Raw genomic sequence first — 57,671 nt, 5'->3', positions numbered from 1 at the left:
CGCGAGTAGTTGTCGTAGACCGCGGCGGGGAAGAACACGAGAACCGCGGCCGGCGCGAGGATCCCGGCGGCCATCAGCGCCCACGGCACGCGGCGCAGCAGCCGCCCGCCGCCGCCCTTGAGCGCGACCAGCGACGAGTAGCCCTGCGCCACGACGCTGGTGATGTTGGCGAAACCGACGAACGCGAGGGCGAGCACGCCGAGCGCGGCACCACCGAGCGGCACCATCCACATGGTCGGGTCCTCGGAGGCGAGCGCCAGCGCGGCGAAGGCGCCGACGACCGCGGCCAGCACCGAGGTGAAGAACAACCCCACCATGTTGGGCCAGAACGCCGCGCGGGAGGTGCGCGTCAGGCGCGCGAGGTTGCCGACGTTGGGCCACCACGCGAACCCGCCCGCGATGTTGAGTTCGACGGCGAGCACGAAGTCCAGGTGCGCGTCGCCCGAGGACGCCAGCGGCGGGATCGCGGCCAGTTCCGACCACGAGGTCTGCGTGAAGATCAGCACGAGCATGCCGGTCGTGACGATCACCAGCCCGGGCGCGACGATCCGGTTCACCCACTCCACCGACACCGGGCCGCGGGCGAGCACGAGCCAGGACACCAGCACCGCCACGAGCGCGATCAGGCTGACCACGATGCCCGAGCTGTCGATGTCGGCCGAGAACACCTGCTCGGCGACGTTGCCCAGCGCGTGCCCGCACATGATCGCGAGCACCGCCGCCCACGCCGCCGCGAGCAGCGTCGACATGGTGATCATCAGCAGCCGGGCGCCACCGGAGCCGAACACGCTGCGCAGCGCCGTGAACTGCTCGATACCGTACTTCGCGCAGGGCAGGCACGGCGCGAGCGCGACCAGCAGCACGCTGATCCCGTAGCCGACGACGATACTGGCGATCCCGGCCTCGGCGCCCACGTAGAGGGCGACCGCGCCGCCCTGCAGGAACGCCCACGTGGCGATCGACAGGCCCACGTTCACCGAGGAATAGCCCCAGAAACCCCACAGCCGTTCGCGCCGCAGCAGGGGCAGTTCGTTGAGGGTGGCGTCGGTGCCGGCGGACTCCGTGCCGCCGGTCCTGGCGGGTGCGCTCATGCCGGGTACCCCCACCAGATCAGCAGCACGCTCACCACGGCGAGCACGACGGCGGCCAGCACGACGTCGCGCCACGGCAGGTCGGGCAGGTAGGTCTCGTCGCTGTCGGGACTTTCGAGCAGGGCGAGCCGGTGTTCCAGCTCGGCTTCGAAGGAGGACTCGGGCACGGCGGGGACTCCTCATAGTTGATTGGCGGATTAGTTATGGGAGTGTGTGATCTGGTCCACATGCCTGTCAAGAGCCAATGAGCGGCAAGGTCGAGGCCGTGCCGGGCCAGGAGGGGCGGGAAGATAGTTGACTGGCGAATCAGGAAACTTCACGATGGGGGCATGACCGTCGCCGCTCTGCCCTCCCGGGTCCCCGTCGTCGTCGTGGGTGCCGGGTACGCGGGCCTGTCCGCCGCGCTGACCCTGCACGACGCCGGGGTGCCCGCCCTGGTCCTGGAAGCCGCCGACCGCGTCGGCGGCCGGATCCTCTCGCAGCCCACGTCGTCCGGCGTGGTCGTGGACCACGGCGGCCAGTGGGTCGGGCCGACCCAGCGGCACCTGCTCGGCTGGGCGGAACGGTTCGGCTGCGCCACCTTCCCGACGTGGGAGACCGGCGCCCACCTGGAGCTGTGGCACGACGGTGCGCTGCACCGCTACACCGGGGACGGACCGGACGGCGCGCCCGGCCTCGCCGAGTACGCGGCCGCGACGGCGAGGCTGGACGAACTGGCCAGCCGGGTGGACACCGGCGATCCCGGCGCCGGTCCCGACGCCGCGGCGTGGGACGCCGAGACCGTGGAGACGTACCTGTCGCGGGAGGTCGCGTGCCCGGACGCGCGGCGCAGGCTGGCGCTGGCGGTGCAGGGCGTGTGGGCCGTGGAGCCGCGCGAGATCTCCCTGCTGCACCTGCTGTTCTACATCGCCAGCGCGGGTGGGTTCGACCAGCTGATGCAGACCCGGGACGCCGCGCAGGACGCGCGGTTCGTGGCGGGGGCGCAGGCACCGGCGCTGGCCGCGGCCCGGCGGCTGGGGGGCGCCGTCGTCCTGGGGACACCGGTCGAGTCGGTCGACCAGGACGGTGACCGGGTGCTGGTGCACACCGCGCGCGGAACCGTCCACACCGGACGGGTGGTGGTGGCGACACCGCCACCGGCGACCGCCGCGATCCGGTTCCGGCCGGGGCTGCCGACGGCCAGGGCGCGCTGGGTGCAGCGCAGCGTGATGGGCGATGTGGCGAAGGTGCACGCCGTGTACGCGGAGCCGTTCTGGCGGGACGAGGGCCTGTCCGGCATCGCGTCGCTGTACGGGGAGGACGCGGTGGGGGTGGTGTTCGACAACTCGCCACCGGACGCCGGGCCCGGGGTGCTGGTGGGCTTCGTCTACGGCGACCGCCTGCGCGCCTGGTCCACACTGGACGGAGCGGCCAGGCGGGCGGCGGTGCTGGCCACGCTGACGCGGTTGTTCGGGCCACGCGCCGGGGAACCGGTGGAGTACGTGGAGAAGATCTGGCCGGAGGATCCGTGGGCCCAGGGCGGGTACGCGGCCAACCCCACGCCCGGCGCGTGGATCGCCCACGGCAGCTCCGGCTGGCGGCGCCCGTGCGGCCGGATCCACTGGGCCGGGACCGAAACCGCCGACCGCTGGAACGGCTACATCGACGGCGCGATCTCCTCGGGCGTGCGGGCAGCCGGAGAAATCCTCGCGGCGGAGCGCACTGCCGCCGCCGAGGTCGGCTGCCTCGGGTCCTGAACCGGTTCGACCAGCAGCACTCCCAGCGCCTGCTGCGCTGCATTACGTCAAGGTTCCGCGACAGTCGCGCAGGGACGTCACGGTGCGGCGGCTGACAACAGCCGCAGCGCGGCCTCCGTCGTGCTGTCCTTGGCCGGGGTGAGGGTGACCAGCCGCTGCCGGGTGTCCCCGGGCAGCTCGAAGTTCTCGTAGTGGAAGGTCAGCACCCCGGCGCCGGGATGCCGGAAGCTCTTCGTCCCGAACGCCCGCAGTTCCACGTCCCCCGTGTGCCACCACCGCCGGAACTCCTCGCTCCGTGCGGACAATTCGGCCACCAGCGCGGCGAGATCCTCGTCATGGGGATGCCGGCCGACCGCCAATCGCAGCTGTGCGGCCGTCGCCGCGGCCACTTCTTCCCACTCCACGTAGCGGTCCCGGGCCGCCGGGTCCAGGAACAGTGTGCGCGCGAGGTTCCGCGCCTCGCCGAACAGCCGGTGCGCGAGCGCGTTGGCGGCCAGCACGTCGAACCGGTCGTTGATCACCAGCGCGGGCACCAGATCGATCAGGTCGAGCATGCGCCGCAGCTGGGGCCGCACCGATTCGGCCGCGCGGGTGCCGTGCCGGGGTGGGCGGGCCAGGGCGCGCAGGTGATCGCGCTCCACGGCGTCCAGGCGGAGCGTGTCGGCGATGGCGTTCAGCACCTCGTCGGATGGATGGCTGGCCCGCCCCTGCTCCAGCCGCTGGTAGTACTCCACGCTGATCCCGGCCAGCTGCGCGAGCTCCTCCCTGCGCAGGCCAGGCACACGCCGCCGGCTGCCGGGGCGCAGCCCCACGCTCTCCGGAGTGACCCGCGCGCGCCGCGACTGGAGGAACTCACCCAACCGGACCTCTGCCATGCCGCCAGTATGCCTTCGCAGCCTGGCCCTGCCAGTACCCGTACAACCAGGGGTCTGGGTCGTGCCGGCCCCGCCCGGCACGCTCCGAACATGACCGAGCGCTTCCAGCGCGGGCTGGCCCGCCAGCAGGAGATCGGCGGAGCCGGTCCGCGGCGACGGGCCTACGACGCGCTCGCCGACGTCGCCCCGGACCTCAGCCGGCTCGCCGTCGAATTCGCCTACGGGGACATCCACTCCCGCCCCGGCCTCGACGCCGGGCAACGGGAGCTGGTCATCCTGGGCGCGCTGATCGCGACCGGGGGTGTCGAGCCCCAGCTGGAGGCGCACATCGGCTCCGCGCTCGGCGCCGGCCTCACGCCGCGCGCCGTGGTGGAAGCGGTCATGCAGGCGATCCCGTACGCCGGGTTCCCCCGTGTGTTCGCGGCCATGGCGATCGTCCGTCGCGTCTTCGCCGAGCGCAATCTGTTGCCCCTGCAATGATCATTGGAGAAGAGACCGTGAGCACCGCCCAGGACCGCGCCGACGTCATCGACACCTGCACCCGGATGATGTGGCTGGTCGACATCCGCGATTGGGACAGCTTCACCGAGGTCTTCGCCGACCGGGTGACCCTCGACTACACCAGCATCTACGGCGGCGAGCCCTGGACGCAGACCCCGGACGAGGTCAAGGCCCAGTGGTCGGCCCTGCTCGGCGCCTTCGACGCCACGCAACACCTGCTCGGCAACCACCTCGTGACCGTGGACGGGGACAGCGCGGTGCTCACCGCCGTGTTCCAGGCCACCCACCTGCTGGCCACCACGTTCGGCTCACCGCGCTGGACCCTCGGCGGCACCTACCGCTTCGGGCTGGTCCGGGTGAACGGCCGGTGGCTGATCAACGAGGTCGTGATGACGGCGACCTGGGCCGACGGGAACAAGGACATCCTCACCATCACCGCCGGCCGCCAGTGACTCCAGCTTGACACCTGTCAGATTAAGCCTAATCTGACAGGTGTCAGCCCGGAGAGGAGCGACCATGGCCAGGTCCACATCGGACATCCAGATTCCCGGGCTCGCCGGCAAGCTCGCGGTGGTCACCGGAGCCAGTGACGGCGTCGGCCTGGGGCTGGCGGCCCGGCTCGCCGCCGCGGGCGCTGAAGTGGTCATGCCCGTCCGCAACCGGCGCAAGGGCGAGGCCGCGATCGCGAAGATCCGCCGCCGGTACCCGGACGCCGAACTCTCGCTGCGGGACCTGGACCTGTCCTCGCTGGCTTCCGTCGCCGCGCTGGCCGGCCGGCTCACCGAGGAGGGGCGGCCGATCCACCTCCTGGTCAACAACGCCGGCGTGATGACCCCGCCCGACCGGCAGACCACCGCGGACGGGTTCGAGCTGCAGTTCGGCACCAACCACCTCGGGCATTTCGCCCTGGTGGCCCGGCTGCTGCCGCTCCTGCGCGCGGGGAACGCCCGGGTCACTTCGCAGATCAGCATCGCCGCCGGCCGGCATTCCATCAACTGGGAAGACCTCCACTGGGAGCGCAAGTACCACGGCAACCGGGCCTACAGCCAGTCGAAGATCGCGTTCGGGCTGTTCGGCCTCGAGCTGGAGCGGCGCAGCCGGGACAGCGGCTGGGGCATCACGAGCAACCTGTCCCACCCCGGCGTGACACCCACGAACCTGCTCGCCGCGCGCCCGGAGGTCGGCCGTGACCGCGACACCGCGCTGGTGCGGGTGATCCGTGCGCTGTCCGCGCGCGGCATCCTGTTCGGCACGGTCGAGACCGCGCTGCTGCCCGCCCTCCACGCCGCGACGTCACCCGCTGCCGAAGGCGGCCGCCTCTACGGGCCCAGCGGTTTCCGCCACCTCTCCGGCCCGCCGGCCGAACAGGAGCTGTACTCGCGCCTGCGCAGCGCCGATGACGCTCGCCGCATCTGGGCGATTTCCGAAGAACTGACCGGCCTGCGGTTCCCGGCCGCGCGGACCCTCGCCTGACAGTTCAGCGCGGGGGACGGCCGAGCAAGCCGTCCGCGATCAGGTCCGCGAGCTCGCGCGCGGTGCGGGTCTGGCTTTCCCGCGTGACCCGCTGGGGGCGGCCGAGCCGGTGGGCGAGCGGGAGCTGCACCAGGGCGGCGACCGGGCTGATCACGGCGAAGAAGAGCACGTCCATGGGCACGGTGGGCATCCGGCCGGCCGCCATCAGCCGGTCGACGGCCGGAACCAGCGGCTCCAGCGTCGGCGCCAGGTACTTCTCGTAGAGGTAGTCCAGGCGTTCGGACTCGCGGCTGAACTCGTCCGCCAGCAGCCGGCCGAGCAGCGGCGCCTCGACCGCGGACTGGTAGAAGTGCCTGATCACGGCGCGAACCCGCTCGGCGTCGTCGACGTCGGCTTCGACGAGCCGCCGGCGTTCCCGCTGGTCGCGTTCGAGCAGCGAATCCACCACGGCCCGCCAGAAGCCGGCCTTGGATCCGTAGCGGTCGTTGATGAAGTTGTGGCTGACGCCGAGGCGCCTCGCCAGCTCCCTGGCCGAGGCCCGGTCGTAGCCGAGCTCGGCGAAGGCTTCCATCCCCCGCCGGAGGATTTCGGCCTCGGTGGGGACCGGGGGTGTGCCCGCCCCGGGACGGCCTCGTCCACGCACCGCGCCGGTCACCGGCTCGTCCCCCGTTCTCTCCGGCCACCCTGACGACTGTCAGAATACGCCCGTCAGGCGGCGCAGCGGTTCCGCGGCCGCGATTCCCCAACTCACACTCGAAAGTGGTCCTCCCACCCGCGACATACCGGCTGGGCAGTGCCGTCTCCCCTCCAGACGATCCCGGGCAGGAGGAGCAGGGGGCAGCATGAACTGGCGCAGCCGGATACGCGTGGCGAACGGCCTTGCCGTGGCCCGGTGCTACCGCCGCACGGTGTGCGACTGCGGGCGCCGGCAGCGCAGGCTGTGGGTGTTCGGCACGCCGCTCCACGACGAAACCGGCGCCACCCGGCCGCGGCGTGACATCCGGCGCGCGCTGCGGGCGGAAATGCGGGCGTGGCAGCCGGACCGGACGTGTGATCGGTGCGCCCGCCGTGATCCTCCACAATGGATCGGCTGCGGGGGAACCGGACGGGCCCGCGGCGCGTCCACGGGGTGACCCGCCCACACCGGAAAGGACCTCCGATGGCCCAGCCGTATCCCGCGCCCGCTCCGCGTCGCCGATGGCCGCTCGTGATGGTCGCGCTGGTCGTGGGACTGGTGGTCGGCGCGGGAGCCGTGGGGCTCGTCTGGATCGGGTCCGGCCCGGATGCCGCCGGATCCGACGCCGAGGCCGCTTGTGCCGCCGTGGCACGCACCACGGCGCTCGATCCGCAGACGCAGTACGCCGGGTTCCAGCGCTGGGGTGCGGCGGCGCAGCTCGCGGCCGCGGCGGCCGAGCAGGAACCGCGCTACCGGACGCTCGCCGACGCGTTGCAGGCCCCGGTCGACATCGTGATGCGGTCGTTCGCCGCGGCGGGGCCGGAGTTCGACGCGGCGGCGGCCCGGGCCAGGTCCGCCTGCGCGGATCTCCAGGGGTAGCTCGATGCGGTGATGAGCGCGTCGTTCCGCGGCGGGCGGGTATCGGGATGCCATGCGTGCCTCGGTGTTCCTCGCCGTTCTGGCGATCGCCCTCGTGCCGGCCACCGCTGCCGCGCAAGGGGTTTCCCCGTTCGACGGCCGGGACTGCCCGCGGGGCAGCCTGTGCCTGTACCGCGACCACGGCTTCACCGGCGGCGGCCTGGCCCTGCAGCCGGGGGACCGGGTCGGCGACCTCGGCACCCACGACCTCGCCGACGTGGTCTCGTCGTGGACCAACGACAGCGGCGTCACCTGCACCTGGTACGAGAGCCCGGATTTCTACGGCAGGGCGCACGAGATGCTCGACGGCTTCCGCGTCGAGCTGCCCGCGCCGGAGGACGACACGCCCTCGTCGGTCGCCTGCGCCTGACGCCCGGGTGAACAACTGCCGAACAGCTCGGACGACCCTGATCTTCCGGGCCGCGCTCGCACAAGATGGATGTCTCGTCCTGTGTCCCCAGCGCGGAGGCCCGGTTGTCCAACTTTCCCTGGGAGATCGTCCTCGCGGTGCTGGCGCTCGTGGTGCCGGTGTTCGCGTTTCTGTGGGAGTTCGTGTTCGTCGGGCGCAAACGGCTCGGCTACCGCGTGCAGGTGGACACGACCGCGCGGCAGGAGGTCGCCGCGGAGAACGCGGGCGCGCTGCAACGCCTGGACGACAAGGACGGCAAGGCGCTGACCGACCCGTCGTTCGTGCTGGTGCGCATCGAGAACACGGGCACCACGAACATCGACAGCCACGACTACGCCGTCCTGGGCAACGTCCAGGCCGGCGTGAAGATCAACTTCCCGGACCGCCGCGTCGCCGGGATGGTGGTGACCGAGCTGAGCGACGAGTTCCTGCGGGAGAACTTCGGCGAGAACTCCGGTCTGGGCGTGGACAACATCGTCGACGGTGACGGGCGCCACGTCGGGGTCATCCAGCTGCCCAAGGTGCCGCTGAACCAGGGGCAGCACTACAAGGTCCTCGCGGTGCTCGACCGGGCCGGGCCGAAGGTGAAGAAGTGCCCGGACCCCGAGGTGATCGCCGGAATCAAAGGCGGCGTGCGCAACGGCGCGATCCGGGAGACCAAGAGCCGCACCGGAATTCCGCGCTGGCTGACCGTGCTGGTGTACCTGCTGGTCTCGATCGCGCTGGCCGAGCCGTTCGTCATCAGGCTGGCGACCGCGGATCCGCCGCCGCTGGACTGCGCCAGGGGCACCCTGACCATCACCGGTTCCACCGCGTTCGCGCCGGTCGTGCAGGAGGCGGCCGCGGCGTACGCGAACACCTGCCGCGAGGCGAGGTTCGCCATCGAGATGGCGGGCAGCTCGGCCGGTCTGGACCGGCTCAACCAGCAGCGCGGCGCGGACATGCTCGCGTTCTCCGACGGCGTGAAGGGCAACCGGTCGCCGCAGTTGCTGCCGCGGCCGATCGCGTTTCTGTTGTTCACCGTCGTCGTCCACCCGGACGCCGGGGTGCGGGACCTGACCCTGGCGCAGCTGCGCGACGTCTTCGCCGGGCGGGTCCGCAACTGGCGGGAGCTGGGCGGCGCGGACCAGGAGGTGCGGATCGTCGACCGGGAAGCGCTTTCCGGCACGCGGACGACGTTCGAGCAGCAGGTGCTCGGCGCGATCGAGCCGGGGGAGAACTCCAACGACTGCGTCGAACCGAAGGCGCCGGCCCCGGCGACCGACGTGGTCCGCTGCCGCCGCAACGACACCCGCTCGCTGCTCGACGCGGTGGCCGGTACTCCCGGCGCGATCGGTTACAGCGAACTGGGCGCCGCGGCGAGCCGCCCGGATGTGGCAACGGTCTGGATCGACGGCCAGAGCGCGACGCTGGAGGCCGCCGACCACGGCGCCTACCCGTTCTGGCAGACCGAGTACGCCTACACCTACGGCGAGCCGAAGGCCGACTCGCTCGCGGCGAGCTTCCTGCGCTACCTGACGAACCAGGTGGGGGCCGACATCGTCCGCTCCCACGGCGACCGGCCGTGCGCCGAGCTGGCGAACCCGGTGCTGTGCCGACCGCAGAGGTGATGGGGTGGCAGCGCGGCCCGGCGGGAGGTGGGCCGTGGTGGCGGTTTCCGCCACGACCCGTGTTGCGCGGGCCGGCGGGCGGTGGGCCGTGGCGTTGGTTTTGTCCGGGCGGCGTGGTGGGTTGTGCCGCCCGGAAGGGGCGGACTCGGGTGAGTGGGTGCCGCTGCGCGTGTCACCTGACCTGCCGGCCGCGGCGCGGGCTCCCGGGCCGAGGCTCCACACCGGGTGCCCGTGCCACACGGCACCGGCGCCGGGCAGGGCGGCCTCGATCAGGCCGATCAGCCGTTCGGCGATCTCGCGCTGGACGGTCCAGCCAGGCCAACTTCGGCATTCGGCAACGCGTCAGGATGCGGCCTTCCTCTACCGTCAACAACCCAATGCTCCCTACAGCTCGCTGTCCGGATCACCCACCGACCGTGGTGGTCTCGCGCCGGGTGCGTCGCGTGGTGATTCGCTGCCAGGCCGTGGTGACCTCCTCGGCCAGGCGGCACGGTGAGGTGTCCATCGGCAGCCGCACCAGGGCCTGCGCCGCGTAGCATTGTCCGTCCACATCGGACACCGTCAGGTCCTCGGGCGCGGGCAGCATCTCCTCCAGCACCAGGCCGTCGACGGCCGGATCCGCCAGCAGGCGGTCGAACACCCGCAGCGTGGCGACGCTGTCCAGGTCGACCGGCCGGGACCGGTGCCCGTGCCGGGCGAACACCCACCGCGGCGCGCCGGTCGCCAGCCGCAGGTTCGCCAGCGCCCGGAGCTGTGCGAACCGGTCCCCCCACGGGTCCGGCAGCAGGTCGCGGCCGGCGAACACGGTCGCCGGCGCGATCACCAGGTCCGGGTCCAGCAGCAGGCGCGGGGTGCGGGCGCGGCCGGGGAAGGCCGCGCGCGGATCGCCGAACGCGCGCGGCACCGTGAGCCGCCGGACCGGGGAGGCGGCGGTGAGCAGCGAGACCACCACGTCCCACGGCGGCGGTGGCCGTCGCGTCGCGTGGTGGACCGGCCACAGCACCCGGCCCGCGCGGTCCTCGGCGATCACCCCGCGCGCGTCGCGGCGCAGCGTGATCTCGCCCAGCGGCAGGTAGCGGCGCATCCCGGCGGGATCGTCCACATAGGTCGCCGGATCGGCGTCTCCGGTCCAGCTCCGCGTGTAGCGCGGGCGGCGCACCGCGTTGGCGTCCCGGCTCCCCTGCGGCGGCACGAGGATCTCGACGGGCTCGGCGCCGCACCGGGCCGCTGTCTCGGTCAGGAACGCGCGGTAGGCGCTCACCTGGGGCACCTCGCCGTGCAGGCCCTGCAACGCGGCGGCGAACCGCGCGTCCACCACGCCCGCCGGGGTGACGCCCTCCAGTACGGCCCGGCCCGCCGCCAGCGGGCGGAGCAGGCAGTCCACCGGCCACGGCGCGGGCCGCGCCGGTGGTGCGCCCAGGTAGTCCAGCACGGCGGGGCCGAGTTCGATCTCGCTTTCGTCGGCGTGCCGGGCCATCCACTCGCACAGCCGCTGGTAGATCGTGCGCGGCCGCGGTTCCGGCCACGCCGAGCCGGGCCGGAACGGCTCGGCGGAGTCCAGCGCCCGCGCGACGATCTCGGACACCGGCCGCGGCTCGGGCCCGACGAGTTCGAGCGCGGGGTGCGACCGTCGGTCGCCGAGCACCGCGGCGAGGCGTCCCGCGTGCGCGATCAGCTCGGGCAGCCGCGACGGCACCGGGACGCCGCCGTGCGCGCGGCGGTAGACGTCGGTGGCCCCGGGCCCGGGCTCGGCCGTGACCCGCCAGCGGTGCAGCTGTCCGGTGGGCGCGGACGACACCTGTACGAGCCCCAGCTGCGCCAGGTGCCGCAAGAACTCGCGCAGCACCGGCTTGCGCCGCGCGTCCGGGGAGAGCAGCGTGACCACCTCCCGGGTGCGCATCGCCCGCGAGCCCAGCACCCGGCACAACGCGTCCACCACCGGGGTCCGCCGGACCTCGCCCGGCCCGTCGCGGCCGGCGACGTGCCAGCACAGCCGGTCGCCTTCGGTCCACCGCAGCGGGGTCAGGCTCAGCCACGCCTCCGGCAGCACCGGGGCGGCGGTCAGCCTGCGGCGGTCCTGGTGGATGTTGGTGAGCCGGTGCACCGCGTGGTCGCCGACGGTCAGCGGTCCGGGGCCGGTCCCGGCGAGCGCGACGTGCGCCAGCCAGCCGCGCGAGGTGGTCTCGAACGCGGCCCGGAACAGCAGCCGCAGCAGGTGGTCGGCGCGTTTGCGCAGGGGTTTGCTCGTCCACGGCTCGCCCGCGGCGAGCCGGGCGCGGATGTCCTCGACGACGCCGGGGGCGGTGGCGGTGATCACCCGGGCCGCCGCGGGATCACCGGCGATGAGGTCCCACACCAGGCCGTGGTGCATCCGTTCGGTCTGCTCGACGGCGTCGCGCAGCGCGGCGGTTTCGGCGGCCAGCGCGGCGCCCCATTCGGCGATCCGGGCCAGCGGCCGGAAATCCAGGTCCCCGGGCCGGACGAACTCGCCGCGGTGCAGCCGCCGCCGGACGTCGAGCGCCTGCCGCCGCAGATCCCGCGGCAGGGCCGGGACCAGCTCCTCGCCGATGCGTCCGGCGACCTCCGCGGCGCACACGCGGTAGGCGGTCTCGGCGCGGATCAGGTGACGCATCCGTTCGGTCAGATCGGGCGTGCCGAGCGCGGCGGGCAGCGCCGCGGGCAGGCCCGCGATCCGGACCAGGGCGGGATCAGCCGGCACCGCCACCTCGCCTCCCGAAAGCAATTCCCGAAACGGTTTCCGGAATGCGGAAATCCGTATTCAGTCTGTGCCGGGAGGCGGGTGGCGGAAAGTGCGGGACCGGCTTTTCCCCGGGTCGAACGACCCCTGAACGTGGTGGTACGCCGGGAATCAGCGATTCCGCCAGACCGGCTTCCGTTTCTGCGCGAAGGCCGCCGGTCCCTCGAACGCGTCCTGGCTGACGAGGAGTTCGTCGAGCGCGGGTGAGGGATACCGGACGGCTTCGACGGTGTCCGCGATCGCGTCCGCCTCCGCCATGATCCGCAGCGAAGTCCGCACCGCGGTCGGCGAACCCTCGAGGATCGCGGCGGCCAGCTCCCGCGCGACCGTCAGCGCCTGCCCGGCCGGGGCGACCCGGCTGACCAGGCCGTAGGACTCGGCCTCCGCGGCGGACAGGCGCCGTCCGGTGAGGATCACGTCGTTGGCGACCTTCGGCGGCACCGCGCGCGGCAGCCGCACCAGGCCACCCGCGGCGGCGACCAGGCCGACCCGGACCTCGGGCAGGCCGAACTGCGCGCTCTCGTCGGCGACCACGAGGTGGCAGGCGAGGGCGATCTCGCAGCCGCCGCCGAGCGCGAACCCGTTGACCGCCGCGATCACCGGCTTGGGCAGGGACTCGCGGCTGGTCAGCCCGCCGAACCCGGTCTTGGGCACCCACATCGGCTTGCCGCTGGCCGAGTACACCAGGTCGTTGCCCGCGGAGAACGCCTTGTCACCGGCGCCGGTGATGATCGCGACCCACAGGTCCGGGTCGGCGAAGTAGGCGTCGAACACCTCCGCCAGCTCGGCGTTGGCCGGCGGGTGCAGGCTGTTGCGCGAGTCCGGGCGGTTGATGGTGACCTCCAGCAGGTGCCCGTCGCGGCGGACCAGCACGTGCTCGTAGTCGTCGCGGAAACCGGGTGCGCGCGGCGGGAACAGCTCGTCCATCCGCTCGGCCGTCAGCGTCACGCGGTTGCCGAACCCGAACGAGCGCACGTGGATCTTGCCGCCGATCGGTTCGCCCTCCAGCAGGCGGCCGATCGTCTCCTCGTCCTTGGTGGAGGCGAGGAAGCGTCGGCCGTCGTCGAGCCGCCCGACCACCACGGCGGTGCCCGTGGCGTGCTGGACGGTGTAGGTCTCCAGCGTCGCCCAGCCGTCCGGGTGCACCGTGGTCGGCACGGCCGGGCGGGCGTCCAGCTCGGCCTGCGGTTCCGCGCTGCGGCTCGGTCGCCACGGCGCGGGCGTGGTCGAGTAGACCCCGGCGGAGTACTTGGACAGCATGCCGCCGTTGGCGCCGACCAGGCCGAACGCGCCCGGCCGCGCGCGCAGGCGCACGACGGTCTCGGCGATCGCGTGGGTCGAGTAGTTGTTGCCCGGGCCGCCGAAGAACGGCAGGCCGCCGGTGACGGTGAGGCCGCGCGGGTCGTCCGGGGCGAGGCCGAGCCCGTCGCACACGGCGAACACGGCGATCGGGAAGCAGCTGTAGAGGTCGAGCGTGGCCAGGTCACCGACGCCGATGCCGGCGACCTCCAGCGCGTGCCGCACCGCCAGCACCGCGGCGGGGGAGCCGCTGAGGTCCTCGCGCTCCAGCAGCGGCTGTTCCTCCAGATCGGCGTGGCCGTGCAGGAAGACCCACTTCTCCTCGGGCACCCCGAGCCGGCGCGCGGCGCCCACGGACATCATCAGCACCGCGGCGCCCTGGTTGACCTGCTCGCGGGCGACCAGGAAGCGGGTGTAGGGGTCGGCGATCGGGCGGTTGCGTTCGGACGGCGTCGCCAGCTCGCGCGCGTCGCGCTCGACGCGCTCGGCGGGGTGTGGGTTCGCGGCGGCGACCTTGGTGAACGGCGCGAACAGCTCGCCCATCGCCAGCGCGTACGCCTCGCGGGACAGGCCGAGCCGCGCGCGGCGGGCGTTGTCGAACAGCGCGTACTGGCTGGTCGGCTCGATCAGGCCGTGCGCCAGCATCTGCCGGTTGGCCAGGCCCTTCAGCCCGAACCCGCGGTCCTCCAGGTCGCCGTCGACGTGCTCGGTGAAGTCCGGCCTGTCGTCGGCCTGCTGGAGGTGCCGGACCGTGGAGATGGCCTCCGCGCCCGTGATGAGCGCGACCTCGGCCCCGCCCGCGGCGATCGTCCCGGCCAGCTCGGTGACCAGGTGCTGGGGCGACTGGCCGCCGGTGACCTCCAGGACGGCGCGGGCGGGCGCGGCGCCGATCCGGTTCGCGACCGAGCGCGGGAAGTTGTCCGACCGGCCCAGCGGGGAGTGGGAGATCGGCGTGGAGATCTCGAACTGCCGGATGCCGGCGACGGTGTCGACGGCCTTCGCGACCGCACCCGGGTCGGCGCCGGTGTCGGCGAGGGCGTCCCGGGCCGCCGCGGCCGCGAGTTCGACCGCGGACAGCCCGCGGTAGCCGGGATCGTCGATGCGCTCGGACGCCTGGCCGACGCCGACGAGGACCGGCGTCCGGTGATCGAGAGAGGTCATACCGCACGGTAACCCGGCGGTGGCCTCCCGATCATCAAGTTCCGGCGATGTTGACCATCCACGAGATGCCGAACCGGTCCACGCAGGCGCCGAACTCGTCGCCCCACATCTGCTTCTCCAGCGGGACGGTGACGGTGCCGCCGTCGGAGAGTTTGTCCCAGTAGCCGCGCAGCTCGGCGGCGTCGTCACCGCTGAGGCTGATCGCCACGTTGGTGCCGGGCTGGTGCTCCGTGCCGGGTGGGGTGTCGGAGGCCATCAGCGTGAAGCCGCGCTCGGTCTCGAGGTGGGCGTGCATGACCTTGTCCGCGTCGGCGCCCTCCATGCCGCCCAGCTCGCCGAAGGTGCTCAGGTTCAGCTCGCCGCCGAAGACCTGCCGGTAGAACTCCATCGCCTCCCGGGCGTCGCCGGCGAAACTGATGTACGGATTGAGCAGCGAAGCCATGTCCGGGTCTCCCTCCATCGCGAGGCGGACCATCCTCGCAGACCTGCGCTGCCTGCGACAACACCCTGCGGGGTAGGAAGAATTTCGCCAGAATCGGGCTGTGGCCGGGTCGGTGTGGTACGTGGGTTACGGGTCGAACCTGCACGCCGGGCGGTTGCGGTACTACCTGGAGGGCGGCACCCCGCCCGGCGGGCGGCGGTCGTGTCCCGGGTGCCGCGACCCGCGTCCGCCGGAACGGGTGGTGGCGCATTCGATGCCCGGCGGGGTGTACTTCGCGACGGAATCCGCGACCTGGGGCGGCGGGCGCGCGTTCTACGACCCGGCGCTGCCGGGGATGGCGGCCGGGCGGGCGTATCTGCTGACGCTGGGGCAGTTTTCCGACCTGGCGGCGCAGGAGATGTACCGGGCGCCCGAGGGTGACCTGGACCTGTCGACGGTGCTGTCCACCGGGCGCGACGTGCTGGGGCCGGGACGGTACGAGACGTTGCTGTACGTGGGCGATCTGGAGGGGTTCCCGGCGCTGACGTTCACGGCCCCGTGGGCGGCCGGCGAGGTGCCGTGGAACCCGCCGTCCGCGGTGTACCTGCGGATGCTGGGGGAGGGGTTGCGGGAGGCGCACGGCTGGCCGGTGCCCCGCGTGGCCGAGTACCTGTGCGGCCTGCGCGGGGCAGCGGGCCATTGGCCGGTGGACGAGGTGGTGGAGTTGCTGAGTGAGCCGGAGCCGGCCACGGGACAACCGCGACATCATGAAAGCGGCTGGCTGCGCGCCTGAGTTTCAGCGCTACGTCCGGTGCTGCGAGCGGTTTCAGTCGCTCTCGCTGAAGCGGAGCGGAACAACAGATGGCTCAGTAGCTCAGCTCCGCCAGGCGCTCGGGGTCACTGATGATGTCGATCGCCGCGATGAGGTTGTTCACCACCGTGAACGCGAAGAGCGTCCAGGGCCGGCCGTCGCGCAGGATGAGGCGGCCCGCGACGCCGTTGACCAGCACCGGGATCGCCTGCCCGCCCTCGCCGGACTGCCGGAAGGTGAGCGCCTGACCGGCCACCGCCTCGGCGCCGTGCACCAGGCGGGACGCCCCGGCCGGCAGCGAGGCCGCCTCGGCCCGCAGTACCACGTCCGGGTCCAGCACGCTGACCAGCGCGGCGAAGTTCCCGTCCCGCGCCGCGGCGAAGAACGCGTCCACCACCTCGCGCTGCCGGGTCACGTCCCCGTCCGGCACGGTCGGGCTGCCCTGGATCCGCCGCCGGGCGCGGCTGGCCAGCTGACGGGCCGCCGCGGGCGTCCGGTCCACGATCGGGGCGATCTCGTCGAACGGCAGCGCGAACATGTCGTGCAGCACGAACGCCAGCCGCTCCGCCGGGTCGAGCGTGTCCAGCACGACGAGCAGCGCCAGCCCGACCGAATCGGCGATCAGCGCCTGGTGCTCGGGGTGCGCGCCGTCCTCCGGGGCGATGATCGGGTCCGGCAGGCGCTCCGGGTACTCCTCGCGGCGCGAATTCCGCGAGCGCAGCATGTCCAGGCACACCCGGCCCACCACGGTCGTCAGCCAGCCGCCCAGGTTGCGCACCTCACCGGCGTCGCTGCGGCTCAGCTTCAGCCACGCTTCCTGCACCGCGTCCTCGGCCTCGGTCAGCGAGCCCAGCATCCGGTACGCCACCGCCCGCAGGTGCGCCCGGTGCGCCTCGAACCGTTCGGCCAGCCACTCGTTCTCGGTCATACTCCCCTGACGGATCCTGTCACGCCGATGTGACCGGCTCGGACACCCGGATCACGATCAGGCACGAATCGTCCTCGGTGTCGGAGGACGCCTCGGCCAGGAGCTGGTCGCTGATCCGCTCCACGTCCGTCCCGGCGTGGCACGCGGCGGCGGCCAGCCGGTCCAGGCTGTCGTCCAGCAGCACCCCGCGCCGCTCGATCAGCCCGTCGGTGAACAGGACCAGCGTGTCCGCGGGCTGCAACCGCAGCACGCGCTCCTCGAACCGGGCCCCCGGCCGCGCGCCCAGCAGGATCCCGCGCGGCAGCGGCAGCTGCTCGGCCACCCCGTCGCGCACCAGCATCGGCGGCAGGTGCCCGGCGCGCGCCCACGTCAGCGTCCGGCTTTCCGGGTCGTACAGCCCGCACAACGCGGTCCCGGTGACGCCGCGGTTCACCGTGAACGTCGTCGTGTTCAGCCAGCCCAGCAGCTGCCCCGGGCCGGCCCCGGTCACGGCCAGCCCGCGCAGCGCGTTGCGCAACGCGATCATCCCGGTCGCCGCGCCCAGCCCGTGCCCGGCCACGTCGCCGATGACGAGCAGGATCCGCCCGTCCGGCAGCACCGTCGCGTCGTACCAGTCGCCGCCGACCTTGTGCTCCTGCGCCGCCGGCCGGTACCGGACCGCGACCTCGAGGCCGTCCATCTCCACCGGCCGCGCCGCCGACGGCAGGATCACCTGCTGCAGCTCCCGCGCGATCCGGTTCTGCTGCTGGGCCTCGTGCTCGGTGTCGGCCAGCCGGTCCCGCGTCGCGCTCAGCGCCACCTGGCTCTGGTACTGCGCCGACAGGTCCTGGTAGATCCCGCGCACCGCGACCAGCTCACCGCCCTCCGACAGCACCGGCTCGCCGTGCGCGCGGATCTGCCGGTGTGTGCCGTCCGGCCGGATCAGCCGGAACACGGTCGCGGCCTCCTGCCGCGCCAGCAGCGTGGTCTGGAACGCCTCCAGGATCGGCAGGTCCTCGGGGTGGACGTAGGTGCACAGCCCGTCCCACGTGACCGGCCCCGCCGACGCGGGCAGCCCGAACAGCTCGAAGGTCTGCTCGGTCCACGTCATCTCGCCGGTGAGCACGCTGTGCTCCCAGCTGCCCAGCCGCGCGATGTGCTGCAGGTTGTGCAGCAGCTGCGCCAGCCGGTGGTCGTCGTGCCCGAGGGTCAGCGCGATCCGCACCCCGTCCAGGAAGCGGGTGATCCGCACGTCCACCATCGCCGGGGTGGCGGCGCCGCCGGTGCGCGCGACCAGCGGGACCGGCCCGAGCTGCGCGGACGCCCCGGTGGTCAGCACCTCCACCGCGCGGTCGGCCAGCCCGTAGGCGCACAGCAGCGGGTACGTCCGGGTGAGCCCGCGCCCGACCAGGTCCGCCGGCCGCCGCCCGTGCGGGTCCGCGAAGTCCTCGCCCACCTGGGCGATCTCGAAGTCGGTCACCTGGCCGGACTCGTCCGTCCGCGGCCGGGCGAACAGGCCGGAGTCCAGCAGGCCCACCGTCGACGGCAGCGCCCCGGCCGGCTGCGTGCTGAGCATGATTTCCCGCCCGCACAACGCGGCCAGCGCGGCCAGGCGCCGTTTCTGCTCCGGCGGGAACTCCCGCAGCGGCGCGGTCCAGACGAACTCCACGACACCGGCGATGCTGCGCGAGGTGGTCACCGGGACCACCGCCCGCGCCCCGCGATGACCGTCCGCCAGCAGCGGCACCGCGGGAGCGAGTTCCACTTCCGGGATCCAGTGCGGCCGCCGTTCCCGCGCCGCCCGTTGCGGCAGGCAGTCCATCAGCACCGGGAGGTGCCGCCAGCGGCTGGCCTCCAGCAGGTTCAGCCCGGTGTGCGCGACGAGCCCCAGCGCGCCGTCCGGCTGCACCTGCCACAACGCGACGGCGACGGCGCCGGCGGTGCGCCGGACCTCCTCCAGCAGGGCGGAACTCTCCGCCTCCCCGCCGGGCAGCCGCGCGAAGTCGGGCGCGGCGCCGGCCACGGCGACCGGGGACCGCGGCGGCCGCACCGCGCCCGCGACCAGGTCCGCGGCCAGCTCCGCCACGGAAGTCCCGGTCCGCGCGGCGAGGTCGGCGAGGTGCGTGGCGGCCTCACCGGGGGAGTAGCCGAGCCGTTCGACGAGGATGCCTTCGGCGAGCGGGACGAGCAGCCCGCCGTCCCGTTCCGCCCGCAGCCGCTCGATCTCCTGCTGCTGGCAGTCCACGACGGCGGCCAGCCTCGCGACCCGCGGGTCGAGGCCGGCGGTCTGCGGCGGGTACTGGGCCGTCACCTCGAGCCCCTCGGTCGGTGGGCGGACGGAACGAGTCTAGAGAAGTGGCGCTGGGATACGACCCGCGCTACCAGTAGATTCCTCTTCTGCAGCGATTGTTCGCAAGGGCGATCGGTAAGGCCTCACGAAATCGGAGTGCGCTGATGGCGGAGAGCCGGGCTGCCCAGGCCAAGCGGGACGCGGGCCGAAGCAGCGAGCGTGAGCTGGCCGATCCCCGGTTGCAGCAACTGCTGGCGGGGCTCACCGCGGTGCGGGACGGGGATTTCGGCACCCGGCTGCCGCAGGTCGGCGACGAGCTGATGGACGAGATCGCCGCGGTCTTCAACGGCATGGTCGACCAGTTGTCCGTGTTCACCTCGGAGGTGACCCGGGTGGCGACCGAGGTGGGCACCGAGGGCAAGCTCGGGGGCCAGGCGCGGGTTCCGGGGGTGTCCGGGACCTGGGCGGATCTCACCGATTCGGTGAACGCGATGGCGGGCAACCTGACCGCTCAGGTGCGGGACATCGCGCAGGTGGCGACCGCGGTCGCGAAGGGCGACCTGTCGCAGAAGATCACGGTGGACGTCAAGGGCGAGATCCTGGAGCTGAAGGAAACCATCAACACGATGGTGGACCAGCTGTCCTCGTTCGCCGACGAGGTGACGCGCGTGGCGCGCGAGGTGGGCACCGAAGGGATCCTCGGCGGTCAGGCGGAGGTGCCCGGGGTGTCCGGCACCTGGAAGAACCTCACCACTTCGGTGAACTTCATGGCCGGGAACCTCACCGATCAGGTGCGCAACATCGCTCAGGTGACCACGGCCGTGGCTCGCGGTGACCTGTCGCAGAAGATCATGGTCGACGCGCGTGGCGAGATCCTGGAGCTGAAGAACACCATCAACACGATGGTGGATCAGCTCTCGTCGTTCGCCGACGAGGTGACGCGCGTGGCGCGCGAGGTGGGCACCGACGGCCGGCTTGGCGGTCAGGCGCAGGTGCCCGGTGTCGGCGGAACGTGGCGGGCGCTCACCGATTCGGTGAACTTCATGGCGGGCAACCTCACCGATCAGGTGCGCTCGATCGCGTCCGTGGCCACCGCGGTCGCCGACGGTGACCTGTCGCAGAAGATCACCGTCGACGCGCGTGGCGAGATCCTGGAACTGAAGAACACCATCAACACGATGGTCGACCAGCTGTCCGCGTTCGCCGACGAGGTCACCCGCGTGGCGCGCGAGGTCGGCACCGAGGGCCGTCTCGGCGGTCAGGCGGACGTCAAGGGCGTGTCCGGGACCTGGAAGGCGCTCACCGAATCGGTGAACGTCATGGCCGCCAACCTGACCGACCAGGTGCGCTCGATCGCCGACGTCACCACGTCGGTCGCGAAGGGCGACCTGACGCAGAAGATCCGCGTCGACGCGCGCGGCGAGATCCTGGAGCTGAAGGAGACCATCAACACGATGGTCGACCAGCTGTCGGCGTTCGCGGACGAGGTCACGCGCGTGGCCCGCGAGGTGGGCACGCACGGCAACCTGGGCGGCCAGGCCAACGTCCGCGGCGTGTCCGGCACCTGGAAGGACCTGACCGACAACGTCAACGGCATGGCGTCGAACCTGACCAGCCAGGTGCGCTCGATCGCGCAGGTGGCCAGCTCGGTGGCGCAGGGCGACCTGTCGAAGAAGATCACCGTGGAGGCCAAGGGCGAGGTCGCCGCGCTGGCCGACACGATCAACACGATGGTCGACACGCTGGGCGCGTTCGCCGACGAGGTCACGCGCGTGGCCCGCGAGGTGGGCACGGAGGGCATCCTCGGCGGCCAGGCCCGCGTGCCCAACGTCGCCGGCACGTGGAAGGACCTCACCGACAACGTCAACTCGATGGCGAACAACCTGACCAACCAGGTGCGCAACATCGCCCAGGTGACCACGGCCGTCGCGGACGGCGACCTGACCAAGAAGATCGACGTGGACGCGCGCGGCGAGATCCTGGAGCTGAAGACGACGATCAACACGATGGTCGACACCCTCGGCTCGTTCGCCGCGGAAGTCACCCGTGTGGCCCGTGAGGTGGGCAGCGAGGGACGGCTGGGCGGCCAGGCCGAGGTCGAGGGCGTGTCCGGCACCTGGAAGCGGCTCACCGAGAACGTCAACGAGCTGGCCGGGAACCTCACCCGGCAGGTGCGCGCGATCGCCGAGGTGGCCAGCGCCGTCGCCACCGGCGACCTGACCCGGTCGATCTCGGTCGAGGCGCAGGGCGAGGTCGCCGAGCTCAAGGACAACATCAACTCGATGGTGCGGTCGCTGCGCGAGACCACGCACGCCAACCAGGAACAGGACTGGCTCAAGACCAACCTGGCCCGCATCGCCGGCCTGATGCAGGGCCACCGCGACCTGGCCACGGTCGCCGAGCTGGTGCTGGACGAGCTGGTGCCGCTGGTCGGCGCGCAGCAGGGCACGTTCTTCCTGGCCAGCGGGCAGAACGGCAGCACCAGGCTGCGGCTGATCGCCAGCTACGGCGCGCACTCCACCGAGGAGCTGCGGCACGAGGTCGAGCTGGGGCAGACGCTGATCGGGCAGGCGGCGCGCACCCGGCGGCCGATCGTCGTCGACCAGACCCCGCCGGGGTACGTGCGGATCTCCTCCAGCCTGGGCGAGGCGCCGCCGGTCAACCTGGTCGTGCTGCCGATCCTGTTCGAGGACCGCACCCTCGGGGTGATCGAGCTGGCCTCGTTCGAGCGATTCACGCAGGCGCAGCGTGACCTGCTGGACCAGCTGGGTGAGACGATCGGTGTCAACGTCAACACGATCGTGGCGAGTTCGCGCACCGACTCGCTGCTGGAGGAATCCCAGCGGCTGGCTGCCGAACTGCGGGTGCAGCAGGAGGAACTGCAGCGCTCGAACGCCGAGCTGGCCGAGAAGGCGGCGCTGCTGGCCCGCCAGAACCGCGACATCGAGGTGAAGAACACCGAGATCGAGCAGGCCCGGCGGGAGATCGAGGAGCGCGCCGAACAGCTCGCGCTCGCCTCGAAGTACAAGTCCGAGTTCCTCGCCAACATGTCCCACGAGCTGCGCACGCCGCTGAACAGCCTGCTGATCCTGGCGAAGCTGCTCGCGCAGAACCCCAGCCGCAACCTCACCGCGAAGCAGGTGGAGTACGCCGAGGTGATCCACTCGGCCGGGTCCGACCTGCTGCAGATGATCAACGACATCCTCGACCTGTCCAAAGTGGAGGCCGGGCGGATGGACATCCACCCGGAGCCGTTCGCGCTGAACCAGCTGCTGGACTACGTCGAGGCGACCTTCCAGCCGCTGACCGCGGAGAAGGGGCTGACGTTCGCCGTCACCGCCGATCCGGACGTGCCGCGCGAGCTGGTGACCGACCAGCAGCGGCTGCGGCAGGTGCTGCGGAACCTGCTGTCCAACGCGGTCAAGTTCACCGACCACGGGCGGGTCGAGCTGCGGGTGCGGATGGCCCGCGAGGAGGAGCTGCCGCCCGGTAGGAGGGGCCCGGTGGTCGCGTTCGCGGTCACCGACACCGGGATCGGCATCGCGAAGGAGAACCTGAGCGCGATCTTCGCCGCGTTCCAGCAGGCCGACGGCACCACCAGCCGCCGCTACGGCGGCACCGGGCTCGGGCTGTCGATCAGCAACGAGGTCGTCTACCGGCTCGGCGGCGAGATCCGCGCGGAGAGCGAACTCGGCGAGGGCAGCACGTTCACGCTGTTCCTGCCGCTGGGCAGGCTCCCGGCCGACCGCGTGCCCCCGGCCGCGGCCACCGAGACCGTGCTGGCCGAGCCGGAGCCCGAGACCTCCCGCGAGACGCACGGCAAGCGGCAGGTGCTGGTCGTCGAGTCGGCGGGCACCGGTCTGCTGTCGCTGCTGGCGAGCAGCGCCGCCGCCGACCTCGCCGACACCCACGGCACGGTCACGGTCGCCACCGTGAGCACGGCCGAGCAGGCGACGAACGTGCTGCTCAGCCGCCCGCACCACTGCGTCGTGCTGGACATCAGCCTGCCCGAGGGCGGGGCGTTCGCCGTGCTGGACGCGCTGGCCGACCACCCGGACCTGCGTTCGGTGCCGGTGCTCGCGCACCCGTCCCGCAAGCTGACCCCGGACCAGGAGGCCCTGGTGCAGACCCGCGCGGCGATGCAGCCGCTGGAGCTGCTGCCCTCGCTCGACGAGCTGCGGGAACGGATCGCGCTGCACCTGTCCGCCGACGGGCCCGACGACGTCATCCCGCTGACCCAGCCGCGCTCGCCGTTGCCGTCGCTGTCCCGGTCCGGGAGCGACCGGTCCGTGCACGAGCCGTTGCGCGGGCACAAGGTGCTGATCGTGGAGGACGACCCGCGCAACGTGTTCGCGCTGCGGGGTGCGCTGGAGAGCTACGGGCTGGACGTGCGGCACGCGGTGAACGGGCGCAAGGGCATCGACGCGCTGCTCGCCGAGGACGACATCGAGCTGGTCCTGATGGACGTGATGATGCCGGAGATGGACGGGTACGCGGCCACCGCGGCGATCCGGGAGATCCCGCGGTTCGCCGACATGCCGATCATCGCCGTCACCGCGAAGGCCATGCAGGGCGACCGGGAGAAGGCGCTCGCGTCCGGGGCCAGCGACTACCTGACGAAACCGGTCGACGCGCACGAACTGCTCGAATGCCTGCAGCGGTGGCTGCCGGAGGTGCGTGCCTGACCCGCGGCGGCGTGTCCGGCGAAGGAGGAGTTTCGCCCCGGCGCGCGGCAGTGGAGGATGGGTGCGTGCAGGCACCCGATCCACTGAACCCGGGCGACCCGGCCGGCCACCCCGTCGACGGGGTGGCGGTGGCCGTCGAACGCCGTGGCGAGGCCGTCGTGGTCCAGGTCAGCGGCGAACTCGACCTCCTGACCACACCCCGGCTGGACGACGCGGCGAGCCGGGCCCTGCGTGAGCACCCGGCGCTGCTGGTGCTCGACCTGACCGGCGTGACGTTCCTGGGTTCGGCGGGCATGGCCTCGCTGGTCGCCGTGCGGCAGGCCGCGGGGGACGACCTGCCGATCCGGCTCGCGGCCGCGGACCCGGTGGTGGTGCGCGCGATGGAGGTCGTGGGCCTGGTCGAGGAGTTCCCGCTCTACCCGACGTGCGACGAGGCGCTGGCCGGCTGACGGGCGGGGCAGGCGGGAAAGCCCTTTCACGGTAGCGGCGCGGCCGCCCCCAGCCCCTGCTCGGCGGCCGCCGCGCGGACCGCGTCGATCACCAGCTGCAGCGAGGGCCGCGCGGAAGCCGTGCGGTGCGCGATGGACACCGTGCGCATCGGTGGCTCCGTCAGCGCCACGATGTCCAGCCCGGGCGGCCGCAGCGACAGGCCCAGGTCCGACACCAGCGTCACCCCCAGCCCGGCCGCCACCATCGCCAGCGCGGTCGCCTGCTCGCCGACCTCGTGGTTGATCTTCGGCTCGAACCCGTACCGCTGGCACGCCAGCCGCACCGCGCGGCCGAAGTGCGAGCGCGGCCCGGCCAGGATCCACGGGTGCTCGGCCAGCTCCGTCAGGCTCACCGTGTTCGCCGGCACCGCTCCGCGCGGGACCGCCGCGTGCAGCCGCTCCACCGCGATCACCACCCGCGTCAGCGCCGGGTCCCAGGGCATCGGGTAGTCGGAGTAGTCGATGACGAACGAGAAGTCCAGCGCGCCGTCCCGCACCGCCCCCGCCGTCTCCTCCGGCGCCAGCTCCTTGGTGCGCACCTCGATCCCCGGGTGCTCCTTCGCCAGTGCGGACAACGCGAACGGCAGCAACCCGGACGCCACCGACGCCCACACCCCCGCCGTCAACCGCGCGGTGACGCCCTCCTGGGCCTCCTCCAGCGCCATCGTCGCCCGTTCGACGGACTTGAGGATCTCCTCGGCGTGCTCGGCCAGCACCACGCCCAGCTCGGTCAGCTGGACGCGCCTGCCGAGCCGCTCGAACAGCTTGGCCCCGACGTCCCGTTCCAGCTGCGCGAGCTGCTGCGAGACGGCCGAAGCCGTGTAGTGCAGGGCCGCCGCGGCCGCCGTGACGGTGCCGCGGCGGTGCAGCTCCCGAAGCATCCGCAACCGGTGCAGCGAAAGCTCCATGGGCTCAGGGTAGGTAAGGATCACCTGCTGTGCAGGGAACGTGAACGGAACCGTGCATGATCCCTAACTGGACGTGTGCGGGACCACTGCCGCACCCTGGTGTCAGCGGGAATGGATCTCCCGATTCCACTCGGACCGGCGACCGAAGCCACCACGCGGTGGCGGAGGTGCGCTGTGCTGCGCCCGGAATCGGCGACAGGCTTGGAGGGGACAGTTGACCACGATGCAGGACCCGCGGGGGCTCGCCGGTGAGCGGACCCTCCCGCGCACGCAGGAGCCGATGCTGCGGCTGACCTGGACCGACCCGGTCACCGGCACCCACGGCTACCTCGTGGTGCACACGCTGGTCTCCGGCCTGGCCACGGGCGGCACCCGGATGCGCGCCGGCTGCACGCTGTCCGAGGTCGAGGACCTGGCCCGCGGCATGGCCGCCAAGACCGCGACCTTCGACCTGCCGGTGGGCGGGGCGAAGGGCGGGATCGACTTCGACCCGAAGGACCCGGGGGCCGTCGGGGTGCTGGAGCGGTTCTGCCAGGCGATGCGCCCGTGGCTGGACGCGCACTGGGTGACCGCCGAGGACCTCGGGGTGCCGCAGCACCTCATCGACGAGGTCTTCGAGCGGCTCGGCCTGGAGCAGTCCTACCACGCGGCCATCCGCCGCTCACTCGATCCGGCGCGCACCCTGCGCCGCGTGCACGCCGGGCTGAACGCCCCGGTGCCGGGAGGTTTGCTGCTCGGTGACGTGGTCGGCGGTTACGGCGTCGCGCAGGCGTGCCTGGGCGCGGCGAGCGCGTGGGGCTGGGAGCCGGCCGCGACCACCGTGGCGATCCAGGGCATCGGCACCATGGGCGGCGGCGCGGCCTGGTACCTGCACGAGGCGGGCATGCGGGTGGTCGCGGTCGCCGACGCGGCCGGGACGCTGTACGACCCGGCCGGGCTGGACGTCCCGGCGCTGCTGGAGCTGCGGGACGGGTTCGGCGAGGTGGACCGGTCGCGGCTGCCCGCGCGGATCCGGCAGTTGCCGCGGGACGCGGTGGTCGGGGTCGAGGCGGACATCTTCGTCCCGGCGGCGATCTCCTACGCGCTGACGCCGGACAACGTTCCGGACGTCGCGGCGAAGGTCGTGGTGGAGGCGGCCAACGCGGCGACCACCGCCGAGGCCGAGGCCATGCTCGCCGCACGCGGGATCCCGGTGATCCCGGACTTCGTGGCGAACGCGGGTGCCGCCGCGTGGGCGTGGTGGCTGCTGCTGGGCCAGGTGGGCGCCGACCCGGTCGACTCGTTCCACCGGCTGCGGACCGAGATGCGCTCCAAGGTGGCGCTGCTGCTGGCCGCCTGGCTGGCCGACGGTGTCCCGCCGCGGACGACGGCGGAGGAGCTGGCCGCGGCGAACCGCGCGGCACGCCTGGCTGCCGGGGACGCCGGGGTGGTCATTCCCTGACGTGCCAACGCTGAAGGGCCCTTCGCTGCTTCGCGAAGGGCCCTTCACGCGTGTGCACACAGTTCCGGCCTGGTTCGCCGACGGGGAGGTGAACCAGGACCGGTTTCCACTCGGCGGTTGCGGCCTTCGGAGCCGCCGTCGCGGGACCGTAGGGCCTCGACCTCGTAGTGCCCGGGCACCTCGGGGTCTGTCCCCACAGTGCCCGATTCGCCCGCCCCGGATCCAGGGCCGAAGGTCCCTTTCGCCGGACGCGTGGGACGCTCCCGGCATGGACGATCCGCTCCGCACGCTCGTCGCCATCCGCGCCACCCGCGTGTTCGCCGAGCGTCCCGTGCCGCGGCGCCTCGTGGCGGACCTGGTCGACGCCGCGCGCTGGACCGGATCCGCCCGCAACCGCCAGCCCTGGCGGTTCGTCTCGGTCACCGACCCGGACCTGCGCCGCGCGCTGGCCCGACTCGGGCAGTACGCGCTGCCGCTGGCGACCGCCCCGGTCGCGCTGGTCCTGCTGTCCGACTCCGAAGCCGGCCACGACACCGAGTTCGACCTCGGCCGGGTGTGCCAGACGCTCGTCGTCGCGGCGCACTTCGCCGGTCTCGGCAGTTGCCCGGTCTCGCTGTACCCCGAGATCAACGCCGTCGAAGCCGCCGCGCTCACCGGGCACGGGCACCCGTGGCGCGCGCACCACGCGCTCGCCCTGGGCTGGCCGGGTCAGCGCCCGCGTGGCCGCTCCGCCATCCCGACCGGCCGCAAGGACCTGTCCGACCTGTTCACCGAGCGGTAGTCCGCGGCCACCTCCCGCGCCGCCCGCGCCAGCGCCGCGACCGCGGGGGAGCTGGTGCCCTGCGGCCAGGCGAGGAGCAACCGCGCGGGGGCGGCGTCCACGACCGGGACGGTGACCAGGTTGTGGTCCAGCGTGTCCAGCACCGACCGCGGCAGCAGCGCGATGGCCCGGCCGCGGGAGGTCACGCGCAGCAGCTTCGCCAGATCCGTGACCTCGACGCCACCGAAGTCCGGGTAGCCGGCCCAGCGTCCGACGGGCTCCCCGCGCAGGTCGGACAGCTGCAGGATCGCCCGCTGCGCCAGGCGGTGGTCCGGCGGCAGCAGGGCCGCCCGCGGCTCGGCGCGCAGTTCCGCCGTCTCCAGGCCGGCCGCGTCGTCGAAGGGCGTGTGCAGCAGCGCGAGGTCGGCGCGGCCGTCGCGCAGCAGCGACACGCGGTCCTCGTGCGCGGTGACGAGTTCGACCGGCACCGCGGCCGGATCGCTCTCGTAGCGGCGCAGGATCCGGGGCAGCAGGCCGGCGTCACCATCGGGTTTGGCGGCCAGGGCGAGGTAGGGCACGCCGCGGCCGGCGCGCTGGGTGCGGTGGGCCGCCGCGGCGACCGCGGCAAGCGCTTTCCGGGCCTCGTCGAGCAGCACCTCGCCGGCCGGGGTGAGTTCCACGCGCCTGCTCGTGCGCTCGAACAGGGTCACCTCCAGCCGCCGTTCCAGCGACCGCACGGCTTTCGACAGAGCCGGCTGGGCCAGTCCCAGCCCTTCCGCCGCGCGGCCGAAGTGCAGCGCCTCCGCGACGGCGACGAAGTAGGCGAGTTCTCGCGTCTCGACCCGATCCATTCCGGGAGGTTATCGGATGTCCGTTTTCCTCAGACGTCTGAGGAGTTGGTAGCGTGCGGGCCATGACGCCCGTGTTGCAGGTGAGCGATGTCGATCTCGTCCGCGACGGCCGGTACCTGCTCCGGTCGATCTCGCTGACGGTCCGCGAGGGCGAGCACTGGGCGCTGCTCGGCGCGAACGGGGCAGGCAAGAGCACGCTGCTCGGGCTGCTCGGGGCGGTCACGCACCCGACGCGCGGAACGGTCGACGTGCTCGGGCACCGGCTGGGGCGGGTGGACATGCGCAGGCTGCGGTCGTTCCTCGGGCACATCAACCCGCGGCACCCGCTGACCTCGCCGTTGACGGTGTTCGAGGTGGTGCTGACCGGGCTGACGAACACGACCGAGCTGGTGCCGCGCTGGCAGCCGACGGGGGTGGAGCGGGAGCGCGCCGAGCGCCTGATCCGGATGCTCGGGCTGAGCGGTCAGCGCGACGCCCGCTGGCCGACGCTGTCCCAGGGCGAGCGCGGCCGGGCGCTGATCGCCCGCGCGCTGATGCCCGCACCGCGGCTGCTGCTGCTCGACGAGCCGGCGACGGGCCTGGACGTGGCGGCGCGCGAGCAGCTGCTGTCCAGTGTGGACGCGCTGCGGCGGGAGCACCCCGCGCTGGCGACCGTGCTGGTCACCCACCACCTGGAGGAGCTGCCCGTGAGCACCACGCACGCGCTCCTGCTGCGGGAGGGCCAGTGCCTGGCGTCCGGCCCGGCGGACGAGGTGGTGACCACGGACCACATCAGCAAGTGCTTCGACCACCCGGTGCGCATCACCCGGACCGAGGGAAGGTGGACCGCCCGCGCCGAGCCGCTGGCGTAGCGGCGCGGGCGACGGGAGCGTGGGACTCGCGGGCAGGAGTGCGGAACTCGCCGACGGGAGTGTGGGACTCGCTGACGCCAGTGTGGGACTCGCCGACGGGAGTGTGGGACTCGCCGACAGGAGCGTGGGACTCGCGGGGCTGAGCGATCCGGTTTCCTAGAGAACCCGGCCCACGCCGCCGAGCAGGACGGCGCTCGCCTGGTCGTCCGGGGCCGGGCGGTAGCCGCGTGGTGCGTTCCAGTGCGTGGCGAGCACCAGGCCCGGCGGCACCAGCTCGGTCCCGTCGAACAGCGCCAGCACCTCGTCGGGCGAGCGCGTCGTCACGTTCTGCTGCACGTTCGCGTTGTAGGTCTGCGTCACCTCGGACTGGCGCCGGCGGGCCTGCTCGTCCTCGGTGAACGTGATGTGCGTGAGGCCGAGGTAGCTGCCCGGCGCGAGCCGCTCGACGTAGCGCCGCACCAGCGGGGCCACGTCGTCCGGGACGAAGGGCAGCACGGACACCAGCAGCAGCCCCACCGGCTCGGCGAAGTCCAGCGGCGTCGCACGCGCGAAGATGTCCTCCGGCTCCCGCGCGTCGCCGTGCAGGCAGATCGCGTCCGGGGCGTCGGCGAGCAGCTCGTTGCTGACCCGGACGGTGTCCGGGTCCAGGTCGACGTAGACCACGCGGGTGCCGGACGCGTACCCCTGCGCGATCTCGTGCACGTTCCCGGCGGTGGGGTAGCCCGACCCGATGTCCAGGAACTGGCGGATCCCCTGCTGGATCATCCACCGCACGGCCCGCCGCAGGAACTCGCGGTTGTACCGGGCGACCTGCCCGGCCAGTGGGAACACCTTCTGCGCGGCGATCGCCACCTCGGCGTCGCACGGCAGGTGGTGGTGCCCGTTGAGGTACCAGTCGTAGACGCCCGCGGCCGTGGCCTTGGTGCGCTGCTGCGATGTCATCGGCGTTCACCACCCGTCCGGTCGCGGCCAGTCTGGCACGCGGGTCAACGGCCCGGCTAGCGTCGACGTTTGCCGAACGACTCCATCTCGGCCACCTGCCGCCGCGCGTCGTCGGCGGCCTTGTCCGCGGCGGTCGCGGCCTTGCGGGCGGCGGTGAGTTCCTTGCGCACCGCGCGCTCTTCACGGGTGGCGTCGTCCAGCTGCGCGCGCAGTTCGGCGACCCGCGCCGCCGCCTTCTCCGCCCGGGCGCTCACCTCGTCCAGCGCCTGCTGCGCCTCGTCGCGGGCGGCCTCCGCCTCCGCGGCCTTCACGCGGGCTTCCTCGAGCGCGGCTTGGCGGCGTTCGGCCTCCGGGTCCCGCTTCGACGGCTTCTTCTTCACCGGCGGCGGTGGCGCCGCCTTGCGCTTCGGCGACGCGGCCAGCGCGGCGGCGAGCCAATCCTCCGAAGAGGACGGTGACAACGCCGCGGAAAGCCGCCCCGCCGCCACTTCCGCGGCCGCGTCCGGATCGGACACCGCGGCCTCGAACGTGTCCTCGACCTGACGCATCGCCACGTCGCTGTAGGGCACCCCGGCCTCACCGGCGACGCCGCCCGCGCGTCCGCTCAACCGGCGGATCAGCTCGTTGCGCTGCCGGGACAACGTGCGCAACTCGTCGCCCGCCAGCTTCTGGTGGGCGGTCCGCAGCCGCGCGCCGAGGTCGGCGAGCTGCCCGATCTCGTCCGGGTGCCGGCGGCTGACCTGGTTGACCAGCCACGCGGCGACGGTCGGCTTGCGCAGCTGGTTGATGCGCTTCGCGAGGTCCGGCTGGCGGGCCTTCGCCTCCTTGGCCCGCTCGGTGCGGATCGAGGTGAACTCGTCCCGGGGCAGCGCGTACAGCTCGTCGGCGACCGCGTCGAACCCCCGGGGCGTCATGCCTCCATCATCGGCTCGCCGGTGACCACCGGCAAACCGTCATTCGGCCTGCTGCTGCTTCGCGATCTCCGCGCGCACCTGGTCCATGTCGACCTCGCGCAGCTTGCCGATCAGCTCCTCCAGGCTCTGTTCGGGCAGCGCGCCCGGCTCGGCGTAGAGCACCACACCGTCGCGCACCGCCATCAGCGTCGGGATCGACCGGATGCCGAACGCCTGCGCCAGCTCGGTCTGGTCCTCGGTGTCGACCTTGCCGAACACGATGTCGTCGTGCCGGTCGGCCGCACCCTCGAACACGGGCGCGAACATCCGGCACGGCCCGCACCAGGCCGCCCAGAAGTCGACGAGCACCATGCCGTCGGAGTTGACGACCTCTTCGAAGTTGTCCTTGGTCAGCGTTACCGTCGCCATGCGGGGTGCAACACGCACCCGAGGTCACCTATTCCGGGTGGCGCCGCCCACCACAGGCTGCCGGGAACTTGTGGCGATCACGCACATAGGCTTCGCGCTCCCGGCCGCTTACCGTCTGTCGCCATGAGTGGCTACTGGGATGGCCGGGTCGCGCTGGTGACCGGCGCCGGCAGCGGGATCGGACGCGCCTGCGCGCACGCCCTGGCCGAGGCCGGGGCGAAGGTGCACGTGGTGGACATCGACTCCGCGGCGGCGGCGCGCGTCGCCGACGAGACCGGCGGCTGGGCGCACACCGCGGACCTCGCCGACCCCGCCGGCATCGGCACCCTGCCCGCCGACGTCGACATCCTCGTCAACAACGCCGGCTTCCAGCACGTCGCGCCGCTGACCGAGTTCCCGCCCGAGGTGTTCACCCGGATGCACGCGGTCATGGTCACCGCGCCGTTCCTGCTGATCCGCCGGGTGCTGCCGCACATGTACGCGCAGCACTGGGGCCGGATCGTCAACCTTTCCAGCGTGCACGGCCTGCGTGCGAGCGCGTTCAAGTCCGCCTACGTGTCGGCCAAGCACGCGCTCGAAGGACTGTCCAAAGTGGTCGCCCTGGAGGGTGCGCCGCACGGGGTGACCAGCAACTGCGTCAGCCCGGGTTACGTCGACACGCAGCTGGTGCGCGACCAGATCGCCGACCAGGCCGCCGCGCACGGACGCCCGGAGGACGAGGTCCTGGGCGAGGTCCTGCTGCGGCGCGCCGCGATCAAACGGCTCATCGACCCGGCCGAGGTCGCCGACGCCGTGCGCTGGCTGTGCGGCCCCTCGTCCGGGCACATCACCGGGATTTCCCTGCCCCTCGACGGCGGCTGGACCGCCGCCTGACGTTTCCGCCACGGCACAAAGGAGTGTTGCCCATGCCCCGCAGCGAGAACCGCTCGATCGCGAAAGTCGTCGGCGCGAGCCTCATCGGCACGACGATCGAGTGGTACGACTTCTTCCTCTACGGATCGGCCGCGGCACTGGTCTTCAACAAGCTGTTCTTCCCCGGCAGCGATCCGCTGACCGGCACGCTGCTGTCGTTCGCCACCTACGCGATCGGCTTCCTCGCCCGGCCGCTCGGCGGTCTGGTGTTCGGCCACTTCGGCGACCGCGTCGGCCGGAAGAAGCTGCTGGTGTTCAGCCTGCTGCTGATGGGCGGCTCGACGTGCGCGATGGGCCTGCTGCCGACCTACGCGGCGGTCGGCGTGGCCGCGCCGCTGCTGCTCACGGCGTTGCGGCTGGTCCAGGGCTTCGCGCTGGGCGGCGAGTGGGGCGGCGCGGTGCTCATCGTGTCCGAGCACGGCGACGACCGCCGCCGCGGGTTCTGGGCGTCCTGGCCGCAGTGCGGCGCGCCCGGCGGGAACCTGCTGGCCACCGCGGTGCTCGCGATCCTCGCCGCGGTGCAGTCCGACGCCGCGTTCACCTCGTGGGGCTGGCGCATCCCGTTCCTGCTCTCCGGTGTGCTGGTGATCATCGGCCTGTGGATCCGGCTCACCGTCACCGAGTCGCCGGTGTTCCTGGCCGCGCAGGAAAAGGCCCGTCAGCGCGGCGAGCAGCACCGCGCCCCCGCGGTCGAGGTCTTCCGCGGCGCGTGGCGGCGGGTGCTCATCACCATCGGCGCGCGCATGGCCGAGAACGTGTCCTACTACGTGCTGACCGCGTTCATCCTGGTCTACGTCACCGGCCCGCTCGGGCTGAGCAAGTCCACCGGTCTCAACGCGGTGCTCATCGGATCGGCGATCCACTTCCTGACGATCCCGTTGTGGGGCGCGCTGTCGGACCGGATCGGCCGCCGCCCGGTGTACCTGTTCGGCGCGGTCGCGATGGCCGGCTGGGCGTTCGCGTTCTTCGCGCTGATGGACACCCGCTCGGCCGGGATGATCGTGCTCGCCGCGACGGTCGGCCTGGTGCTGCACGGCGCGATGTACGGCCCGCAGGCGGCGTTCTTCGCCGAGCAGTTCCCGACCCGCGTCCGCTACACCGGCCTGTCCATCGGCGGCCAGCTGTCCTCGATCGCCGCCGGTGCGCTGGCGCCGATCGTCGCGGTCGCGCTGTTCAGGGAGTTCGGCGGCACGCTGGCGGTCTCGCTGTACGTGGTCGCGATGTGCGTGATCACCGTGATCGCGGTGACCAGCGCGAAGGAGACCGCGGGCACGTCCCTGCACGACGAGGAGCCCGCGGCTGCCGCGGAACCGGTCGCGCGATGAGACCATGACGGTCGTGGACGACGACGTGCTCCGGCTGCTCGACCTGCTCGCCGGCGGGGCGAGCAGCGAGCAGCTGGCGCACGCCGGCGCCGCGCACCCCAAGGCCACCGAGCTGGCGCTGCGCATCCACGCCACCCTCACCGCGCACCGCCGCCGCGAGGCCGAGCTGACCGCGTTGTTCGACACGGCCAGCGACCTGGCCCGCCTGCGCGATCCGGACGCCGTGCTGCGGTCGATCGTGCGGCGGGCTCGCACGCTGCTCGGCGCGGACGTCTCCTACTTGAGCCTCAACGACGAAACCGCCGGGCGCACCTACATGCGTGTCACCGACGGATGCGTGTCGCCCCTGTTCAAGGAGGTCATCCTGGGCATGGGCGAAGGGCTCGGCGGACTGGTGGCGCAGAGCGCGCGTCCGTACGCGACGCCGGACTACTTCCGCGACGAGCGGTTCCTGCACACCACGCCGATCGACGACGCGGTCCGGGACGAGGGCCTGGCCGCGATCCTCGGCGTCCCGCTGTCGCTGGGCGGCACGGTGATCGGGGTGCTCTACGCCTCCGACCGCACGCCGCGCGACTTCACCCCGGACGAGGTCGCGTTGCTGTCCTCGCTGGCCGACCACGCGGTGATCGCGCTGGACAACGCCCGGCTGCTGGACGAGATCAGCTCGCACTCCGCGGCGATGCACCGCGCCGAGGAGGCGCACGACCGGCTGATGGACCTGGTCCTGCGCGGCGGCGACGTGCCGGAGGTGGCCGCCGCGGTGGCCGACGTCCTGCACGGCTCGATCGGGCTGTTCGACGCGGCGGGCGAGGAGCTGGCGCACGCCGGAACCGCCCCGCCCGCACCGGATCCGGACGTGGTCGCGGTGTCGCGGAGCACCGGGAGGTCGGTGGCCAGCGCCGGGTCGCTGGTGTGCGCGGTGCAGGCCGGGCCGGAGCTGCTCGGCAGCATCGTCCTGGCCGGGCGGGAGGCGTTGCTCGACGCGGACCGGCGGCTGTTCGAGCGGGCGGCCGTGGTGACCGCGCTGTTGCTGCTGCTGCGCCGGTCGGTCGCCAAGGCCGAGGAGGAGGTGCGCGGTGAGCTGCTGACCGACCTGCTCACCGCGCCGGACCGCAACCCGGGTGCGTTGCTCGCGCGGGCCGAACGGCTGGGCGTGGACCTCACCGAACCGCACGCGGTCCTGGTCGCGCACGCCGAATCGGTGTCGCGCGCCCGGCTGGCGGTGGCCGCGGCCCGGCACGCGACGCTGGCGGGCATCCACGCGGAGGAGGTCGTGCTGCTGGTCCGTGGCGAGCCGGACGCGGTGGCCTCCCGGATCGCGGCGGCGTTGACCGCCACGACGGACACGCCGGTGACGATCGGCGCGGCCGGCCCGGCCCGTGGACCGGCGGCGATCGCGGCGGCGCACGCGGAGGCGATCCGGTGCCTGCGGGCGTTGCTGGCGCTGGGCCGCTCCGGCGAGGGCGCCTCGGCCGCCGGGCTCGGGTTCCTCGGCGTGCTGCTCGGCGACGGCGGCGACCTCACCGGGTTCGTGCGGCGCACGATCGGCCCGGTGCTCGACTACGACGAGCGGCGCGGCACGGACCTGACCGGGACGCTGCGGGCGTACTTCGCCGCCGGTGGCAACCTGACCCGGGCGAAGGAGACGCTGCACGTGCACGTCAACACGGTGGTGCAGCGCCTGGACCGGGTGGCCACCCTGCTCGGCGGCGACTGGCACGAGCCGGGGCGGGCGCTGGAGATCCAGCTGGCGCTGCGGGTGCACACGCTTGACGGGGCGCCGGAGCGGGTAGCCGGGGGCCGACGAAGGGAGGCCCGATGAAGGTGACCGCGGGCGATCTGAAGGCGCTGCTGCGGGCCGGGAACGGCGCGCGGCTGGTCATGCAGGAAGGCAGCCTCGCGGTGCTGCCGGCCGAAGAGCTGCCCCGCCACGAGGGCGCGCTGACCGTCATCGAGCGCGAGGCGCTGCGGCAGCGGGTGGGCGAGGAGCCCGACGACCGCTCGCTCGACGAGCAGGCCGCGATCCTGTCCACCGAGATCGACACCCTTGGTGCTTGACGGCCCGTCACCGCGATCCGGCGGCCACCAGCCTCGCGGTGATCGGTTCGAGTTCGGCGATCAGCTCGTCGAGGTCGGCGGGGGACAGGGCGTCGTACGGCGGGGCGGCGAGTTCGTCGGTGAGGGCCTCGATGCGTTCCTTGGTCTCGCGGCCGGCGTCGGTGAACCGGCCGTCGGCGTCGAGGAGCCCGCGCTCGCGCAAGCCGGCCATGACCGCGGCCAGCCGCGCCTTCGGCAGGTGGTGGATGCGCCCGAACGACTCCGGCGGGTGAATGCCCATGTCCACCGCGCGAAGCACGTGGGCCTCCGTGCCACCGATGCCCGCGCCGAGGAGCGCGGCGATGTGCCCGTCCCCGCGGTGCTCGCGCAGCATGGTCGCGGAATGCCACAGCCGGGCGACCGGATCGCCCGGCACCGGGAGGGTGCGCATCCCGGCGTACATCACCCGGCCCGCGGTCGGCGCGCTCGTCGCGGCCTTGGTGGTCAGGTCGGCGGCGCGCACCAGGCCCGGGGAGCCGGCCGGCTCGTCACCGAGGATCCGCCGCAGGGAGGCCGCGCTGCCCCGCTCCCGCGCAGCGAGAGACGCCTCGGGCGAGGCCGTCTCCCACACGCCCGGGATGTGCCGCGCGGCTTCCCCCTCGGCGAAGCTGTAGAAGGCCGCGTGCACGACCTCCGCCGGCACCCGCCCCAGCGGCGCGGCGCGGCCGGCGAAGTAGCCGTCCCAGTAGGTGCGGTGGCCGAGCGTGGCCATCTCCTGGCGGCACTCCTCGGCGAAGTGGGTGACCAGGCAGATCGGCTCCAGGAGCTCGAACGAGCGACGGGCAATGAGCCGGGTGTCAGCGGGCGTAGCTGGCCAGCTCGGGTTCCGCCGGAACGTGCGGGTACAGCGCGACCTGCGTCGCCACCACCGTCGCCATGCGGGCTTCGTGCACGGCGAGGAACACCGGGTCCACGCCGGGCATCAGCAGGCGCGTGCAGACGTCCGCGGGCAGGCGCGCCGGGTCGGCCGGGCCGTCGTGCGTGAGCGCGTCCACCACCAGCGCGAACGCCACCCCGTCGGTGGTGCCGGTCGTGAGGTGGTCGGCCACGTGCGCGGGGCACACCTCCTGCAGGCCGACGTTGCTGATCCGGCCCCGCCCGGTGTGCAGCGACGAGCTGCCGTAGTCGTCGAGGTTCGGCGCGACCACCTCGTCCAGGATCGTGTAGACGTTCGTGTAGTCGATCCCGGCCCAGGTCTCCGCGCCGCTGTTCAGCGCGGTCAGGAACGCCGAACCCGACCGCTGCTGCCAGAACGCGGGCGCGCACCCCGGCAGGCACACCGCGTGCGCCACCACGGTCCCGTGGTTGGACGGCGCCAGCCCGATCACGTCGCCCACCCGCGAGCGCGTGTCCGGCCAGTACTTCAGCGCCCAGCGCGGGATCATGCCGCCCTGGCTGTGCCCCACGATGTCCACGTCCCGCCCGGCGGCGGCGCTGACCGTGCGGATCGCGTGCACCACGTACTCGGCGGCGACCTGGATGTCGGCCATCCCGTTGTCCGGCAAGGCGACCGTGCAGAACGGCCGGCCCAAGGCGGTCAGCGCCGGGGCGTAGTTCCAGGCGAAGACCTCCGGCGTCAGCGTCGTCCCGGCCACCAGCAGGATCGGGTTGTGGCCGGACCCGGCGACATCACCGGTACACCCGACCGCCGCGTCCAGCGTGGCCTCGGGCACCCGCAGCGGCGGGCCGTCCGCGGCGGCGGCGGACGCGGGCGCCAGGACCGAGCCCACGAGGACCAGCAGGGCGAGCAGCGAGCGCTTCATGACTGTCCTTCCGGCACACTCCGTCGTGTGGACCGAGGCGATCTTGTCACGACCCGGCCGCGGGAGGCGATTCCCCGGTGGTGAACGCCTTCGTGATCCGCGCGGCCCAGGTCTTCGACGGCGAACGCGCGCACCACGACCTGCCGGTGCTCGTCCGCGACGGGATGATCGAACGGGTCGGCGGGCCGGTGCCGGACCTGCCGGTCGTCGGCTCGCCCGGCACGCTGCTGCCCGGGCTGATCGACATGCACACCCACCTCTGCGGCGACGGCGGTTCCGGCGCGCTCGACCGGCTCGCGGGCTACACCGAGGACGAGCTGGACGACGTGATCGAGCGTGCGCTGCGGGTCCAGCTGGCCGCCGGGGTGACCAGCGTGCGGGATCTGGGCGATCGCCGGTACGCGACGCTGCGCTGGCGCGGCCGCCGAGCCCTGCCGACGATCGTCGCGGCGGGGCCGCCGATCACCAGCCGCGGCGGGCACTGCTGGAACATGGGCGGTGAGGCGAGCGGCGCCGACGAACTGCGTGCGGCCGTGGCGGAGCGGGCCGAGCGCGGGGTGGACGTCGTGAAGGTCATGGCCAGCGGCGGCGGCATGACGCCGGGTACCGACATCCTGGCCTGCCAGTTCACGCTCGCCGAGCTGCGGCTGGTCGTCGAGGAGGCCCACGCGGCCGGGCTGCCGGTGACCGCGCACGCGCACGGCACGCCGTCGGTGGAGCAGGCGGTGGCCGTGGGCGTGGACGGGATCGAGCACTGCAGCTGCCTGACACCCGAGGGTATCCGGATGAGCGACGAGCTGGCCGCCGCGATCGCCGCGCGCGGGATCACGGTGTGCCCGACGCTCGGCGCGATCGGCGAGATGACCCCGCCGCCCGCGCTGAAGGAGTTCCTGGAGCGGACGGGCTCGACGATCCGCGACCGGATCGGCCAGGTGGTGCGGATGGCCGAGGCCGGGGTGCGAATCGTGTCCGGCGGCGACTCGGGTATCTCGCCGGGCAAGCCGCACGGCATGCTCGCGACGTCCGTGGAGTGGCTGGTGGACGGCGGAATCCCGGCGGAGGCAGCGCTGGCGTCGGCGACGTCGCTGGCGGCGGAGGTGGCGGGTTTGGCACGTAAGGGCCGCATCCGGCCGGGTTTCGACGCGGATCTGCTGTTGGTGGACGGCGACCCGTTGAGGGACATCACGACGTTGGCGCGCCCGGCGGGGGTGTGGCTGGCGGGCGCGCGGGTGCGGTGACCGGCGCGTCAAGTCGACCCGTGGTCAACTCCACGCGCGGAGCTTCTCCGGGTTGAGCACCGCCCAGATGCGCCGGATCTTCTCGTCCGCGATCTCGAACGCGTACACCGACACGGTGACGCCGTCCTGCTGGGCGACCAGGCCGGGCCGGCCGTTGACCGTGCGCTCCAGGAGCGTGTGCGCGCGGAACCGCTGCTCCAGGCGGATCAGCGAGCGCAGGATCCGCTCGGCGCCTTCGACCGGGCGCAGGACCGTGCTGACCAGACCGCCGCCGTCGCTGATCGCCGTCACGTCGGGGGCCAGCAGGCCGAGGAGGCCAGCTGGCGGCACGCGGCCGGGGTGCGGCCGACGATCTCGGCGATTTCGGCGAAGGAGTAGCGGAAGACGTCGTGCAGGATGAACGCCACGCGCTCGGCCGGGGTCATCGCATCGAGCACGACGAGGAAGGCCATGCTGACCGACTCGTCGAGCGTGACCCGGTCGGCGGGATCGGCGGGCCGCCACTCGGAACTGTCCGGCACCGGTTCGGGAACCCACTCGCCCACGTAGGTCTCGCGCCGGGCGCGGGCCGAGGACAGCACGTTGAGGCAGAGGCGGCCGGCGACCTTGGTCAGCCACGCGCCGGGGGAGACGATGGCCTCCTGATCCTCGCGGGACATCGCGTACCAGCGCGCGCAGGTCTCCTGGACCACGTCCTCGGCCTCCGCCAGGGACCCCAGGAGCCGGTACGCCAGGTTGATCAGCTGACGCCGCTCGCTCATGATCGCGGTCAGGCCGTCGTCCGGTTCGGTCATGTGTGCTCGGCTCCTCGGTCGCGTCCGTCTCCACCGGTCCGACCGGACAGCGGGGCGGAACGTCAGGCCTGACGTTTCGCGGCGGTGGGTGGTCGGTTCCCGCCTGCGGATGCGCGACGACGTCGACGTGACGCTGGTCAACCCCCGTCCGGCGTTCGTCGACCGCATCCGGCTGCACCAGTTCGTCGCCGGCACCGGCGAGGCCGCGGTGGACTACGACTCGATGCTGGACGACGGCGTCCACCTCGTGGTCGACACCGCCACCCGCATCGACACCGGCGCCCGCACGGTGGAGCTGGCCTCGGGCCGCGAGCTGGACTACGACTACGTGATCTACGCGGTCGGCAGCACCGCGGCGGTGCCGTCGGTGCCGGGCGCGGCCGAGTTCGCCGTCCCGCTCGCCGAACTCGAATCGGCACAGCGGGTGCGCGGCGAGCTGGACCAGCTGCGTGCCGATGCGCCGATCACGGTGGTCGGCGGCGGGCTGACCGGTATCGAGACGGCCGCCGAACTGGCCGAGCGGGGACGCCGGGTCACCCTGGTGTGCGGCGGCACCCTCGCGCCGTCGCTGGGCGCCGGGAGCCGCCGGTACATCGCCAAGTGGCTCGCCCGGCACGGGGTCACCGTGCTGGAGACCGTCGAGGTCGCCGAGGTCCGGCCGGACGCGGTCGTCTACACCGACGGCACGGTGCGTGCGAGCGCGCTGACCGTCTGGACCGCGGGTTTCGCCGTGCCGGAGCTGGCGGCCGCGAGCGGGCTGCGCACCGACGACCTCGGCCGTCTGCTCACCGACGAGACGCTGACCAGCCTCGACGACGACCGGATCGTCGCGGCCGGCGACGCCGCCGCGCCGTCGGGCCTGCCGTTGCGGATGAGCTGCCAGGCCGCCGCGCCGCTCGGGGCGCAGGCCGCCGACACCGTGCTGAGCCGCATCGCCGGGACCGAACCGCCGGTGCTGGACGTCGCGCTGGTGGGGTCGTGCGTCAGCCTCGGTCGGCACGCGGCCGTGCGGCAGTTCGCGCGCAAGGACGACACCGCGCTGAACTTCCAGGTCGGCGGCCGCCTCGGCGCGGCCTACAAGGAGCTGGCCTGCAAGCTCGGGGTGCTGAAGATCCGCCGCGAGGCGCGCAAGCCCGGATCCCTGCGGTGGGTCAAGGGCGGCCGTCGGGTCGCAGGCCCAGCGAGCGCAGCAGCGCCCGCAACTCCGACTCGTACAGCTTCGCCGGGTCGGTGACCTGCGGCCCGAGGTGGCCGTAGACCTCAAGGGAGATGAGGCCGTGCATCCGCCCCCAGGTCCGCAGGGACAGCGCGAGCACGCCGGGCGGCAGGCCGGGGAACTCCTCGCGCATGTGCTGGACCAGGGCGGGGCCGAAGTCCTCCCAGGTGAAGTCGTCGTCCGGGGCCTGGACCGTCGGCCAGGCCCCGGCGACCAGCTCGGTCAGCAGCGCGCACGCCCGGCGTTCCGCGTCCGCCGCGGCGCCGCCTTCCGGGGCGCGGTAGCCGGGCACCGGGTCGCCGTAGATGAGCCGGAAGCCCTCGGGGTTGGCCAGGGCCCACTCGCGCAGGGCGCGGCCCCACGCCAGGATCCGCCCGGCCGGGTCGTCCGCGGGCACGGCGTCGCGCGCGGCCTCGGCGGTGTCGACGAACGAGGTGTAGACGTCGGAGATCAGCGTGGTGATCAGGTCGTCGCGGGTGGGGTAGTAGCCGTAGATCGCGCCGGCCGTCATGCCCATTTCGCGGGCGATCGCGCGCAGTGAGATCGCGTCGGGGCCGCCCTTGGCCATCAGCTCCAGCGCGATCGTCTTGATCTCGCGTGCCGTCTCCGCCCGCAGCCGTTCCCGGCGGCTCGTCGTCGCTTCGCCCACCTTGACACTGTACGGCGTCGGCCTACTATTCGCCGTAGTGTTACTACACAGCGTGTAGTTAAGAAACGGTGTTCAGTATGGCAAGAGCAGTTCTGTTCGACCGGATCGGGGGTCCCGAGGTGCTGCGGATCGAGGACCGGCCGGTGCCCGAGCCCGGCCCGGGCGAGGTGCGCATCCGGGTGGACGCGATCGGACTCAACCGGGCCGAGGCGCTGTTCCGCGCGGGCACCTACTACGAGCAGCCGATCCTGCCCGGCTCGCCGATCGGCTACGAGGCGGCCGGTGTGGTCGAAACGGGGGTCGAGGGCTTCCCCGAGGGCACCGAGATCAGCACCATCGCGTCGTTCTCGATGCGGCAGTACGGCGTGTACGGCGACCGGGTCGTGGTGCCCGTGTCGAGCCTGGTCCGCCGCGACGAGGTCACCGGCGCGTCGGTCTGGCTGACCCACCAGACCGCCTACGGCGCGCTGGTCGAGCGCGGCGGCCTGCGGCCCGGGGACACCGTGCTGATCACCGCCGCCTCCAGCGGCGTCGGCATCGCCGCGATCCAGATCGCCAACCACCTCGGCGCGGTGCCGATCGCCGTCACCCGCACCGGCGCCAAGCGTGACCAGCTGCTCGCGGCCGGCGCCGCGCACGTCGTCACGCTCGACTCGACGGACCTGGTCAAGGAGGTGCGGGAGCTGACCGGCGGCGCGGGCGCGACCCTGACCATCGACCCGGTCGGTGGCCCCGGCGTGGTGGACCTGGTCGAGGCCACCGCGGTGGGCGGGCTGCTGGTCGTCTACGGCTGGATGGGCGGTGCACCCACGCCGCTGCCGATGAACTGGGACCGGCAGGTCACCGTGTTCGGCTACGGCAACGGCAGCTACGTCACCCGCAACCCCGAACGGCGGCGCCGGTCGGAGCACTTCATCAACGCCGGCCTGCGCATCGGCACCCTGCGCCCGGCCGTGGACCGCGTGTTCGACGACCTGGCCGACATCGTCGAGGCCCACGCGCACCTCGAATCGAACGCGCAGGTGGGCAAGGTGGTGGTCCGCGTTCGTCACTGAGCGAGTGAACTCCGGCCCCCGCGGGTAGCCCTCCCGGCGAAGCGAAGGAGGTCACCGTGTCGACGGACAAGAAGGACGTCATCGCGTTGCTGGAGGACCAGCACCAGGAGATCCGCCGGTTGTTCGGCGTGGTCGAACGAGCCAAGGGGGACGAACGCAGGGACGCGTTCCGCGAGCTCGTGCGGCTGCTGTCGGTGCACGAGACCGCGGAGGAGGAACTGGTCCACCCCGAGGTGCGGCGCCAGGAGGGCGGCGAACCGATCGTCGAGGCCCGCGTGGGCGAGGAGCACCGCGCCAAGGAACTGCTGTCCACGTTGGACGACATGGGTCCGGACGCGGAGGGCTTCGACACCCTGCTGATCCAGCTCCGGGACGACGTGCTGGCCCACGCCGAGCACGAGGAGCGGCTGGAGTTCCCGCTGCTGCGCCAGGCCTACGACGCCAAGCGGCTGGAAGCGATGGCCGACACGGTGCGGGCGGCCGAGGCGGTGGCCCCGACCCGCCCGCACCCGGGAACGGAAAGCGCCGCGAAGAACATGCTGCTCGGCCCGCCGGCCGCCCTCATGGACCGAGCCCGCGACGCCATCCGCAGCGTGTTGAAGCGGTGAGTCCGGGGGCCGGCCGCCCGTCGCGGGCGGCCGGCCTGCCGGGGTCACAAACCGACCCGCACCACGCTGCCGCTGCCGGGCCCGCTCGGCGGGTTCGGGCACGCGGCGCAGTTCGACACGTACGCCTTGCCGTCGCGCAGCGCCAGGCCACCGGGCATCGTCAGCTCCTGCGTCACGATGTGCTGCGCGCCGTTGCGGCCGACCTGGATCAACGCGCCCGCCGGGTCGCCGCTGAGCAGGCCGTTGTGCGCGATCTCCAGCACGTACAGCTTCCCGTGCGAGAAACCGATGTCGATGATGTTGGTAAAGCCCTCCGCGTACACCTGCGGCGCCTTGCCCGGCGCCACCCGGTACACCCGCGCCGCGCCCTTCGGGAACGGGAAGCCGGTCAGTTCACCGACGTAGAGCGCACCGTCCGGCCCTAGCGCGACCGAGGTCGGCACGGACTGCATCGGGATCTTCGTGCCGGGTGGCAGGCCGAGGAACGGTGGCGCGTCGACCATCCGTTCGGGGAACGTCGCGATGGTCAGGATCCGGCCCTTCTCCGGGACCCAGAGCAGGGAGTTGCCGCCGGCGTCGACCACCACGCGACCGCCGGGCAGGGCGAGGACCGAGTTCGGGTTGCTGTCCGGCTCGCCGCCGTCGGGGTTGGCGGTCGCCTCGTAACCGGCGATGTCGGCGACCGGTTTGCCGTTGCGCAGCAACCACCCCAGGTACTGCTGCCCCTTCGGCGGCAGGTTCGTGCGCACCGCGGGGTCGGCCCCCAGGCCCACGGTGACGTACATGTTGCCCTTGCCCAGGAACGAGACGTCCGACGGGCCGATCGCGCCGGAACCGTCGCGTGCGGCGATCGACGGCAGCCCGGTCAGGACGCGGTTCTGCTGCCCGCGGTGGATCCGGGTCACCGCACCCGACTCGCCGTAGCAGACCTCGTCACCCTCCGGACCCGCCATGCACGGACCGGCGCCCCCGCGGCCGGCTTCCGCGACGTACAGGGCCCCGTCCGGGGAGAACGCGAGCCCGCGCGGGCTGTTCAGGCCTTCGGCCACTGTGGACACCGTGCCGCCGGCCTGCGCGTTCAGCGGTACCAGTGTCACCGCCATCGCGGTGGCGGCCGTCAGCAGGATTCGGGATGTCTTCATACGCCCGTCCTTTCACGACGATGGGCCCCCCTTCCGGAGACGGAATCGCGCGAACGAACGTTACGACGAGATTTCGGTTGAGGGCGCAAGTAAACGCGCAGCCGTTGCGTCGGGATTTCCACGAACAGCCAGGACAACAGCCCGCACGCGTACGCCAGCGGCAGCGCCAGCGCCATCAGCAGGTAGGAGTTGCGCACCCCGGCGAACACGATGAGTTGCTGCACCGGCATCGCCCAGATGTACATACCGTAGCTGCCGTACACCCACTTGTCGTACCGGGCCAGGCGGCGCGGCCAGTGGTGCGCCCACACGATGGCGCCGTACCCGGCGGCGAACGGCAACACGAACCGCGCGGCCGGCTGCAGGACGGGCACGAAGTTGACCACCAGGTACACGGCCACGCCCGCGTACGCGGCGGCCCGCGACAGCGGGATCGTGCCGTGGTAACGGTGCATCACCATGCCGATGACGAACGCGACCCCGAACGCGACCATCGCGCCCACCGGCACCGACAGCAGTGACCCGCCGCGACCCTGGAACGTGTGGGTGGCGCCGAGGAAGGCGTCCAGCACGATGATCCCGGCCAGCAGCGCGAACAGGCCGACGCGGGCACGGCTGAGCAGACCGGTCAGTCCCGCGACGAGGACCAGCGCGTAGCCGGTGGTCTCCATCGGCAGCGTCCACAGTGACCCATTGGCCGACCACGGGTACGGGTTTTCCGCGAACACGCCGGGAAGCAGGTGCTGCAACGGGTACAGCGCCGCGTTGTGCACCACGTAACCCCAGGTCGCCGTGTCCGTCCAGTACTCGGCGGCGTCGAGCACGGTGACCAGTGGGCCGATCACGAACGCGGTGACCATGACGACGACGAGCAGCGGCGGCCAGATCCGCAGCACCCGCTTGGCGACGTAGCGCCACCACGACGCGTCGCGCGTCCAGCTGTCGGTGATCTGGAACCCGCTCATCGCGAAGAAACCCATGAGCGCGAAGTAGCCGGGGGACAGGTCCCAGCTCGCCGGCAGGATCGTCAGCCGCTGCGGGTCGACGAGCGGGAACGAGTGCTCGACGACGACCATGCTCGCGCCGATGAGCCGCAGCCACGCGAACCCGGTCTCGGCCTTGGCGTACTTCGCGGGGCGGATCTCCTGCGTGCGCTCCGCGGCGTTGTCGGCCGGCACCACGTCAGCCCAGCAACTCGGTCAGCGCGGCGCGCGCGACGTCCGGCCCGAACTGCGCGGCCACCGCGGCCTGCCCGGCCCGGGACAGCCGGAGCCAGAGCGCGTCATCGGTCAGCAGCGACACGATTCCGGCGGCGATCTCCTCGGCCTTGTCACCGACGAGGACCTCCGCGCCGTCGCGCAACCGCATGCCCTCGAACGCCAGCGTCGTGCCGACCACCGGGACGCCCGCGGCCAGGCTCTCGCCGACCTTGCCCTTGACCCCGGCGCCGAACCGCAGCGGCGCGACCGACAGCCGGGCGGTGTCGTAGAGCGCGGCGAGGCCGGGGACCCAGCCGCGGAACTTCACGCCGTGGCCGTCCAGCACGCGCAGCTCGTTCGTCGGGTCGTGCCCGACGACGTCCAGCACGGCGTCCGGCACCTGGCGGCGCACCAGCGGCCAGATCTCCCCGGCCAGCCAGTAGGCCGCGTCGCGGTTGGGCGGGTGCTCGAAGCTGCCGACGAACAGCACGCCGGGCCGCCCGTCCGGGCTCGCCTCCGGCCCCGGACTGTGCACATTGGACAGCACGCTGACCGGCGCGCCCGGCGCGAGGCCGGCCAGCAGGTCCCGTTCGGCCTCGGACACCACGAGCGTGCGGTCGCAGGCCCGCACCAGCGCCAGTTCCAGCTCGCGGTAGAGCTTCGCGCGCTGGTGCAGCATCGCCGAGGTCTCCGGCGCGCCGCCCAGCCGCTCGACCAGCTCGGCCTCCCGGGACAGGCGCACGAAGTGCAGGTCGACGGTGTCGAACACGATCCGCGCCTGGGGCGCGCAGATCCGCAGCCGGTCGGCCAGGTGCCAGGCCACGGTCGGCCGGGACAGCAGCGCCAGCCGGATGTGCTTGCCCGCCTCGTGCAGGAACTGCTCCCGCAGGCCGTCGTCGGCGAGCACGGTGATCCCGGCGCGGTGCAGCTGGTCCAGGTAGGCGGGGTCGGACGGCGGGCCCATCGGGCAGAACACCACGCGGTGGCCGAGCGCGACCAGCTCGTCCAGCAGGCACCGCAGCCGCACCGAGCCGGAGTCGCGGTCCGGCGTGGGCACGGTGACGTCGGCGACCAGCACCAGATCGCCGTCGCGCTGGGTCCGTCCCGGCACGCGCTGGCGGGCGATCCACAGCGGGGTGCCCGGATCGGCCTGCCCGCTGAGCGCGTCCACCCACTTCTCCGCGAAGACCCGGTGGTTGATCTCCTGGAACCGCTTGACCCCCTGCGTCACGTCGGTGCCGTGCGAGACGCCCTCGTGGTGGACGACGACCGCGTCCGGCACCACCACGGTGCGGTATCCCGCGGCGCGGACGGCGAAGGCCAGGTCGGTGTCCTCGTAGTAGGCGGGGGAGTAGCGCTCGTCGAACCCGCCGAGGCGTTCCCACAGGTCCCGGCGCACCAGGATCGCCGCGCCGGAGCAGTAGTCGACGTCGCGAACGGCCTGGTAGCGCGGGTCGTCGGGGTTGTCGCCGTGGCCGTAGTTGGCGGCGCTGCCGTCGGCGAACACGATGCCGCCGCACTCCTGCAGCCTGCCGTCCGGGTAGACCAGTTTCGCCCCGGCCAGGCCGATCCGCTCGTCGCCGCGGACGACCTCGGTGAGCGCGTCCAGCCAGCCGGGCCGGACCTCGGTGTCGTTGTTGAGCAGCACCAGCAGCTCACCGCGGGCCTGCGCGGCGCCGAGGTTCACCGCGCGCAGGAACCCCAGGTTCTCCGGGGTGCGCACGAGCCGGACGCCGGGGCACGCGGCGAGCTGCTCGGCCGAATCGTCGGGCGAGGCGTCGTCGACCACCACGACCTCGAACGGGACGCGCGTGCCGCTGTCCTCGATCGCCTGCAGGCAGCGGCGGGTGTAGCTCCACTGGCCGTGCACCGGGACGACGATGCTGACCAGCGGGTCGTCGCTGGCCGACACCGTGACCGGGCCTTCGGTGGCGCGCCGCCGCGGCCGGTACCGCTCGATGACCTTGCGGTACTTGGGGCCGCCGTCGTCGCTGGTGAGCCGCTCGATCTCGGCGCGCAGCGGTGCGGCGGCAGGCTCGGCGGCGGCGCCGAGCAACGTGAGCTGCGGGTCGAGCATCGTCGCGGCGGCCGGCACCTCCACCGGGTTGTCGGAGGCGATGCCGACGAGGTAGGTGTGGGGCGCGCCGGTGCCGACCGACCAGCTGTCCTCGCCCGTGCGGCGTAGCTGCTGGGACAGCACCGGGCCTTCGCCGCGGTCGCCGGTCAGCACCGAGCCGATCGCCACGTTCTGCCGCAGCACCGTCACGTGCCGGAACGACGCGCCGAGCAGCGCGCGGAACTGCGGTTCGGTCAACTCCTTGATGTGGAAGGGGTTCTCGTTGCCGTGCTCGTGCGTGTAGACCAGCACGTCCGGGGTGCTGGTGAAGAAGACGCCGCCGGGGGCGAGCCGGGCGCGCACCAGTGCCATCAGCTCGTCCTGCTCCGCGACGTGTTCGAGCGCCTCGAAACAGGTGATGACGTCGAACCGCCCGGCGTCGGCGAGCAGGTTTGGGTCGGTCATCGAACCGGTGGTGAACCGCAGGCTGGGCCGGCCGCCGTAGCGCGCGCGGGCGTGTTCCACGGTGGCTTCGTCGATGTCGACGCCCACCACCTCGGCGGCGTGGGTGGCCAGGAGCGCGCTGCCGTACCCCTCGCCGCTGGCGAGGTCGAGCACGCGGCGGCCGAAGGCGTAGCGGGCGGCGAGGGCGTAGCGGTGGTAGTGCTCGTAGATCACCTGGATGTCGTCGGTCCAGGGCACGCAGCGCTCACCGGTCCAGTCGATCCCCCGAGGTCCCGCCATGAGCCGGAAGGCTACCGGTACTGCGGCCGTGGGTGATACTGATGCCCGGTAACCTGCGGCGGGGAGGGAATTACTGACGGTGTCCAGTGACGTCCGCCGGCAGCGCCGGGAGCTGACGCTCGGGATCGCGATCATCGTGGTGCTGATGCTCGGTCTCGCCGTGTCCGCCACTGGTTACCTCCTCACCCGCAACGCCGGCCCCGCCGACGCGCCGGACGCGAAACCGGCGCCCGCGCACAGCGCGCTGGCCCTCGTCGAACCGCCCGGCACGCCCGGGCCGAGCGGGCCGTTCGCGCTGGCCGCGCTGCGCAGCACGGTGTCGCTGCCGCAGCCGATGGTCGACGTGCTGACCACGGCCGGGATGCGTGACGGGGTGCGCAAGACGGCCGTGCGGGCCGAGGTGACGATGGGGTTGTACGCGCTGGTGACCGGCGACCCGCGGGCCGCGGTGCGGGCCTACGGCGCGGGGGTGGAGCTGCAGGGGCTGGTCGCGGACCGCGATCTGTCGCTGGAGGGCGTCACGGTGTACGGGACGCCGGTCGGCGCGCCGCTGGCCCGCTTCGGCGCGGCGTACGTGCTCTACGACCGCGTGGTGGTCGTCGAAACGGCCGGCCCCGGCGACGCGGCGCACGACGTGTTCCGCGCGACGCTGGACCGGCAGATCGAGCTGGCCCCGCCGAGCGAGCGGTGAGAACGGCCCGCACGACGCGGGGCTCGCCCTGCTCCGTTGTCATCGCGCCGACCGCGTCGACGTAGGCGTTGCCCGCGTCGTCCCGCAGGTGGGCGGGAAGCAGGTAGCCGGCGACGAGCTCGCTGCCCGGCGCGAGCCGTCCGAGGGCGGTCAGGGTGGCGTCGAGCCGGTCTCGGGCGAGATCGACCGGGAGGTACGTCGCGGCCGCGGCGGTGCGCGGAACAGTCAGTTCCGGAAGGCCCGTGCGATCACGATCCGGTGTGGACGGTCAATCCCAGGCGCTCAACCGGAGTGAGCTTTCGAAGCGGTGCTTGGCGCCGGTCAGCGGATCGGTGAACGCGAGCACCTTCGCCAGCAGCTGCAGCGGGCGGCGGAAGTCGCCGGGCGGCACCTCCCGCACCTCCGGGTAGAGCGGATCGCCCAGGATCGGGATGCCCAGGGAGTTCAGGTGCACCCGCAGCTGGTGCGTGCGGCCGGTCTCCGGCACCAGCCGGTAGCGGCCCAGCCCGTCGCGGTGTCCGAGCAGCTCCACGTGCGTCCGCGCGTTCACCGGGCCGGGCAGCTCCCGCGCGGTCAGCACGCCGCGCTTCTTCACGATCCGGCTCTCCACCGTGCGTGGCAGCACCAGGTCCGGGTCGTACCGCGCGATGGCCTCGTATTCCTTGTGCACCAGGCGATCCCGGAACAGGTTCTGGTACGCGCTGCGGTGCGCCGCGGTCTTGACGAACATCAGCACGCCCGCCGTCAGCCGGTCCAGCCGGTGCGCGGGGGAGAGGTCCGGCAGGTCCCGGGTGTGCCGCAGGCGCACCAGCGCGGTCTCCCGCACGTGCCCGCCACGCGGGGTGGTCGCCAGGAAGTGCGGCTTGTCGACCACCAGCAGCGCGTCGTCCTCGTGCAGCACGGTCAGCTCGAACGGCACCGGCACCTCGTCGCCGCGGTCGCGGTGGAACCACAGGAACGTGCTGGGGGTGAACGGTGTCCGGGCGTCGATCGGCCCGTCGACGCCGACGATCGCGCCCTCGGTGAGCATCGCGTCGATCACCGCCGGGTCCAGCTTGGTCAGCTTCCGCACCAGGTAGTCGCGGATGGTGTCCCACGGGCCGTCCGGCGGGGTCCGGATGCGTGCCGCGTTCACCCCGTCACGCGGCGGCAACGGGGACGGGGGCGGCTTGCGTCTCATCGGTCAGCACTGTAGCGAGGGGCGACCGCGCCGGCCGCGACCACCGCCAGTGCGGCGACCAGCGCGAACAGCACGAAGCCGGTCGGATAGGCCAGCGCCGCGGCCAGTTGCGCCCCGACCGCGCCCCCGGCCGTCCGCGCGATCGTGTTCACCCCGGTCGCCATGCCGGTGTGCCGCGGCTCGACGGCGTCCACCACGAGGTTCCCCAGCGCCGCGAAACACAGCCCGTATCCCGCGCCCACCAGCACGTTCGCCACGTACACCGACCACAGCGCGTCGTGCACGCAGGCCAGCAGCGCGAACGCCGCCACCGCCAGCCCGGCGCCGAGCCGCACGGCCGTCCGCCCGCTGAGCCGCGGCGCGAGCGGGGTCGCGACCAGCATCACGACCGCCATCGGCACCAGGACCAGGCCGGCCGCGGTCGCCGACTTCCCGAACACCGCCGGGTCCTGCACGAGCCGGGGCAGCATCGTGACCGCGCCGAACATGGCCGCCGCGATGACCGCCGTGACGCCGTTCACCGTCGCCACCGTGCGACGGCGCAGCAGCCGCACCGCCACCAGCGGCTGGGCGATCCGCAGTTCCGCCACGGTGAACACGGCGAACAACGCGACCACCGCGGCGGCCAGCGGCACCACGACGGCCAGCGGCCACACGCGGGACTCGCTGATCGCCAGCAGCAGGCACGCCAGCGCGCCGGCCAGCAGGACCGCGCCGGTGACGTCCACGCGCCCGCCGCCCGTCGCGGCGTCCCGCGGCGCCAGCGCGCCCAGCACTATCGCGACCAGGGCGAGCGCGAGCAGCGGCCAGAACAGCCACGCCGTGCCCCACGCGTCCCGCACCGGGCCGGCGACCACCATCCCGGCCGAGCCGCCGAGGCCGAACATCGCCGACAGCGCCGCGATGGTCTGCGGCCGCCGCGGCTGCTCGACGGTCTGCCGGACCAGGCCGAACGCGACCGGGAACACCCCGGCCGACACCCCCGACACCGCGCGCCCGGCGAGCAGCAGCGGGAACGAGCGGCTCACCGCGCAGACGACGGTCCCGGCGGCGAAGACACCGAGGCAGGTCAGCAGCACCCGCCGGTACCCGAACAGGTCGCCGAGCCTGCCCGCGACCGGATTGGCCACCGCGGCCGCGAGCATGAACGCGGTGAGCGCCCAGGTGACGGCGCTCGCCGGGACGTGGTTCTCCCGGGCGATCGCGGGCAACACCGCGATGACGATGGTCTGGGCCGTGCTCGCCACGAAGGCGGCCAGCAGCACGGCGGGCAGCACGAAACGCCGCATGTGACAGGTCCTCCCCAGTGTCCACAATGGTCTTGAGTGGACGAGTTGGGGCACTCGTGTGGCACAGCTACCGCTGGCCCACTCACGCCGCCACCACTGGTCCACTCATGCACCGATGACTGGCCCACTCGTCCGCTCACGAGAGGCCCTTTCGGGCTGCCATGAGATGCCCGCTCGCATGGCCACGGCAGGCCCACTCGCGCGGCCACGAGCGGTCCACTCGTGCGGCACCGCTACCACTGGCCCACTCACGCCGCCACCACTGGCCCACTCGTGCACCCACGAACCGCCCACTCGTCCGCGCACGACAGGACCTCTCGGGCCGCCATGACATGCTCTCTCGCACGGCCACCACTGGCCCTCTCGCACGGCCATGACCGGTCCACTCGCGCGGCACGGCCACCACTGGCCCTCTCGCGCGGCCATGACCGGTCCACTCGCGCGGCACGGCCACCACTGGCCCTCTCGCGCGGCCATGACTGGTCCACTCGCGCGGCACGGCCACCACTGGCCCTCGCGCGCGGCCATGACTGGTCCACTCGCGCGGCACGGCCACCACTGGCCCTCGCGCACGGCCATGACCGATCCACTCGCACGGCCACCACTGGCCCACTCACGCGACCACCACTGGCCCACTCACGCGACCACCACTGGTCCACTCATGCACCGATGACTGGCCCACTCGTCTGCCCACGACAGCCTCTCTCGGGCCGCGTTGAGATGCCCGCCCGCGCGGCCATGGCAGGCCCTTTCGGGCTGCCATGAGATGCCCGCTCGCATGGCCACCACTGGCCCTCTCGCACGGCCATGACCGGTCCACTCGCGCGGCACACGCACCACTGGCCCACTCGCGCCGCCACCACTGGCCCACTCACGCGACCACCACCGGTCCACTCATGCCCCCACGAACCGGCCCGCTCGTCCGCTCACGACAGGCCCTTTCGGGCTGCCATGAGATGCCCACTCACACGGCCACCACTGGCCCTCTCGCGCGGCCATGACTGGTCCACTCGCGCGGCACACCCACCACTGGCCCACTCACGCCGCCACCACTGGCCCTCTCGCGCGGCCATGACTGGTCCACTCGCGCGGCGCACCCACCACTGGCCCACTCGCGCCGCCACCACTGGCCCTCTCGCACGCCCACGAGCGGCCCACACGCACCGCCACCACACGTCCACTCGCTCGGCCACCAACCGTACCCACTTGCGGACACTGTCCGCAAGCACGTTCCGCGCGCCGCGCAGTACGGTGCGGGCGTGTCCAGCGAACGTCGAGCGTGGGGAAGCCTGGAGCGGGAGCAGATCGTCGCGCCGGCGGTCGCCCTCGCCCGCCGCGAGGGGCTCGACGCGCTGACCATCCGGCGCCTCGCCGCCGAGGTGGGCGCGTCCCGCATGGCGCTCTACCGCCACGTGCCCGACAAGGAGGCGCTGCTCGGCCTGGTCGCCGACGCCATCGCCGCCGACCACGTCCGTCCCGCGGAAGCCGGCGACGGCCCGTGGCCGGACCGGCTGCGTGCGCTCGCTCACGGCATGCGCCGCGAACTGCGCGCCTACCCCGGCTTCGCCGAACTGATCATGACCCGCAGCAACCACGGCCCCGGCGGGCTGCGGCTGGCCGAGACCATCGCGGAGATCCTCGCCGCCGCCGGCCTCGACGAACCCGCCCAGGCGCGCTTCTACCTGGTCTTCCTGGACGTCGTGCTGGGCCGCGCGCACCGCGAGGTGCACGGCGACCCCACGACGCCGGAACGCAACGCCCGCATCTTCGAAGCAGCACAGGCCGGCTCGGCAGCGCCTACACTGAAAGCACTGGTACCGCACCTGCGCGCCGCCACCGCCGACGAGGTCTTCGACACCGAGCTCGACATGCTCGTCGGCGCGATCCACGCCGCACGGCGGCAGTAGGCCACAATCCCCGGGATTGTCGGCGCCCTCCGTTACCCTGCACAAGCGCGGCGCCGAGGTGCCGCCCCACCCCAATCGCTACTGGGAGAGAAGAACCTGTGACTGCTTCTGCTGAGCCTCTCTACGGGGCCGACGACCTTACCCACCTGGAAGGCCTGGAAGCGGTCCGGAAGCGCCCCGGCATGTACATCGGGTCGACCGACAGCCGCGGCATCAACCACCTGTTCAGCGAGATCGTCGACAACTCGACCGACGAGGGTGTCGCAGGTCACGCCACGAAGGTCGTCGTCACGCTGCACGCCGACGGCAGCGTCCAGGTCGACGACGACGGCCGCGGCATCCCGACCGGTGTGCACGCCAAGTCCGGTCTGTCCGGCGTCGAGCTGGTGCTCACCCGGCTGCACGCGGGCGGCAAGTTCGGCGGTTCCGGCTACAAGACCTCGGGTGGCCTGCACGGTGTCGGCGCCTCGGCGGTCAACGCGCTGTCGCACCGCTTCGACGTGACGGTCCGCAACGGCGGCAAGGTGCACGAGATGTCGTTCGCGCACGGCACGCCGGGCGTGTTCGACGGGCCGGGCCCGAAGGCGAAGTTCACGCCGCAGCCCGGGTTGCGCATCACGGGCAAGATGAAGCGCGGCGAGCGCACCGGCACGTCGATCCGCTACTGGCACGACGCGCGGTACTTCGAAAAGGGCGCGGAGCTCGACGTCGAGCAGGTGCGCACGAAGCTGCGCAACACGGCGTTCCTCGTGCCGGGCGTGACGTACGTGCTGCGCACCGCCACTGAGGGGTCGATCAGCGAGGAGACCTTCCACTTCCCCCACGGCCTGGCCGACATGGTGGAGTTCCTCGCGCCGTCGGACGAGAAACCGGTGTCCGGCACGCTGATCATCCGGGGCGAGGGCGCGTACAAGGAGAACGCGGCCGATGCCAACGGCGTCATGCGGTCCAATGTGGAGCGTCACGCCGAGGTCGAGATCGCGCTGCGGTGGGGCACCGGGTACGAGCGCACGGTCGAGTGCTTCACCAACACGATCCGCAACGTGCACGGCGGCACGCACCGCCGCGGCTTCGACCGCGGCGCCACGAAGTCGTTGCAGGAAGCCATTTCCCGCACCCGCGGCCTGCTCAAGGCCAAGGAGGACCTGCCCACGCTCGACGACGTGCTCGAGGGCATGACGGCGGTCATCCACGTGCGCATCCCGGAGCCGCAGTTCACCTCGCAGACCAAGGACGAGCTGTCCACGTCCGGCATCACGCGCGTGGTGCAGGGTGTCGTCGAGCGGCACCTCAAGGAGTGGACCGAGAACCGCAAGACCAAGGCCGAGGCCAAGGTCGTGCTGCAGAAGATCGTCGACGCCGCGCGCGTGCGGCTGACGCAGAAGCAGCAGAAGGACGCGGCGCGCCGCAAGACCGCGCTGGAGGGCGCGGCGATGCCGCCGAAGCTCGTCGACTGCCGCACCACCGGCATCTCGCGCAGCGAGCTGTTCCTCGTCGAGGGTGACAGCGCGCTCGGATCGGCCCGCATGGCGCGGGTGTCGGAGTACCAGGCGCTGCTGCCGTTGCGCGGCAAGATCCTCAACGTGCAGAAGGCCTCGCTCGGCGACACGCTGAAGAACGCCGAGATCGCCTCGATCGTGCAGGTGCTCGGCGCCGGCACCGGGCGCACCTTCGACCTGTCCGCGATGCGCTACGGCCGGGTCATCCTGATGGCCGACGCCGACGTCGACGGCTCGCACATCCGCACGCTGCTGATCACGTTGTTCGCCAAGTACATGCGCCCGGTGATCGAGGACGGCAGGTTGTTCGCCGCGATGCCGCCGCTGCACAAGATCGTCACGAAGGGCCGCAACCCGGAGACCATCTTCACCTTCACCCAGCGCGAGATGGAGCAGAAGGTCGCCGAGCTGGAGGCCGCCGGCAAGCAGATCGTCAAGCCGGTCCCGCGGTTCAAGGGCCTGGGCGAGATGGACGCCGACGAGCTGTGGGAGACCACGATGAACCCGGCGACCCGCTCGGTGCGGCGCATCACCCTGGACGACGCCGAGGCCGCGGAGGCCGCGCTCGAACTGCTGATGGGGGAGAAGGTCGAACCCCGCCGCAACTGGCTCGTCGAATCCGCCGCCCGCGTGGACCGCGAAGCGATCGACGTCTGAGTTTTCCCGAGGAGACAACAGCAATGGCACGCCGATCCAAAACCGCCGTGACCCGGGTCGATCCGGCCGCGTTCGACCAGGCGGGCGCGCAGGTCTTCGAGAACCCGGTCAAGACCGAGATCGAGGACTCCTACCTGGAGTACGCCTACTCGGTCATCCACTCCCGGGCGCTGCCCGACGCGCGGGACGGCCTGAAGCCGGTGCACCGCCGGATCCTGTTCGCCATGAACGAGGCCGGCTACCGGCCCAGCCACGCGTACGTGAAGTCCTCGCGCGTGGTCGGCGACGTGATGGGCCGCTACCACCCGCACGGCGACACGGCGATCTACGACGCGATGGTCCGCCTGGCGCAGGACTTCTCGATGAACGCGCCGCTCATCGACGGGCACGGCAACTTCGGTTCGCCGGACGACGGCCCGGCCGCGTCCCGGTACACCGAGGCCCGCATGTCGCCCGAGGCGATGCTGCTCGTCGGTGAGCTGGGTGAGGAGACGGTCGACTTCCGGCCGAACTACGACGGTTCGCTGATGGAGCCGTCGGTGCTGCCCGCCGCGTACCCGAACCTGCTGGTCAACGGCACGTCGGGCATCGCGGTCGGGATGGCGACCAACATGATCCCGCACAACATGGGCGAGGTCATCGCGGCCGCGCGGTGGCTGATCAACCACCCGGCCGCGACGCTGGACAAGCTGATGGAGTTCGTGCCGGGCCCCGACCTGCCGACCGGCGGGATGCTGCTGGGCCTGGACGAGGTGCGCAAGGCGTACGAGACCGGCCGCGGCGTGGTCCGCATGCGCGCCAAGGTCGAGATCGGCCCGCTGCCCGGCAGCCGCGGCCGCCAGGCGATCACGGTCACCGAGCTGCCCTACGGCGTCGGGCCGGAGAAGGTGATCGAGAAGATCACCGAGGAGGTCAACAAGTCCAAGCGGCTCACCGGGATCGCCGACGTCAAGGACCTCACCGACCGCGAGAACGGCACGCGGCTGGTCATCGAGTGCAAGGTGGGCGTCAACCCGCAGCCGCTGCTGGCCGACCTGTACCGGCTCACGCCGCTGGAGCAGTCGTTCGGCATCAACAACCTCGTGCTCGTCGACGGCCAGCCGCAGACGCTGGGGCTCAAGCAGCTGCTCGAGGTGTTCCTGGACCACCGCTACGAGGTGGTCACGCGGCGCACGAAGTACCGCCGCCGCAAGCGCGAGGAACGGCTGCACCTGGTCGAGGGTCTGCTGATCGCGTTGCTGGACATCGACAAGGTGATCCGGCTGATCCGCAACAGCGACGACGCCGCGCAGGCCAAGGACGGCCTGATGAAGCGGTTCAAGCTGTCCGAGATCCAGGCCACCTACATCCTGGACACGCCGCTGCGCCGGCTCACCAAGTACGACAAGCTCGAACTCGAGGACGAGCAGGAGAAGCTACGCGCCGAGATCGCCGAGCTGACCAGGATCCTCGAGGACGACAAGGAACTGAAGAAGGTCGTCTCGGCCGAGCTGGCCAAGATCGCCAGGGACTTCAAGACCGAGCGGCGCACCGCGCTGATCGACGGTGACCTCAAGGAGGTGCTGGCCGCGTCGAAGCCGGCCGGTCCGCTGGAGGTCGCCGACGACCCGTGCCAGGTGATCCTGTCCGCCACCGGGCTGGTGGCGCGCACGGCGGCGGAGTCGGAGGAGGCGCCGGAGGGCCGCCGCCGCAACGGCCGGGTGAAGCACGACGCGGTCGCGGCGATGGTGCACTCGACGGCGCGCGGCCAGGTCCTGCTGGTCACCAGCCGGGGCCGCGCCTTCAAGACGGACGTGCTGCCGTTGCCGGTGCTGCCGGAGCAGAGCGGCACGGTGTCGCTGCGCGGTGGGATGGCCGCGCGCGAGCTGGTGCCGCTGGACAAGGGCGAGAAGGTCATCGGGATCGCGCCGCTGGGTGAGCAGGCCGCCGGGTCGCCGGGGCTCGCGCTCGGCACGCGGCAGGGCGTGGTGAAGGTGGTGGCGCCGGACTGGCCGGTGCGCTCGGACGAGTTCGAGATCATCGGGTTGAAGGACGGCGACGAGGTGGTCGGCGCGGTGTGGCTGGCCGACGGCGAGGAGACGTTCGCGTTCCTGTCCTCGGACGCGTCGCTGCTGCGGTTCCCGGCTTCGCTGGTGCGGCCGCAGGGGTTGAAGGGCGGCGGCATGGCGGGCATCAAGCTCGCCGGTGACGCCGAGGTGGTGTTCTTCGGGGCGATCCGGACGGACGACGCGGAGCACGGCGACCCGATGGTGGTGACGGCCACGGGGGCGAGCGTGAAGATGACGCCGTTCGCCGAGTACCCGGCGAAGGGCCGCGCGACCGGCGGTGTGCGGGCGCACCGCTTCCTGAAGGGGGAGACGCGGCTGACGGTCGGCTGGGTCGGCCCACGCCCAGCCGCGACGACGAAGACCGGCGACCCGGTGGAACTCCCGGAGCCCACCCCCCGCCGCGACGCCTCGGGCG

Annotated in this window: 47 protein-coding genes and 1 pseudogene (1 of these 48 running past the window's edge); 25 read left to right on the top strand and 23 right to left on the bottom strand. The window is 72.7% G+C overall.

Annotated features, from left to right (window positions below):
• Together D0D28_RS18810 and D0D28_RS36205 are read right to left on the bottom strand one after the other, a co-directional pair.
• Positions 1–1,091, bottom strand: partial view of a cytosine permease gene (locus tag D0D28_RS18810; protein ID WP_116111460.1) — the 5' portion only. The gene continues 364 nt to the left of window position 1, outside the view; only the first 1,091 of its 1,455 coding nucleotides appear in the window; the start codon lies at positions 1,089–1,091; the stop codon falls past the left edge of the window.
• Complete coding sequence (locus D0D28_RS36205; RefSeq protein WP_167481575.1) at positions 1,088–1,258, bottom strand: hypothetical protein; 171 nt, start codon at positions 1,256–1,258, stop codon at positions 1,088–1,090. The genes D0D28_RS18810 and D0D28_RS36205 overlap by 4 nt, the downstream gene beginning before the upstream one ends.
• A 162-nt stretch (positions 1,259–1,420) precedes the next feature.
• Between D0D28_RS36205 and D0D28_RS18805 the strand changes: the two genes are divergently transcribed.
• Positions 1,421–2,827 carry a flavin monoamine oxidase family protein gene (locus tag D0D28_RS18805; protein ID WP_116111459.1) on the top strand — a complete coding sequence of 469 codons (1,407 nt, stop codon included), beginning with the start codon at positions 1,421–1,423 and terminating at the stop codon, positions 2,825–2,827.
• A 77-nt stretch (positions 2,828–2,904) separates the two neighbouring features.
• On the opposite strand, the gene D0D28_RS18800 is transcribed toward D0D28_RS18805, so the two are convergent.
• The gene (locus D0D28_RS18800) at positions 2,905–3,702 is read right to left on the bottom strand and encodes a helix-turn-helix domain-containing protein (RefSeq protein WP_094006679.1); all 798 of its coding nucleotides are present in this window, start codon (positions 3,700–3,702) and stop codon (positions 2,905–2,907) included.
• Positions 3,703–3,792: 90 nt separating this feature from the next.
• Here D0D28_RS18800 and D0D28_RS18795 point away from each other — a divergent pair, with 90 nt between their 5' ends.
• The 3 genes from D0D28_RS18795 to D0D28_RS18785 all read left to right on the top strand — a co-directional run bounded on the left by D0D28_RS18795 (position 3,793) and on the right by D0D28_RS18785 (position 5,676).
• A complete protein-coding gene (locus D0D28_RS18795; protein ID WP_094006678.1) occupies positions 3,793–4,182 on the top strand; it encodes a carboxymuconolactone decarboxylase family protein in 390 nt (129 codons plus the stop codon).
• A 17-nt stretch (positions 4,183–4,199) separates the two neighbouring features.
• A complete protein-coding gene (locus D0D28_RS18790) occupies positions 4,200–4,655 on the top strand; it encodes a nuclear transport factor 2 family protein (protein WP_205413298.1) in 456 nt (151 codons plus the stop codon).
• Between the two features lie 64 nt (positions 4,656–4,719).
• Positions 4,720–5,676 carry an SDR family oxidoreductase gene (locus D0D28_RS18785; protein ID WP_116111457.1) on the top strand — a complete coding sequence of 319 codons (957 nt, stop codon included), beginning with the start codon at positions 4,720–4,722 and terminating at the stop codon, positions 5,674–5,676.
• Between the two features lie 4 nt (positions 5,677–5,680).
• Here the strand turns inward: D0D28_RS18785 and D0D28_RS18780 are convergent, their stop codons facing one another.
• Positions 5,681–6,331, bottom strand: a complete 651-nt coding sequence (locus D0D28_RS18780; protein WP_205413297.1) for a TetR/AcrR family transcriptional regulator — start codon at positions 6,329–6,331, stop codon at positions 5,681–5,683.
• A 504-nt stretch (positions 6,332–6,835) separates the two neighbouring features.
• On the opposite strand from D0D28_RS18780, the gene D0D28_RS18770 reads away from it, so the two are divergent.
• The 3 genes from D0D28_RS18770 to D0D28_RS18760 all read left to right on the top strand — a co-directional run bounded on the left by D0D28_RS18770 (position 6,836) and on the right by D0D28_RS18760 (position 9,289).
• A complete protein-coding gene (locus D0D28_RS18770; protein WP_116111456.1) occupies positions 6,836–7,231 on the top strand; it encodes a hypothetical protein in 396 nt (131 codons plus the stop codon).
• A gap of 52 nt (positions 7,232–7,283) precedes the next feature.
• Positions 7,284–7,640, top strand: coding sequence for a peptidase inhibitor family I36 protein (locus tag D0D28_RS18765; protein WP_116111455.1), 357 nt, complete (start codon positions 7,284–7,286; stop codon positions 7,638–7,640).
• Between the two features lie 104 nt (positions 7,641–7,744).
• Positions 7,745–9,289 carry a substrate-binding domain-containing protein gene (locus D0D28_RS18760; RefSeq protein WP_116111454.1) on the top strand — a complete coding sequence of 515 codons (1,545 nt, stop codon included), beginning with the start codon at positions 7,745–7,747 and terminating at the stop codon, positions 9,287–9,289.
• 403 nt (positions 9,290–9,692) lie between these two features.
• On the opposite strand, the gene D0D28_RS18750 is transcribed toward D0D28_RS18760, so the two are convergent.
• The 3 genes from D0D28_RS18750 to D0D28_RS18740 form a co-directional block, all read right to left on the bottom strand.
• Positions 9,693–12,008, bottom strand: a complete 2,316-nt coding sequence (locus D0D28_RS18750) for a hypothetical protein (protein WP_240323264.1) — start codon at positions 12,006–12,008, stop codon at positions 9,693–9,695.
• A gap of 150 nt (positions 12,009–12,158) precedes the next feature.
• Positions 12,159–14,507 carry an acetyl-CoA acetyltransferase gene (locus D0D28_RS18745; RefSeq protein ID WP_116111453.1) on the bottom strand — a complete coding sequence of 783 codons (2,349 nt, stop codon included), beginning with the start codon at positions 14,505–14,507 and terminating at the stop codon, positions 12,159–12,161.
• Positions 14,508–14,541: 34 nt separating this feature from the next.
• A complete protein-coding gene (locus D0D28_RS18740) occupies positions 14,542–14,949 on the bottom strand; it encodes a VOC family protein (protein WP_116111468.1) in 408 nt (135 codons plus the stop codon).
• A 100-nt stretch (positions 14,950–15,049) separates the two neighbouring features.
• Between D0D28_RS18740 and D0D28_RS18735 the strand changes: the two genes are divergently transcribed.
• Positions 15,050–15,721, top strand: coding sequence for a histone deacetylase (locus tag D0D28_RS18735; protein WP_116111452.1), 672 nt, complete (start codon positions 15,050–15,052; stop codon positions 15,719–15,721).
• A 73-nt stretch (positions 15,722–15,794) separates the two neighbouring features.
• On the opposite strand, the gene D0D28_RS18730 is transcribed toward D0D28_RS18735, so the two are convergent.
• Positions 15,795–16,667 carry a sigma-70 family RNA polymerase sigma factor gene (locus D0D28_RS18730; RefSeq protein ID WP_094006669.1) on the bottom strand — a complete coding sequence of 291 codons (873 nt, stop codon included), beginning with the start codon at positions 16,665–16,667 and terminating at the stop codon, positions 15,795–15,797.
• A 19-nt stretch (positions 16,668–16,686) separates the two neighbouring features.
• The gene (locus D0D28_RS18725; protein WP_116111451.1) at positions 16,687–18,957 is read right to left on the bottom strand and encodes a SpoIIE family protein phosphatase; all 2,271 of its coding nucleotides are present in this window, start codon (positions 18,955–18,957) and stop codon (positions 16,687–16,689) included.
• Between the two features lie 143 nt (positions 18,958–19,100).
• Between D0D28_RS18725 and D0D28_RS18720 the strand changes: the two genes are divergently transcribed.
• The gene (locus tag D0D28_RS18720) at positions 19,101–23,621 is read left to right on the top strand and encodes a HAMP domain-containing protein (protein WP_094006667.1); all 4,521 of its coding nucleotides are present in this window, start codon (positions 19,101–19,103) and stop codon (positions 23,619–23,621) included.
• A 65-nt stretch (positions 23,622–23,686) separates the two neighbouring features.
• A complete protein-coding gene (locus tag D0D28_RS18715; protein WP_094006666.1) occupies positions 23,687–24,070 on the top strand; it encodes an STAS domain-containing protein in 384 nt (127 codons plus the stop codon).
• A 26-nt stretch (positions 24,071–24,096) separates the two neighbouring features.
• Here D0D28_RS18715 and D0D28_RS18710 read toward each other — a convergent pair whose 3' ends face one another.
• The gene (locus D0D28_RS18710) at positions 24,097–25,017 is read right to left on the bottom strand and encodes a LysR family transcriptional regulator (RefSeq protein ID WP_094006665.1); all 921 of its coding nucleotides are present in this window, start codon (positions 25,015–25,017) and stop codon (positions 24,097–24,099) included.
• Positions 25,018–25,240: 223 nt separating this feature from the next.
• On the opposite strand from D0D28_RS18710, the gene D0D28_RS18705 reads away from it, so the two are divergent.
• Complete coding sequence (locus D0D28_RS18705) at positions 25,241–26,458, top strand: Glu/Leu/Phe/Val dehydrogenase dimerization domain-containing protein (protein ID WP_116111450.1); 1,218 nt, start codon at positions 25,241–25,243, stop codon at positions 26,456–26,458.
• A gap of 268 nt (positions 26,459–26,726) precedes the next feature.
• Positions 26,727–27,239: a nitroreductase family protein gene (locus D0D28_RS18700; RefSeq protein WP_116111449.1), complete on the top strand. Its 513-nt coding sequence runs from the start codon at positions 26,727–26,729 to the stop codon at positions 27,237–27,239.
• On the opposite strand, the gene D0D28_RS18695 is transcribed toward D0D28_RS18700, so the two are convergent.
• Positions 27,167–28,069 carry a LysR family transcriptional regulator gene (locus D0D28_RS18695; protein WP_116111448.1) on the bottom strand — a complete coding sequence of 301 codons (903 nt, stop codon included), beginning with the start codon at positions 28,067–28,069 and terminating at the stop codon, positions 27,167–27,169. The two genes, D0D28_RS18700 and D0D28_RS18695, sit on opposite strands and share 73 nt — an antisense overlap.
• Before the next feature lie 62 nt (positions 28,070–28,131).
• On the opposite strand from D0D28_RS18695, the gene D0D28_RS18690 reads away from it, so the two are divergent.
• Positions 28,132–28,920: an ABC transporter ATP-binding protein gene (locus D0D28_RS18690; protein WP_116111447.1), complete on the top strand. Its 789-nt coding sequence runs from the start codon at positions 28,132–28,134 to the stop codon at positions 28,918–28,920.
• A gap of 156 nt (positions 28,921–29,076) precedes the next feature.
• Here the strand turns inward: D0D28_RS18690 and D0D28_RS18685 are convergent, their stop codons facing one another.
• Genes D0D28_RS18685 through trxA form a run of 3 tightly spaced genes read right to left on the bottom strand, consistent with a single transcriptional unit; the run spans position 29,077 to position 31,184 of the window.
• Positions 29,077–29,862, bottom strand: a complete 786-nt coding sequence (locus D0D28_RS18685) for an SAM-dependent methyltransferase (protein WP_116111446.1) — start codon at positions 29,860–29,862, stop codon at positions 29,077–29,079.
• Between the two features lie 56 nt (positions 29,863–29,918).
• Positions 29,919–30,776 carry a hypothetical protein gene (locus D0D28_RS18680; RefSeq protein ID WP_116111445.1) on the bottom strand — a complete coding sequence of 286 codons (858 nt, stop codon included), beginning with the start codon at positions 30,774–30,776 and terminating at the stop codon, positions 29,919–29,921.
• A 39-nt stretch (positions 30,777–30,815) separates the two neighbouring features.
• On the bottom strand, positions 30,816–31,184 hold the full coding sequence (trxA, locus tag D0D28_RS18675; RefSeq protein WP_094006658.1) for a thioredoxin: 369 nt from the start codon (positions 31,182–31,184) through the stop codon (positions 30,816–30,818).
• A 123-nt stretch (positions 31,185–31,307) separates the two neighbouring features.
• Here trxA and D0D28_RS18670 point away from each other — a divergent pair, with 123 nt between their 5' ends.
• Genes D0D28_RS18670 through D0D28_RS18655 form a run of 4 tightly spaced genes read left to right on the top strand, consistent with a single transcriptional unit; the run spans position 31,308 to position 35,482 of the window.
• Complete coding sequence (locus D0D28_RS18670; protein ID WP_116111444.1) at positions 31,308–32,057, top strand: 3-hydroxybutyrate dehydrogenase; 750 nt, start codon at positions 31,308–31,310, stop codon at positions 32,055–32,057.
• 32 nt (positions 32,058–32,089) lie between these two features.
• Positions 32,090–33,421 carry an MFS transporter gene (locus tag D0D28_RS18665; RefSeq protein ID WP_094006656.1) on the top strand — a complete coding sequence of 444 codons (1,332 nt, stop codon included), beginning with the start codon at positions 32,090–32,092 and terminating at the stop codon, positions 33,419–33,421.
• A gap of 4 nt (positions 33,422–33,425) precedes the next feature.
• Positions 33,426–35,246, top strand: coding sequence for a helix-turn-helix domain-containing protein (locus D0D28_RS18660; RefSeq protein WP_116111443.1), 1,821 nt, complete (start codon positions 33,426–33,428; stop codon positions 35,244–35,246).
• The gene (locus tag D0D28_RS18655) at positions 35,243–35,482 is read left to right on the top strand and encodes a hypothetical protein (protein WP_094006654.1); all 240 of its coding nucleotides are present in this window, start codon (positions 35,243–35,245) and stop codon (positions 35,480–35,482) included. The genes D0D28_RS18660 and D0D28_RS18655 overlap by 4 nt, the downstream gene beginning before the upstream one ends.
• A gap of 7 nt (positions 35,483–35,489) precedes the next feature.
• On the opposite strand, the gene D0D28_RS18650 is transcribed toward D0D28_RS18655, so the two are convergent.
• Positions 35,490–36,308: an SCO6745 family protein gene (locus tag D0D28_RS18650; RefSeq protein ID WP_116111442.1), complete on the bottom strand. Its 819-nt coding sequence runs from the start codon at positions 36,306–36,308 to the stop codon at positions 35,490–35,492.
• A 10-nt stretch (positions 36,309–36,318) separates the two neighbouring features.
• Positions 36,319–37,284: an esterase/lipase family protein gene (locus D0D28_RS18645; RefSeq protein ID WP_116111441.1), complete on the bottom strand. Its 966-nt coding sequence runs from the start codon at positions 37,282–37,284 to the stop codon at positions 36,319–36,321.
• An 80-nt stretch (positions 37,285–37,364) separates the two neighbouring features.
• Here D0D28_RS18645 and D0D28_RS18640 point away from each other — a divergent pair, with 80 nt between their 5' ends.
• Positions 37,365–38,522 carry a metal-dependent hydrolase family protein gene (locus D0D28_RS18640; protein WP_240323262.1) on the top strand — a complete coding sequence of 386 codons (1,158 nt, stop codon included), beginning with the start codon at positions 37,365–37,367 and terminating at the stop codon, positions 38,520–38,522.
• A 24-nt stretch (positions 38,523–38,546) separates the two neighbouring features.
• Here the strand turns inward: D0D28_RS18640 and D0D28_RS18635 are convergent.
• Positions 38,547–39,316 (bottom strand): annotated as a pseudogene (locus D0D28_RS18635) (sigma-70 family RNA polymerase sigma factor).
• Positions 39,317–39,404: 88 nt separating this feature from the next.
• Between D0D28_RS18635 and D0D28_RS18630 the strand changes: the two are divergent.
• Positions 39,405–40,550: an NAD(P)/FAD-dependent oxidoreductase gene (locus tag D0D28_RS18630; RefSeq protein ID WP_240323261.1), complete on the top strand. Its 1,146-nt coding sequence runs from the start codon at positions 39,405–39,407 to the stop codon at positions 40,548–40,550.
• Here D0D28_RS18630 and D0D28_RS18625 read toward each other — a convergent pair.
• Positions 40,468–41,181: a TetR/AcrR family transcriptional regulator gene (locus tag D0D28_RS18625; protein WP_094006650.1), complete on the bottom strand. Its 714-nt coding sequence runs from the start codon at positions 41,179–41,181 to the stop codon at positions 40,468–40,470. The genes D0D28_RS18630 and D0D28_RS18625 overlap by 83 nt on opposite strands.
• Positions 41,182–41,258: 77 nt before the next feature.
• Here D0D28_RS18625 and D0D28_RS18620 point away from each other — a divergent pair, with 77 nt between their 5' ends.
• Together D0D28_RS18620 and D0D28_RS18615 are read left to right on the top strand one after the other, a co-directional pair.
• Positions 41,259–42,236, top strand: a complete 978-nt coding sequence (locus D0D28_RS18620; RefSeq protein ID WP_116111439.1) for a zinc-dependent alcohol dehydrogenase family protein — start codon at positions 41,259–41,261, stop codon at positions 42,234–42,236.
• Positions 42,237–42,292: 56 nt separating this feature from the next.
• Positions 42,293–42,844, top strand: coding sequence for a hemerythrin domain-containing protein (locus D0D28_RS18615; RefSeq protein ID WP_094006648.1), 552 nt, complete (start codon positions 42,293–42,295; stop codon positions 42,842–42,844).
• A 44-nt stretch (positions 42,845–42,888) separates the two neighbouring features.
• Here the strand turns inward: D0D28_RS18615 and D0D28_RS18610 are convergent, their stop codons facing one another.
• From D0D28_RS18610 to D0D28_RS18600, 3 genes are read right to left on the bottom strand one after another with little or no spacing between them, the layout of a single operon-like run.
• A complete protein-coding gene (locus D0D28_RS18610) occupies positions 42,889–43,986 on the bottom strand; it encodes a ScyD/ScyE family protein (RefSeq protein WP_094006647.1) in 1,098 nt (365 codons plus the stop codon).
• Positions 43,983–45,164, bottom strand: a complete 1,182-nt coding sequence (locus D0D28_RS18605; RefSeq protein WP_094006731.1) for an acyltransferase family protein — start codon at positions 45,162–45,164, stop codon at positions 43,983–43,985. Before D0D28_RS18605 ends, D0D28_RS18610 begins: the two co-directional genes overlap by 4 nt.
• Positions 45,165–45,168: 4 nt before the next feature.
• Entirely contained in the window at positions 45,169–47,985 is a 2,817-nt protein-coding gene (locus D0D28_RS18600) for a glycosyltransferase (RefSeq protein WP_240323260.1), read from the bottom strand.
• A 79-nt stretch (positions 47,986–48,064) separates the two neighbouring features.
• On the opposite strand from D0D28_RS18600, the gene D0D28_RS18595 reads away from it, so the two are divergent.
• Positions 48,065–48,676, top strand: a complete 612-nt coding sequence (locus D0D28_RS18595; protein WP_116111438.1) for a hypothetical protein — start codon at positions 48,065–48,067, stop codon at positions 48,674–48,676.
• 268 nt (positions 48,677–48,944) lie between these two features.
• Here D0D28_RS18595 and D0D28_RS18585 read toward each other — a convergent pair whose 3' ends face one another.
• Together D0D28_RS18585 and D0D28_RS18580 are read right to left on the bottom strand one after the other, a co-directional pair.
• A complete protein-coding gene (locus D0D28_RS18585) occupies positions 48,945–49,856 on the bottom strand; it encodes a pseudouridine synthase (protein WP_116111437.1) in 912 nt (303 codons plus the stop codon).
• Positions 49,853–51,145 (bottom strand): MFS transporter, encoded by a 1,293-nt coding sequence (locus tag D0D28_RS18580; protein WP_116111436.1) that lies wholly within the window; start codon positions 51,143–51,145, stop codon positions 49,853–49,855. Before D0D28_RS18580 ends, D0D28_RS18585 begins: the two co-directional genes overlap by 4 nt.
• Positions 51,146–52,404: 1,259 nt before the next feature.
• Between D0D28_RS18580 and D0D28_RS36855 the strand changes: the two genes are divergently transcribed.
• From D0D28_RS36855 to D0D28_RS18565, 3 genes are all read left to right on the top strand, one after another.
• Positions 52,405–53,052: a TetR/AcrR family transcriptional regulator gene (locus D0D28_RS36855; protein ID WP_116111435.1), complete on the top strand. Its 648-nt coding sequence runs from the start codon at positions 52,405–52,407 to the stop codon at positions 53,050–53,052.
• A gap of 98 nt (positions 53,053–53,150) precedes the next feature.
• Positions 53,151–55,208, top strand: a complete 2,058-nt coding sequence (locus D0D28_RS18570) for a DNA gyrase/topoisomerase IV subunit B (RefSeq protein ID WP_116111434.1) — start codon at positions 53,151–53,153, stop codon at positions 55,206–55,208.
• Between the two features lie 23 nt (positions 55,209–55,231).
• A partial coding sequence (locus tag D0D28_RS18565) for a DNA gyrase/topoisomerase IV subunit A (protein ID WP_162831114.1) occupies positions 55,232–57,671 on the top strand: 2,440 nt, incomplete at its 3' end.

Origin of the sequence: Amycolatopsis ruanii (genome assembly GCF_003385175.1) — a bacterium.
Classification (GTDB): Bacteria; Actinomycetota; Actinomycetes; order Mycobacteriales; family Pseudonocardiaceae; genus Amycolatopsis_E; species Amycolatopsis_E thermalba.
Note: the sequence above shows the minus strand (reverse complement) of the source record. Positions and strands in the feature narration are given on the sequence as shown.

Excerpts from the sequence above, each read along its gene's own strand:
- D0D28_RS18805 (WP_116111459.1), top strand. The coding sequence starts at position 1,421 with ATGACCGTCGCCGCTCTGCCCTCCCGGGTCCCCGTCGTCGTCGTGGGT.
- D0D28_RS18800 (WP_094006679.1), bottom strand. The coding sequence starts at position 3,702 with ATGGCAGAGGTCCGGTTGGGTGAGTTCCTCCAGTCGCGGCGCGCGCGG.
- D0D28_RS18795 (WP_094006678.1), top strand. The coding sequence starts at position 3,793 with ATGACCGAGCGCTTCCAGCGCGGGCTGGCCCGCCAGCAGGAGATCGGC.
- D0D28_RS18785 (WP_116111457.1), top strand. The coding sequence starts at position 4,720 with ATGGCCAGGTCCACATCGGACATCCAGATTCCCGGGCTCGCCGGCAAG.
- D0D28_RS18770 (WP_116111456.1), top strand. The coding sequence starts at position 6,836 with ATGGCCCAGCCGTATCCCGCGCCCGCTCCGCGTCGCCGATGGCCGCTC.
- D0D28_RS18765 (WP_116111455.1), top strand. The coding sequence starts at position 7,284 with ATGCGTGCCTCGGTGTTCCTCGCCGTTCTGGCGATCGCCCTCGTGCCG.
- D0D28_RS18745 (WP_116111453.1), bottom strand. The coding sequence starts at position 14,507 with ATGACCTCTCTCGATCACCGGACGCCGGTCCTCGTCGGCGTCGGCCAG.
- D0D28_RS18740 (WP_116111468.1), bottom strand. The coding sequence starts at position 14,949 with ATGGCTTCGCTGCTCAATCCGTACATCAGTTTCGCCGGCGACGCCCGG.
- D0D28_RS18730 (WP_094006669.1), bottom strand. The coding sequence starts at position 16,667 with ATGACCGAGAACGAGTGGCTGGCCGAACGGTTCGAGGCGCACCGGGCG.
- D0D28_RS18720 (WP_094006667.1), top strand. The coding sequence starts at position 19,101 with ATGGCGGAGAGCCGGGCTGCCCAGGCCAAGCGGGACGCGGGCCGAAGC.
- D0D28_RS18710 (WP_094006665.1), bottom strand. The coding sequence starts at position 25,017 with ATGGAGCTTTCGCTGCACCGGTTGCGGATGCTTCGGGAGCTGCACCGC.
- D0D28_RS18705 (WP_116111450.1), top strand. The coding sequence starts at position 25,241 with ATGCAGGACCCGCGGGGGCTCGCCGGTGAGCGGACCCTCCCGCGCACG.
- D0D28_RS18700 (WP_116111449.1), top strand. The coding sequence starts at position 26,727 with ATGGACGATCCGCTCCGCACGCTCGTCGCCATCCGCGCCACCCGCGTG.
- D0D28_RS18695 (WP_116111448.1), bottom strand. The coding sequence starts at position 28,069 with ATGGATCGGGTCGAGACGCGAGAACTCGCCTACTTCGTCGCCGTCGCG.
- D0D28_RS18690 (WP_116111447.1), top strand. The coding sequence starts at position 28,132 with ATGACGCCCGTGTTGCAGGTGAGCGATGTCGATCTCGTCCGCGACGGC.
- D0D28_RS18685 (WP_116111446.1), bottom strand. The coding sequence starts at position 29,862 with ATGACATCGCAGCAGCGCACCAAGGCCACGGCCGCGGGCGTCTACGAC.
- D0D28_RS18680 (WP_116111445.1), bottom strand. The coding sequence starts at position 30,776 with ATGACGCCCCGGGGGTTCGACGCGGTCGCCGACGAGCTGTACGCGCTG.
- trxA (WP_094006658.1), bottom strand. The coding sequence starts at position 31,184 with ATGGCGACGGTAACGCTGACCAAGGACAACTTCGAAGAGGTCGTCAAC.
- D0D28_RS18670 (WP_116111444.1), top strand. The coding sequence starts at position 31,308 with ATGAGTGGCTACTGGGATGGCCGGGTCGCGCTGGTGACCGGCGCCGGC.
- D0D28_RS18665 (WP_094006656.1), top strand. The coding sequence starts at position 32,090 with ATGCCCCGCAGCGAGAACCGCTCGATCGCGAAAGTCGTCGGCGCGAGC.
- D0D28_RS18660 (WP_116111443.1), top strand. The coding sequence starts at position 33,426 with ATGACGGTCGTGGACGACGACGTGCTCCGGCTGCTCGACCTGCTCGCC.
- D0D28_RS18655 (WP_094006654.1), top strand. The coding sequence starts at position 35,243 with ATGAAGGTGACCGCGGGCGATCTGAAGGCGCTGCTGCGGGCCGGGAAC.
- D0D28_RS18645 (WP_116111441.1), bottom strand. The coding sequence starts at position 37,284 with ATGAAGCGCTCGCTGCTCGCCCTGCTGGTCCTCGTGGGCTCGGTCCTG.
- D0D28_RS18620 (WP_116111439.1), top strand. The coding sequence starts at position 41,259 with ATGGCAAGAGCAGTTCTGTTCGACCGGATCGGGGGTCCCGAGGTGCTG.
- D0D28_RS18610 (WP_094006647.1), bottom strand. The coding sequence starts at position 43,986 with ATGAAGACATCCCGAATCCTGCTGACGGCCGCCACCGCGATGGCGGTG.
- D0D28_RS18600 (WP_240323260.1), bottom strand. The coding sequence starts at position 47,985 with ATGGCGGGACCTCGGGGGATCGACTGGACCGGTGAGCGCTGCGTGCCC.
- D0D28_RS18585 (WP_116111437.1), bottom strand. The coding sequence starts at position 49,856 with ATGAGACGCAAGCCGCCCCCGTCCCCGTTGCCGCCGCGTGACGGGGTG.
- D0D28_RS18580 (WP_116111436.1), bottom strand. The coding sequence starts at position 51,145 with ATGCGGCGTTTCGTGCTGCCCGCCGTGCTGCTGGCCGCCTTCGTGGCG.